We start from the raw sequence: 55676 nt of genomic DNA, 5'->3' as shown, positions 1-55676 counted from the left end.
CCGCGACGCGACACCCGCGGACGTCGGCCGCGCCGTGCCGCCGGACGCCGTCGCCCCGTCCGGCGGGGACAGCGGCACGCCGGGCGCAGGTGCGTGGCTGCTCCTCGCGTCGCGCGGGCTGGCGCTGCTGGCGGGCCTGCTGCTGATGGTCGGCCCCGGGTACACCCCCCAGTTCGCCGCCATGCTCAACACGGTCGTGGTCGCCGACTACACCATTTGGCTGGGGCTCCTGATCGCAGCGGCGTTCGCGGCCGGCCTGCTGCCGGAGGGCCGATGGCGCACTGCGAGCCTCGGCGCGGCCGCCGGCCTGTCGGCGGTGCACCTGGGGGTGTTCGCCCATTTCGAGTCGGCCTTCAGCGGCGCCGGACTGATCGTCATCACGATATCCGGGCTGCTGCTCCTGCTGGTCGCGTGCACCGAGGCGACCCTGGCCCAGCCGGGCGGCCTGCGGTGGAGAGTCGCCGGGGCCGTGGGCGGGGCGCTGACGCTGATCATGATCGTCATCATCCTGCGGTTCCCTCGGGACATGAGGGACGATCCCGGCGAGGAGACGCCCTGGCTGGTGGTGTTCTCGGGGGTTCTGCTCCTGCTCGGGTTCTTTCTGGCACGGGTTGTTCAGCGCCGGCGAGCGGGCGAGGCGCGGCCGCCGCTGGTCCTGGGAGCGGCGGCCACGCTGCTGGTCGTCGTGGACGTGTGCGGCGTCTACCTGTGGGAGGGCGGTTCCGACTACCCGCAGATCCCCGCGTACCTGCCCGCCGTGCTGGTGCTGCTGTTCGTGGCCTCCCAGGCGGTCGAGGACCGGCCGGAGCTGACGGCGGCGGTCCAGCTCGCCGTGATCGCGGGACTGGTGCACAACCTGGCGTTGGTCCGGAGCTCGCCGGTGTTCGTGGCGGTGCTCTTCGCCGCCGCGGCCTGCTCCGTGGCGTCGGTCCACCTGCCCGGCGGACGTCCGCCGTCAGGACGCTGAACGCCACGACCGGCGCTCGTCGTGATCGAGCGGCACCTGCGACGCCCCACCGAGGCCGGCACAGAACAGACCGCCCAGCTGCGAAGAGGCTGAGCACGCGGGCAGGCCTCGGAGCGCGGACGCCCGGTTGACGGCGGCCGCGGCGGACGCTCAGAAGCGGGCGCCGAGGTCGGCGCCGTTGCTGGGCCGCAGGAAGGCGGAGGACGGGATCGAGCCGTCCGCGGTGCGCGGGCCGGTGATCGTGCTCGCGTCGGTGCTGGTGAACGTCCAGGTGCCGCCGAGATCCCAGGAGTTGCCCGAGCCGGACGACGAGCCGGGCGCGGCCTGGGTCTGGTTCGCCACCGACAGGTTCTTGGTCAGGACGGAAACGGAGTCGGCGTAGTCGAAGCCGGTGCCGCCGTTGCGCCAGGCGGTGCCGCGGTCGGTCACCAGGCGGCCCGGGTTGCCGTTGTCGGTGAAGCCGTCCACCGCGTTGTCGTAGGCGATGGAGTTGCGGACGACGTGGGCGACCGCCGGGTCCGGGTCGCCGCCGCCGAGCTTGAAGCCGTTGCCGTCGCCGGTGTAGCCGGGCAGGTTCCACCGGTTGAAGCCGTTGCCCCAGGCCACGGACGACTCCACGGTCACCGCGCCGAGGAACATCCAGAAGTCCAGGCCGTCGTCGGAGTTGTTCCAGAGCCGGGCGCCGCGGATCACGTTGCCGCCGCCGGAGCCCTCCTTGATCGCGACGCCGTCGGCGCTCTCGCCGTTCTTGCGCGGGTCCCGGTTGCCGTAGCTGTCCAGGTTGATGATCTGGTTGTCGCTGGACGCGCCCTGCAGGTGCAGCCCGGACTCGTAGTTGTCCCTGGTGACCAGGCGGTCGAAGACGTTGCCGCTGGCGTCGAGGCCGAAGATCCCGTACGGGCCGTGCACGATCTCCAGCCCGATCAGCCGCCAGTGGTCGCCCTCGATGTGCACGGCTCCGCGCTCGGCGCGCGGGATGCTGGAGCCCACCGCGCCCGGCGTGTACGGCATGTTCTCGCCGTCGATGACCACCCGTTCCCGGTTGTACGCGGTCATCGTGATCGGCTGGCCGGGCGTGCCGTTCTTGACGAGCTGGATGTTCGTGCCGGGAGCGTACGTGCCGCCGCGGATGAAGATCGTGTAACCGGGCTGTGCCAGGTCCACGGCGCGCTGGATGGTGCGGAGCGGGGCCGCCAGGGTGCCGGGGCCGGTGTCGTCGCCGTTGGTCGCCACGTAGAGCGCGGTCGCCGGCTGCCGGCCGCCGGCCTCGACGTCGAGGTGGTCGAGGTTGGGCAGGCCGGCGGAGCCGGTCGGGTCGAGCCTGACGGTGTTGGAGCCGGCCTTCAGCTGGACGGTGGCGGTCCTGGTGGCCCAGGCGGACCAGGCGCCGGTGCCTTCGAAGGACAGGCTCTGGACGGTGGAGCCGTTGACGATCAGGCCGGCGGGGCGCGACGTGGCCGTTCCGTTGGCGAAGCGGATCCCGAGGGTGGCGGTGCCGGCGGCGGAGGCGTTCACGGTGAACTGGGCGTGGGCGCCGGCGGCGTTGTCGGCGTTGCAGAAGCCGGTGCCGGAGTAGCCGGCCCAGTTGGACTCGATGACGCCCGTGCAGACCGCCGGCGACGCCTCGGCCTCGTACCGGATCGGCGCCGCGTACGCGGGCGAGGGTGACAACGCGGCGTAGCAGCCGGCCACCAGGCCGGCGCACGCGAGGACAGCGGTGAGGCGCATCGCCCAACTCCTCGGTAAGCGCTTTCCCGAACGGCGCCGAGTCAAGCACAGCACGGCCGGGCACGAGAAGAGGGGGCTGCCGACCCGGCTGCAAACCGCGGGCCGGCCGCCGCGCACGGCCCGCACCCGCCTGCGGCTCAGGGCGCATCCGCGCAGCCCAGCACGGATGCCGGGGCCCGTGCTCCGCAGGGCCGCCGCGATGAAACTTTCACCCGAGCCGGCGGCTCAGGAGAAGAGGCGGTACGGGTGCACGCCGTCCACCAGGCCCAGGTCCGGTGGATGGATGCTGTAGCCGAGCATGCGGCGGGCCCGGTTGCTGAGCTGCCGCGCCACGTGCCTGCCGGGGGAGAGGGCGAACGCCTCCCGGGTGCGCAGCCACGGCTCGCAGTAGTGCGCGGTGATGGTGAGACTCGTCGACGGTTGCGGCGGGCGGGCGTGCCAGAGGGTGCCCAGGACGATGGCGCAGGAGCCCGGCGGGGGAGTCAGGGGGACGCCCGGTGCGGTGGGATCGCCGGCGGGCCAGCGATGGCTGCCCGGCCACACGGTGAGGGCGGTGCCTGCGTCGAGGGCCCAGAGGGCGGCGATGGACAGGGCGGGGCGGGGGCGCGGCAGCGGGTAGGGCCGGTCGTCGTAGCCCGGCGGACGGGCGGGCGCGCCGGCTCCCACCTCGACGACCTCCAGCTGGGACAGCAGGTAGTTGGGCAGCAGGAGGCGGTCGAGGAGGGCGAGGACGCGGGGGTGGTCGATGAGCGGGTCCGTGGCCCGGGTGTTGTGGAGCACGCCGTACACGCGGCGGATGTGGCGTGACCGGAACGGATCGCGTCCCGCGGGACCGAGGACCGGCGTGAGCTCGGTGCGGATCCGGCGGCACTCGCCCGGATCGAGCAGGTCGGGCAGGACGAGGTAGCCGTCCCGGTGCAGCGCGGACAAGGCACCTCCTGCCGACGCGCCCCCAGCCGACGCACGCCCGGCCGACGTACGCCCGGCCGACGTACGCCCGGCCGACGTACGCCCGGCCGACGTACGCCCGGCCGACGCGCCCCCGGCCGACGTACGCCCGGCCGACGCGCCCCCGGCCGACGTACGCCCGGCCGACGCGCCCCCGGCCGACGCGCCCCCGGCCGACGCGCCCCCGGCCGGCCCGCCCGTGGTCGGCACACCCCGGGCCGACTCGCCACCGGCTGCCGTGCCTTCTGCTGGTGCGCCGTCGGTCCGGCCGCCACCGGTCGCGGTGACCGAGGTGCGCCTTTCGCCGGTCGCGGTCGTGGCGCGCTCGTCGCCGGTCATGGCGCGCTCGCGGGCCTGGCGCCGAGGGCGGCGGTGGTGAACTGCCAGATCTCCTCCAGGACGGCGGCCCGCTCCGGACGGGGATCCTGGTCGAGCACGACGGCCAGGATCGATCGCATGCCGCCGACGACGGCCGCCGACATGAGCTCCGGGTCCCGCCCCCGGGTGACGGCGCCTTCGGCCTGCCCCGCGGCGACGTGTTTCGCGCCGAGGGCGATGACCTGCCGGGCGCAGTCGGCCTCCATGGCGGCGACCCTGGCGTCCCCGACCATGCGCCCGAGCACCACAGGGGCGAGCGGCTCGTCGTACACCCAGTCGACCCACCGGGTGAGCTGGGCCCGCCAGCGTTCGAGCCAGGTGCGGCCGGTGAAGTGGCCGAGCACGGTCTCGGTGACGAGCCGATCGTAGAAGTCGGCGAGCAGGGCGCTCATCAGGCCGCTGCGGGTGCCGAAATAGCGGTACGGCAGGCCGACGCTGAGCCCGGCGCGGCGGGCGACGGCCGCGACCTCGATGTCGCCGGTCTCCACGAGCTCGGCGGCGGCGGCCTGGAGGATGCGGCTCCTGGTGGCGGCGGCGCGTTCGGACAAGGGCTCCATCCCACCCATGTTAGTTGAGTTCAACTCAACGATAAAGGACGACGTCACCACAACCTCGCCCTACGGGCACGTGGCGACCGCACCTTCCGGATGGGCGGCTCGCCGCGCGGTGCCTGCGGCAGCCGGTCGAGCAGGGGGCCGGCGGTGGGCACCGGCCGGCCGGCGAATGGGTTGAGCGGCGTGCCCGGCACCAGTTCGTACGCGCCGCTCGGACACGGGGCCGCCCGTTTTGGCAGTGCCTTTGCTATCGCCCGAATGCCGCTCGGGTACATGCTCCGCTAGCCACAGATGACAGCACCGGATGACGCATGCTCTGCCGTTCCCGCAGTCATCGCCGAAGACCGGCTGGCATCGACACAGAGGGGGTTTCACGATGGCCGAAGAGTCATCCTGCGTGCTCGTCCGGGCGAGCGACGTGAGCATCGACGACGCAGGCAGGGTCACGATCGAGAATCCGGAAACAGCGCAGGCCCTGATGGCGCTGGCCAGGTACACCCCCAACCCGGGCCATCCAGGTCATGTCACCAACAACTGCCACGGCGGCAACTGCTCCAGCGGCTGTGCCCCTAAATGAGTGGAGTCGCCCTTACGGACATGTCCGCGTTCGATCGGGAAATGGTCACCTCGTTCCGCAGCGACCGGCTTCACCTCATTCTGCTTCCCACAGAGCAGTGCAATTTCCGGTGCACCTACTGTTATGAGGACTTCGCCATCGGACGCATGCGTCCCGAGGTCGTCGAAGGCGTGAAGAACCTCATCGACCGGCGCCACGGGGAGCTGTCGCACCTGCAGATCTCGTGGTTCGGCGGCGAGCCGATGCTGGCGCGTTCCGTCATCGAGGACGTGGCCTCCCACGCGAGCGAGATACAGAGGCGGACACCGGGCCTGGGGTACGGCAGCGACATGACCACCAACGGCTACCTGCTCGACCACACGGCGGCGGAGCGCCTGGCCGGGCTGGGGATCCGCAGGTTCCAGGTGTCGCTGGACGGACCCGCCCGCCACCACGACCACACGCGTGTACGGGCCGACGGCCAGGGCACGTTCGACCGGATCTGGCGCAACCTCCTGTCGATCAGGGACGGTTCGGTGGATGCGCACGTACTGCTGCGCGTTCACCTCACTCCCGGCAACCTGGACGTGATGCCCGCGTTTCTCACCCAGGTGCGAGACACGTTCCTGGACGACCGCAGATTCCGGGTGTTTCTCAAGCGGGTGGTGCGACTCGGCGGCGCCGGCGACGCGTCGATGGAGGTGCTCGACGCCGAGGACGAGCGGATCGCCGCGCTGGAGGAGATCGTCGTCTCGGACGGGCAGGGCGAGAGCCTGTTCGAGGCGGAGCAGGTGTGCTACGCCGCCCGTGCCAACTCGATGATGGTGCGGGCGGACGGGCGGCTCGGCAAGTGCACCGTCGGCCTGTCCGAACCCGGCAACACCGTCGGGCGCCTGCTCCCCGACGGCACGCTGGAGGTGGACACCCCGCGGTTCCGGCGCTGGCTGCAGGGCTGGGAGTCACGCGACGCCGAGCTGACCGCCTGCCCGTACGAGGCGTTCACCCGGCAGGGCCCTCAGCTGCTCCAGCTGACGGCACGCCCCGGCTCCTAGCGCGCCGCCTGCGACACCCCGCGCCGGCCTGGAAGCCCCGCACCATCAGACGGCCGGGGCCTCGGGAGGCGGGTCCGTGTGCCTCCACTGGCAGGTCGTGCTCCAGGTCTTGAGGCGCTCGGCGTAGATCTACGGGACCACCTGGTGACCCTGGGTGCCGGCCGAAGTCGCCCTTCTGGGTCCTGGCACGTGCGCGTGATCGCCAGGATCGGCCCGCTGCGCCAGCAGGTGGCCGGCCGCCCGCTACCGCCCGGCCCGGTGACCCTGGCCATCGGCATCGGCATCGGCGTCGACATCGACATCGACACCGACCTGCGCAGCCTCGCCAGGCCGTCGTCCAGCAGGACGCCACCCTCGACGACCGTTTCACCGAGGTGGGCGAATACCGGCTCGTGCAAGGCGAATCAAGCCGAACAGGCCGGGCGCGCTGGCCTGGGCGTCCTTGAGCTGCTGAAGGCCGGCGTTCGGCGGGTATCTTCGATGTTGCTACCCACCTTGCTGTGCAGTCGAGCCGATAGGCAGCCGAGGGGGCGATCGATGAGTGCGGGTTATCCGAAGGGGCGGCGGCGGCGTGCGGAGATCGTCGAGGCCGCGTTCGCCAAGTTCGCCTCGATCGGGTACCGCAACGCGAGCATGGTGCAGATCGCCGCGGACTGCGGGGTGTCGCGCATGGGCCTGGCGCATCACTTCCCGACGAAGGAAGCACTCCTGGCCGCGGTGCTCGAAGAACGGGATCGGGTCAACGGCGAGTTGTTCTTCGCCGGATTCGACGCGACAGCGGACGGCTTGGACTACTTCTCCCGGCTCGCGCGACTGGTGGAGTACAACGCGACGGTGCCGGAGCTGGTGCGCTTGTACGCCGTGCTGTCGGTCGAGGCCGCTGATCCGGCCCATCCCGCGCACGCGTACTTCGTCGACCGGCATGCGCACATCCGCCGGGATATCCGCGATGCGCTCGAGGAACTCCACGCCCGAGGACTCGTGCGGCCGGGGACGGACATCGCGGGTGCTGACTCGGATCTCATGGCGTTGATCGACGGTCTGCAGGTGCAGTGGCTCCTCGACCCGGCCAGCGTGGACATGGGTGCCCGCTTGCGGCAGCGGCTCAGCGAGATGCTCCTGGTCGAGGTGCCCTGACCGGCTGCGTCCTGGGCCGGCCGAACTTCCACAGCAGGCCGGCGGCGGCCACGACCGCGATCGCTTCTCCGATCGGCAGGCTGATCCAGATCCCTGTGGGGCCGTACGTGCCGAGCGCCAGGACGAGCGGCGCCTTGACGATCAGGAGCGTGCCGATCGAGATGAGGTACGAGGGCGTGGCTCTGCCGAGGGACTGGAAGTAGGCGGAGATCAGAGGCGGGATGCCGGCGAAGACGAAGCCGATGGCGATGATGCGCAGCGCATCGACCGTGACGGCCGTGGTTTCCGGATCGCTGACGAACAGACCTGTGAGCGGTCGCGCGAGCAGGGCGATGAGCGCCGCTGTGATCACCCCGTAGTGCCCGCGCTGAACATCTCGGAAGAGGCCGTCCGCCTGGGCCGTGAGCTGACCGGACTGAACCGCGACGCCTACCTGTCCAGCTACGCCCACACCCTGGCGGCAGGCCGCAAGGAAATCGGGCGCCCCGTCCACGAAACGGGAAGCCACTCGTCTCCTGCGGCCTGCAACGGGTGAACTCGCAGCTCAAGTCACTGATCGATGGCGTCCTTCACCTTCCGCCAGTCCACGAACTTGAAGTTGGTCACCTCCCGATCACCATCCCCCGGCGCGTCCGCACCGTCGTGCACCACCAGCAGCCCCTCGGGATACGCGCCCCCCAGCGAAGCACTGGTCACCATGGCCCCATCGCTGACCTCCGCCCCGTCCGCCCGTGCCCCGGGCCCGACGCGGAACTGGGCGAGATGGTCGTTGTCGTCGCGGTCGTAGACGGCGAACGTGTCGTCGCCCTGGCTGGAGGCCAGCAGGTAGCCGTCGTCGCCGTCCTGGTAGATCGTCAGGCCTTCGGCGTCGGCCGAGAGGTGGGAGCCGCCGTAGCCGCGGTCCTGGCCGGGCAGGCACTCCTCCGTGGCCGGGTCGTAGGTGTCCTGCCTGCCGAATTCCTTGACCTTGTCCATCAGGGCGGGACGGCCGGTCAGGTCGGCGCGCAGGCGCCAGATGCCGACGTCCTCCTGGGCCGCGTACAGGGTGCCGCGGTCCACGACCATGCCTTCGATCTGGGGCAGCTCGCCGGGCTCGCCGCAGGGGACCCAGGTGGTGCCGTCGGGGAGCGGGAAGGTGGAGGGCAGGTCGAGGGTGCGGACGCGGTGGTAGGTGACCTTGCCGCCGGGGGCGGCGGTGAGCTGGAGCAGGCCGATCGTGGTCTGGTGGCGGCGGCTGACGACGACGCGGGTGCCGCTGACGGCCAGCCCGTACGCGGTCCGCGCCTCGTCCACCTCCTCCTGGGTGGCGTTGAAGACGAACGGCACCGCGGGGTCGGTGACGTCGGTGAGCGGCGGCCGGCCGGCGGCGGCCGCGGCCGGGTCGATGGCGTAGACGCGGAGCTGGTCGCGGCCCCGGTCGGAGGCGACCGCGAGATCCACCTTGGCGCCGCTGGACAGGCGGAAGCCGCGGACGAGGTCGACGTTGTTCAGGCGTCCCGGCTCGTGGCCGTCGCCGGGCGGCGGCTGGGCCGGCAGGTGCTGGAGCTGGGCGCCCGACAGCGAGTAGGCGTACAGGCCGCCTTCCTTGGCGGTGGTGATCACGATGCTCCTGCCCGGGCGGGTGGGGTGCACCCAGATCGCCGGGTCGTCGCCGTTGGCGTAGCCGCCCGCCTCGTCGTCGTACAGCGGGGGCGTCTCCGCGGCCGCCGTGACGACGGCGGGCTCGGACGCCGCCGGCGCGAGAGGGGTGACAAGCAGGAGGACCGTGGATAAGAAAGCACGCACAGGCATCTCCTCACGATCATCGATCACCGTGAACGCGGAGTGAACGTACCTCGCATAAGTCAGCATGTCTATACAAACAGATGACATTGAGGTACAACCAGGGCTAGCCCGTTGGTCTTGGAGGTGTCCTGTGAGACGTACCCCGATCGTGCTGGCCCTGCTGGGCGCGCTTGCCGTCACCGGCTGCTCCTCCTCCGGAGCGGGGGGAGAGCAGAGCGCCGCCCCGCCGGCGTCCTCCGCGGCCCCGCAGGGAAGCGGCGCGAGCTTCGCCGTCATCACCCACGGCGCGCCGGGCGACTCCTTCTGGGACGTGGTCAAGAACGGCGCCGAGGCCGCCGGCAAGCAGTACGGCGCGCAGGTCACCTACCAGGGCGACGGCGACCCGGCCAAGCAGTCGCAGCTCATCGACCAGGCCGTCTCCGAGAAGGTGGACGGCATCGTCGTATCGATGGCCAACCCTGACGCGCTGAAGGAGGCCATCGGCAAGGCCGTCGCCGCGAAGATCCCCGTCGTGACGATCAACTCGGGGGCCGACTCATCCAAGGCGTTCGGCGCGATCACGCACGTCGGCCAGTCCGAGGACGTGGCCGGGCGCGGCGCGGGCGAGCAGCTCAAGGCGGCCGGCGTCACCAAGCTGCTGTGCGTCATCCACGAGGCCGGCAACGTCGGGCTCGACCAGCGCTGCAAGGGCGCGGAGGAGACGCTGGGCGGCACGGTCGAGCGGCTCCAGGTGGACGTGAGCAACCTGGCCGACGTCACCTCCAAGGTCACCGCCAAGCTCCAGTCCGACCAGCAGGTCAACGGCGTGCTGTCGCTCAACCCGGCCATCGCGATCGCCGCCAGGGACGCCATCAAGGACGCGGGCTCGCAGGCGAAGCTGGCCACGTTCGACCTGTCGGCCGACGTGGTGACGGCGATCAACGACGGGGAGGTCCTGTTCGCGGTCGACCAGCAGCAGTACCTCCAGGGCTACCTGCCGATCACGTTCCTCAACCTGTACAAGGCGAACCTGAACACGGTCGGCGGCGGCCTGCCGGTCAACACCGGGCCCGGGTTCGTGACCAAGGACAACGCCTCCCAGGTCGCCAAGCTGGCGGAGGCGGGCACCCGATGACCCTGCCGGCTCAGGTGGCGGCGGACGAGCGCGTCGCCCGGGTCGGGCTGGCCCGCCGCCTGCTCATCCGGCCCGAGCTCGGCGCGGTGGTCGGGCTCGTGGTGGTGTTCGCCTTCTTCGCCGCGCAGTCGCCGGTGTTCCGCTCGCCGGACGGCATCGCCAACTGGCTCGACCCGGCCGCCACGCTCGGCATCATGGCGGTCGCGGTCGCACTGCTGATGATCGGCGGCGAGTTCGACCTGTCGGCCGGGGTGCTGACGGGGACGAGCGGGCTGATCCTCGTCACGCTGGCCACCCGGTTCGGCTTCAACGTGTGGCTGGCCATGCTGGTGGGCCTGGTCGTGGCGCTGGCCGTCGGGTTCGCCAACGGGCTCGTCGTCACGCGGACCAGGCTGCCCAGCTTCATCGTGACGCTGGGCACGTTCCTCATGCTGCAGGGCGTCAACCTCGGCGTGACGAAGGCGATCACCGGGACGGTGCAGGTCAGCGGGCTGCGGCGGGCCGAGGGGTTCGAGCCGGCGAACGCGATCTTCGCCGGGACCGTCGAGATCGGCGGTACCTCGTTCCGGGTGGCGATCCTGTGGTGGATCCTGGTGACCGCGGTGGCCACGTGGGTGCTCATGCGTTCCAGGGCAGGCAACTGGATCTTCGCGGTGGGCGGCAACGAGCAGGCCGCCCGCGCGGTGGGCGTGCCCGCCGCGCGGACGAAGATCGCATTGTTCATGACCACCGCGTTCGCCGCCTGGCTGGTCGGCTCGATCCTGGCGCTGCGGTACACCTCCGTGCAGGCCAACATCGGCATCGGCCAGGAGTTCATCTACATCATCGCCGCCGTCATCGGCGGCTGCCTGCTCACCGGCGGGTACGGCTCCGCCATCGGGGCGGCCATCGGCGCGGTCATCTTCGGGATGGCCGACAAGGGCATCGTGTTCCTGGGCTGGGACGCCGACTGGTTCAAGTTCTTCCTGGGCGGCATGCTGCTGCTCGCGACGCTGGCCAACCGCCTGGTGCGGCGGTACGCCGAGGAGGTGAAGCATTGACCCCGCAGACGATCCTGGAGACCAGGGGGATCGGCAAGACGTTCGGCTCGGTGCTGGCGCTGCGCGAGGTGTCGATGGGCGTGGAGGCGGGGCGGGTCACCTGCGTGCTCGGCGACAACGGCGCGGGCAAGTCCACGCTCATCAAGATCCTCTCGGGCGTGCACCGGCACGACGCGGGCGCGTACCTGGTGGACGGGCGGGAGGTGAGCTTCGCCAGCCCCCGCGACGCGCTCGACCGCGGTATCGCCACCGTCTACCAGGACCTGGCGATGATCCCGCTCATGTCGGTCTGGCGGAACTTCTTCCTCGGCTCGGAGCCGCGCAAGGGGCTCGCGTTCGACGTGGCCAAGGCCCGGCGGGTGGCCCGCGAGGAACTGCGCGCCATGGGCATCGACATCCGCGACGTGGACCAGCCGGTCGGCACGCTGTCCGGCGGCGAGCGGCAGTCGGTGGCCATCGCCAGGGCCGTGTACTTCGGCGCCCGCGTCCTCATCCTCGACGAGCCCACCTCGGCGCTCGGCGTCAAGCAGGCGGGCGTGGTGCTGCGCTACATCGCCCGGGCCCGCGACCGGGGGCTCGGCGTCGTCTTCATCACCCACAACCCGCACCACGCCTACCCGGTGGGGGACCGGTTCCTGCTGCTCAACCGGGGCACCAGCCTCGGCGAGTACGGCAAGGGCGAGATCACCGCGCAGGAGCTGACCGCCCTCATGGCGGGCGGCGCGGAGCTGGAGGAGCTGGCGCACGAGCTGAGACGCGAATGAGCTTGGCCGACTCTTGACGCGTCCTGGCGGTCGCCTGGAGCGGCGGGCAGGTACGAACACCTCGGGACCAGCAGCCTCGGGGGATCGCCATGACCACGATGATGAGCAGACGCGTCGTACTGGAGCCGGCGGCGCAGCGGTTCGCCGACGCGAACGCCAAGCCGCCCTTCATCTACGAGCTCCCGCCCGAGCAGGGCAGGGAGGTGCTGGAGAAGCTCCAGTCCGATCCGGCCGTGCCCAAGCCGGAGATCGACGAGGAGTGGATCCAGGTGCAGGGCGGCCCGACGGGTGCCGTCCCGGTGCGGATCGTCAGGCCGAAGGGCGCCACGGGCACGCTGCCCGTGATCTTCTACATCCACGGCGCCGGCTGGGTGTTCGGCTCCGCCCACACCCACGACCGCCTCGTCCGCGAGCTCGCCGTACGCTGCGGCGCCGCCGTGGTCTTCCCCGAGTACGATCGCGCGCCGGAGGCGAAGTACCCCACCCAGATCGAGCAGAACTACGCCGCCGCCCAGTGGGTGATGAAGCACGGCCCGGAGAAGGGTCTCGACGCCTCGCGGATGGCGGTGTGCGGCGACTCGGTCGGCGGCAACATGGCGATCGTGCTGGCCATGATGGCCAAGGAGCACGGCGACGTGCGGCTGCTCGGCCAGGTGCTCTTCTACCCGGTCACCGACGCCAGCTTCGACACCGAGTCGTACAAGCAGTTCAGCACCGGCTACTTCCTCAGCCGCGACGGCATGAAGTGGTTCTGGGACCAGTACACCACCGACCCCGCCCAGCGGGCCGAGCCGCACGCCTCGCCGCTGCGCGCCAAGGACGAGGACCTGCGCGGCCTGCCGCCCGCGCTCGTGCTGAACGGCGAGGCGGACGTGCTGCGCGACGAGGGCGAGGCGTTCGCGGCGCGGCTGCGCGAGGTGGGCAACGACGTGACCGCGGTACGGCTGGCCGGGATGGTGCACGACTTCGCCATGGTCGACCTGCTGCGCGACACGAACGCCAACCGGACCGCCATGGAGCTGGCGGCCGGCGCGCTGCGGCGGTGGCTGGGTACGGAATCTACTAAGTAAAGGCGCCCGGCCGTGAAACTGTGGCCCGGCAGACCCCCGGGGCCGTTATTACCCCGATCGCCCGGACCGCCCGGCACACCCCGGGCGGTCCGCACAGGCCGGGAGGCCGGACAGGGCGGTACGCACAGGCCCGGCGCCACCCGCCCGCCGTAGGGTGCGGCCAGATTCCGCCCCCCTTCGTAGGAGCACCATGACGGCCATCGACTCACCAACCCTGCCGATCGGCGCGGCGTTCGACCGCATGCCGTTCACGCGCAGGCACGTGCTCATCGCGCTCGCGCTGTTCGTCGCGTTCGTCATCGAGTCGTGGGAACAGCTCGCCCTCGTGTACGTCTCCGGCGATCTCGGTACGAAGCTGGGCATCGACGAGGCGGGCGTCGGGCTCGTGCTGTCGGCGGTGGCGTTCGGCATGATCCCCGGGGTGCTGGTGTGGGGGCCGGTGGCCGACAGGATCGGGCGGCGGCCGACGGCGTTCTGGTCGCTGCTGGCGTACGGGGTGGTCGCGCTGGCCTCGGCCTTCGCCCCGAACGCGGAGGTGCTGGTGGCGCTGCGGGTGGCCTCGGGGCTGGCGCTGGCCGGCGTTTACACGATCACGTTCCCGTTCTTCCTGGAGCTGCTGCCGACCCGGCACCGCGGCCGGGCGGCGGTGTACCTGTCGATCGGGTGGCCGATCGGCATGCTGGCCGCGATCGGCGCGTCGGTGGCGCTGGGCGACCTGGGCTGGCACGTGGTGGTGGTCGCCAGCGCGGTGGCGGGGCTGTGGGCGTTCGCGATCAGGGCGTGGGTGCCGGAGTCGCCGTACTGGCTGGCCGCGCGCGGCCGGCAGGAGGAGGCGCGGGCGGTGCTGCGCACGCTGGGCAGCCCCGACGCCGAGGCGACGTTCACGGTGGCCACGCACCGGGTGGGGCGCCCGCTGGACCTGTTCCGCGGCGGGCTGGCGCGCATCACGCTGGTGATGCTGGCGCTGAACTTCGTCTTCAACTGGGGGTACTGGGGGCTGCAGACGTGGCTGCCCACGCTGCTGCAGGAGCGCGGCCTGACGCTGTCGGCCTCGCTCGGCTTCGCCGCGCTGAGCGCGCTGATGATGATCCCCGGGTACGTGTGCGCGTCGCTGCTGACCGGCCGGTTCGGCCGCAAGCGGGTCTTCCTGGTGTTCGTGGTGGCGGCGGCGCTCGGCGGGCTCTGGTTCGCCACCGCCGAGTCGTCCTTCGGCCTGTACGCGGGCAACTTCGTGCTGGCGTTCTTCAGCATGGGCGCGTGGGGTGTCTGGAACACCTGGAACGGCGAGTTCTACCCGACCGCCCTGCGTGGCACCGGCTACTCGTGGGCCACGGCGGCGCAGCTCGTGGCGACCACGGTGGCGCCGTCGGCGGTGGGCGCGCTGCTCGCGAACGCCACCGGGTTCACCGCGACGATGCTGGTCATCAACGCGTTCATGGTGGCGACCGCGCTGCTGGCGGTGCCGCTGCCCGAGACGGAAGGGCGCGAGCTGGAGTGATACTCGGCGTCGCCCTCGGGGAGGCCGCGCCCACGATGGTGGCCGTCGACGACGGCACCGCGACCTGGCCGGTGGCCCGTGGCGCGGCCCGGCACGCGTCGCGCGCGTGCGTGGCGGTGGACCTGGGCGGGGTGCGGACGGCGCCGGTGGCGGCGATCCGGGTGGGCGGCCCGTGCCCGGAGGCGCTGGGGCCCGTCGTCGGGTCCGGGGCGGCCACGATCGTGCGGGGCGGCCACAGCGTGACGGGGCGCCGGCTGGCTCCGCTGGACACCGAGGCGGTGCGGCGGTTCGCGGCCACGTGCGGGCTGGTGGACTTCGCCGTGACGGCGACGGGGTCGCCGATCCTGGCCGATCACGAGCTGGAGGTGGCGGCGATCGTGGCGGCCGAGGTGCCGCGGGCGCGGATCACGTTGTCGTACGAGTTCGGGTACCCGGGGTTGCGGGAGCGGGAGGCGGACGCGATCCGGAACGCGGCGCTCGGGCCCGAGGCGGGGCGGATCGCGGACGAGGTGGCGCGGGAGCTGCCGGGGGTGCCCGCGTACTTCGCGAGGTCGGGGGGTGGGCTGGTGTCGGCGCACTACTTCCGGCGCTTTCCGCTGACCTGTGATCGGGGGGCGGCGGCGAGCCTGGCGCGGGGGCGGGCGGCGCTCTCCGGAGGTGGTGGGCGGGTGGAGATCGCGGACGGGGCGGAGGTGTCAGCGGAGGTATCAGCGGAGGTGCCGGTGGAGGTTCCGGATGGGGTGGCGGCCGCGTACGGGGCGGCGCTCGGGCGGCCGGAGGCGCACGTGGAGCGGATCGTGCTCGCCAGGGGGCGGGCGGAGCTGGACCGGGTGCTGCGGGACGCCAGGGACGAGGCGCTCACCCGGGTGGTCAGTGCGGGGGCGGCGCCGGGCTCGGCCGGGATCGAGGAGATCACCGTGAACCCGCTGTCGTACCTGCCGGACGGCCTCTACCGGGTGCGGGTGACGGCGGGCGGGCGGCCGTGGGCCGGCTGATCGACCTCGACGGGCTGGGCCGGTTCTCGGCGGGGTCGCGGCTGTTCGCGACCGGGGCGGGGCAGTCGTCGTACAACCTGGCCTACGACTGGGCCGCGTCGGTGGTCGGGCAGGGTGGCGGGCAGGGTGTTGAACTGGTGGCGGCCGGGGAGCTGGCGGCGGGCACGTTGTGCGTGGCGGTCAGCCTGGCGGGTTCGACGACGGCGCTGGGCGAGCAGTTGCCGGCCGGGGACGAGCCGGAGCGGGCCGTGCGGGCGCTGGAGCGCAGGCTGGGGGAGCGGGTGGGGGCGGTGGTGGCGCTGAACCTGGCCGCGGAGAACGCGCTGATCCCGCTGATCGCTGCTGCCGGGCTGGGGTTGCCGCTGGTGGACGGCGACGGTACGGGGAGGGTGTTCCCGCTGGTGGAGCAGACCACGTACACGCTGGGCGGGATGAGCGCGGCGCCGCTGGCGCTGGCGGGCGGGTCGGGGGAGCTGGTGCTGCTGGAGACGGCGGCCGATCGGGTGGAGGAGCTGCTGCGGCCGGTGGTGCTGGCGGCCGGGGGGTGGGCGGTGGCGGCGTGCTATCCGATGGCGGCGGGGGATCTGGCGCGGGTGCTGGTGCCGGGCACGGTGAGCCTGCTCATGCGGGCGGGCGAGCCGGGGGCGCCGCGGTCGGCGGCGGCGCCGTACGGGGTGCGGACGTTGTGCCGGGGGCTGATCCAGGCGGTGGAGGGCAGTACGGGGCACGGGGGTGAGCTGGCGTTGCCGTCGCTGCCGACGAGCATCGTGCTGCGGGAGTCGGAGGGGTTGCGGCGGATGGTGCGGCTGGAGGCGCACAACGAGATCCTGCTGGTGCTGGCGGACGGGGCGGTGGTGGCGACGGTGCCGGACCAGATCTGCATGATCTCGACCGCGGACGGGATGGTCGTGGACGTGGACAAGGCCGAGCCGGGCCTGGAGGTGGACATCATGGTGGTCAAGGCCGCGCCGGTGTGGCACACGGCCGAGGGCCTCGCGCTGGGCGGGCCGCATGCGTTCGGGCTGGCGCTGTGAGCCACGGCCGGGCTCGTGCGGTGATCCACGCCCGGGCTCGTGCGGTGGGCCACGTCCGGGCTCGTGCGGTGGGTCATGGCCCGGCTCGTGTGGTGGGCCGGGTGCGGGGGCTCGGGGGAGGGGGGTGGCGATGAGCGGGGTGCGGGAGCCGGGGTGGGAGGCGCCGGTCACGGTGGCGGAGCTGGTCAACGCGGGGCCGCTGGCCGGGGCGCGGATGTACGGCGCGGGCGAGAACCCCGTACGCGGGGTGCGGATCGTGGACGAGCCGTCGGTGTTCGCCACGGTCGCGCCGCACACGGCCGTGGTGCTGATCGGCACGGCGGCCAGCGGGGGCTGGGCGGTGGAGATGGCCATGCGCCGGGCGTGGGAGCAGGCGGCGGCGTGCGTGATCGCGCCGGCGGGCGGGCTGAGCGAGGGCTCGGGGGAGATGCTGGCGGAGCGGCTCGGCGTGACTTTGATCTTCGTGGACGAGGATCCGCTGATCGTCGCGGTGCGGGTCGCGTCGGCGGCCTCCCGTCCGGACGCGGCCCGTACGCAGCTCGTGGCCCGCTGCGCCACCCGGCTGGCCGAGGCGGGCGCGTCGGCGCGGCGGGTGCTCGGCGTGCTGAACGCGGAGCTGCCGGGCGCTTCCGTCGCCTTCCTCGACCGGTACGGCCTGCTCCTCGCCGGCCGGCGCGACGCCGTCGGCGACGTGGCCGGCGGGCGGGGCCGGTGGTCGGCCGAGGCGGTGGTGCCCGACGAGGGCGGCGAGGTGCTGGGGACGCTGGTGGCCGCCGGGTCGTCGCGGTCGCCCGGCTGGCCGGCGGTGGTGCGTACCGTGCTGGGGCTGGCGGTGGCGCCGCTGACGGCGTGGGCCGCGCGGGAGCGCCTGCGGGCCTCCCGCGCGTTCGCCCTGCAGGCGTCACTCGCCGAACGCGTGCTCACCGAGCCCGAGCCCGAGCCGAGTGCCGGGCCCAGTGCCGGGCCCAGTGCCGGGCCCAGTGCTGCGCCCAGCGCGGAGCCGAGCGCCGCTTCCAGTGCTGCGCCGAGCGCAGGCCCCAGCGCCGCTTCCAGTGCTGCGCCGAGCGCAAGGCCCAGCGCCGCGCCCAGCGGAGGGCCCAGCGCCGCGCCCAGCGCCGAGGCCGGCCCCGAGTCCGAGGCCGGGCGTGAGGCCGAGACGGCGGTGGGGGACAGCGTGCGGGCGGCCGTGATCGCGCTCGGCTGGCCGGTCAGGGGCCCGCTGACGGCGTACCGGATCCGCCCGCTGACCGAGCCGGGCGACGCCCAGCTCGCCTACACGCTCATCACCGCGACCCTCGGCCAGGTCCCCGTCATGACCAGGGGCGAGGGCTGGGCGGGCTGGTCCGCGCTGGACCCGTCCGAGCTGGCCGGAGGCGTCCGCCAGGTGCTGCGGAGCATGCCGTGGTTGTGCGCCGGGGGAGTGGGCGGCCAGGTGGACGGGCTGGACGTGCTGGCGGAGTCGCTGCTGGGAGCGGAGGCGGCGGCCTACGTGGCGGGCGCGGGCATGGTGCAGCGGGCCGACCTGATCGGCCCGGCGGAGCTGCTCGGGGCGCTCCCGACGGGAGCGCTGCGGGCGCCGGCGGCCGTCGTGCTGCGCCCGCTGCTGCTGATCGACAGGGACGGCACGCTGCTGGAGACGCTGGGCGCGGTCCTGGACGAGGGCGGCGCGCTGAAGGCGGCCGAGCGGCTGGGCGTGCACCGCAACACCATCACCACCCGCCTGGACCGGATCAAGTCCGCCGGCTTCGACCTGGACGACGCCGCCACCCGCCTGGCCCTGCAGCTCGCCTGCCACGTGATGTTGCGCTGAGAACCCGCATGGCATGCTCGTTACGGCACCCCCCGAAAGGAGATCCCGTTGGCGGAGGCGGAGCTGTCAGGCGCGAGCAGGTTGCTGGCCGTCAGCGACCTGCACGTCGGCTATCCGGAGAACGAGGCCATCGTGGCGGAGCTGAAACCCGTGACGCCCGGCGACTGGCTGCTGGTGGCGGGTGACGTGGGGGAGCGGCTGGAGGGCATCACGTGGGCGCTGAGCCTGCTGGCCAGCCGGTTCGAGCGGGTCGTGTGGGTGCCGGGCAACCACGAGCTGTGGACCGTGCCGGGCGAGCCGCCCGAGCTGCGCGGGGTGGCGCGCTACGAGCACCTGGTGCGGACTTGCAGGGAGCTGGGCATCGTCACCCCGGAGGACGAGTATCCGCTGTGGGAGGGCGCGGGCGGGCCGGTGCGGATCGTGCCGCTGTTCCTCCTGTACGACTACACGTTCCTGCCGCCGGGCCACCACACCAAGGAGAGCGCCCTGACCTACGCCCACAGCACGGGCGTGGTCTGCACCGACGAGTACGTCCTGCACCCCGACCCGTACCCGACGCGGGAGGCCTGGTGTGCCGCCCGCGTGGCTCTGACCAGCAGGCGGCTGGCCGAGCTGGACGACGACGTGCCGCTGGTGTTCGTCAACCACTATCCGCTGGTGCGCGAGCCGACGGACGTCCTGCGTTATCCGCAGTTCGCGCAGTGGTGCGGCACCACGGCCACGCGCGACTGGCACCGCCGTCACCGCACGGCCGCCATGATCTACGGTCACCTGCACATCCCGCGCGTCACCTGGTACGACGGGGTGCGCTTCGAGGAGGTCTCGCTGGGTTACCCGAGGGAGTGGAAGCCGCGCCCGGGTAACCGCCGCCTGCTGCGCGACGTCCTGCCGCAGTCATAGCCCCTTCAGGTAGGCGGCGAAGGCGTTCAGTGCGGGCTCGGGGTCGGCGCGGCCCACGCCGATCCTGAACCGGTCGGCGGGCGTGTCCGTGAGCTGCGACCGGTAGATGCTCGCGGGCAGCAGCAGCACGCCGGCCCGCTCGACCAGCCCGGTGCAGAACGCCTCGACGCCGTCGCGCCCGAGGTAGCGGGGGAAGGCCACGCAGCCGCCGTCGGGCACCCGCCACTCGAACAGGTCGCCGAACTCGGCGAAGAACGCCTCGAAGCGGGGCAGGTTCGCGGCGATGATGCCGCGGTTGCGCTCCAGGATCCGGTCCCTGGCCTTGATCGCGACCCGGGCGAGCACCTCGCTGGGCGCGGAGTTGCAGATGGTGGTGTAGTGCTTGGCGCGTTCGAGGCGGGAGCGCAGCTCGCGGTCGCGGCAGGCGATCCAGCCGATCCGCAGGCCGGGCAGGCCGAGCGACTTGGAGGTGACGTTCAGCGACAGGGCGGTGGGTGACAGGTCGGCGGCCTGCGGCAGCGTGCGGGCGGGGTCGAGCTCCAGCCCGCGGTAGACCTCGTCGCTGAACAGGTGGATGCCGCGCTCCTCGCACATCGCGGCCAGGCGGGCGAGGTCGGCGGCGGGGATGAGCGCGCCGGTGGGGTTGTTGGGGAAGTTGACGGACACCACGCGGGTCTCGGGGCGGATGGCCGCCTCGACGGCGTCGAGGTCGAGCGCCCAGCCGCTCCCGGGGGCGAGGGGGACGCCGGTGACCTCGCACAGCGACAGGGGCACGGTCTCGGCGGCCTGGTAGCCGGGGGTGATCACGACGGCGTGGTCGCCGGGGCCGAGCAGGACCTGCATGGCGAGGTAGAGGGCCTCCTCGGCGCCGGCGAAGCAGATCACGTCGTCGGCGCCCGCCCGCTCGTACGTGCTCGCGATGGCCTGGCGCAGCTCGGGGTCGCCGTAGGTCTCGGTGTAGCCGAGGGTGAGCGTCTCCCAGGCGTGCAGGTCCTCGGGGCCGGCGAGGGCGAGCAGCTCGCCCATGGTCATGGTCTGGGCGTCGGAGGCGGTCAGGTGGTGCCGTGCGGTGAACTCCCAGCGGGAGAAGTAGACCTCCAGCCGGAAGTCGGGCAGTCGGCTCATGGTCGGCTCCTTCTGAGGTCGGCGAGCAGCGCGTACAGGGTGGATCGGGACGTCTTCAGCGCGGCCGCGACGACGGGGACGGCGCGGCGGACCGCGAACACCCCGGCCGCGTCGAGCTCGGCCAGCACGGCGAGGCGGTCGTCGCGGGTCAGGCGCTCGGCGGCGCGCCCGTGCTCGCGGACGTAGGCGCCGACGACCTGGTGCACCCGCTCCGTCCAGTCCTGCTCGAACAGGGCCTCGGGGCGCGGCGCGGTCGGCGCGGCGAACGCGGCCAGCAGCGCCGCCGCCTGGTCGAGCGGGGTGCGGTCGAGGTTCACGCAGAGCACGGCCGACGGCTCGCCGCCGTCGTCGCGCAGCACGGCGCTGACCGAGGACAGGCGCCGCCCGTCGGGCAGCAGTTTCTCGTACGGGCCGTGGACGCCGTCGTCGGCGGGGTCGAGCCGGTCCAGCTCGCCGAGCATCGACGGGTCGCCGGTGCCGCGCCTGGTCAGGGAGTTCCAGACGGCCAGGACGCGGTCGGTGGCGGTGTCGTGCAGCACCACTTCGGCGTGCGGGGCCAGCAGCTTGGCGATCGCCGCGCACACCGGCGACCACATCCGCACGCGCGGGTCTGTCTGCGTCACGCATCGGATCATATGTCCAGATCGGACGTTTCATCCAATCCGATGGATTGCAAACAGTTCTTCGCGAACAAGTCTTTGCGAAGAACTGTTTGCGGTCTAGGCTCAGAACGTGATCGAATCCGACAAGTCCGTCGTCGTCCTCGATGCGAAGGGCCTGCGGGCCCTGGCCCACCCCGTACGCGTGCAGCTCGTGGACCTGCTCCGCAAGCACGGCCCGTCCACCGCCACCCGCCTGGCCGAACGCCTGGGGGTGAACTCGGGAACGGCCAGCTACCACCTGCGCAGGCTCGGCGCGGCCGGGTTCGTCGAGGAGGACGCCGAGCGCGGCAACGCGCGGGAGCGGTGGTGGCGCTCGGTGCACCGCGTCACCCGGCTGACCGGCGAGGAGCTGGCCGAGCGCGAGCCGGAGGCGGTGCTGGCGTACATGCAGTCCATCGCCGCCCTGTACAACCTGCGCACCCAGCAGGCGGTGAACGAGATGCCGACCATGCCGAAGGAGTGGCGCAACGTGCTGGACCTCAGCTCGTACGCGCTGCGCCTGACCCCGGAGGAGGGCCGGCGGCTGCGGGAGGAGCTGGGCGAGGTGATCGGCCGATACCGGCGGGACGAGCCCGGCGCGCAGGCTCCCGAGGACGCGGAGCGGGTCTCGCTCATCACCCAGGTCCTGCCGGAACCGGCATGAGAGCGCGGTCCTTGGCAGGGGTGCTGGCGGCCATCACCGTCGCGCTGACAGGGACGCGGGTGTCGGCCATCGCGCTGCCCTGGTTCGTGTACGTGAGCACCGGGAGCGCGGTGCACACGGGGATGGTGGCGTTCGCCGAGATGGCGCCGTACGTGCTGGTCAAGGCGCTGGCCGGGCCGATGCTCGACCGGGTGGGGCCGCGGCGCGTCTCCTGGGCCGCCGACGTGGTGAGCGCGGCGGCGGCCGGCGCGGTCGTCCTGCTGCACGCGCTCGGGGCGCTGCCGCTGGGCGCGCTCGTCCCGCTCGTCGCGGTGATCGGCGCGGCCCGCGGGCCTGGCGACCTGGCCAAGGAGATCATGATTCCGGAGGCGGCCGAGCGCGGGCGGGTGCCGCTGGAACGGGCCACCGGTCTCATGGGCGTCACCGAACGGCTGGCCCAGACGGCGGGCCCCGCGGCCGGGGGCGTGATCGTCGTGGCGCTGGGGCCGATGGCGAGCCTGGGGGTGAGTGCCGGCTGCTTCGCGCTGGGCTCGCTGATCGTGGCCTGGGCGCTGCCGCGCGGCCTGGGCCGGAGTGCGCCGGCGGAGGGGGCTGGCCTGCGGCGCCACCTACGCCCTGGTCACCGGGCTGACCGGCCTGCACCCGGAATGGCGGGAGATGGACCGGGGCCGCGGCAGGCCGGGGCGGGGTCAGCGGGTGATCAGGCCCTGGGCGAGGTCGGCCGCCGTCGCCTCCGGTGCGCGCAGGCCGGGCGGCCCGTAGCCGCCGCCACCGCCCGACTCGCAGCGCAGCACGTCCCCCGCCCGCACGGGCAGCGCGTTGGCCTTGAGCATCTCCCGCTCCTCGGCGGTCCCCGGGTTGAGCGTGACGCGCGGGGGAGCGCCCGCGAGGCCGCCCGCCAGCCCCCACGCGGGGGTGACCGACCGTTCGAACCACAGCGACAGCGACGTGTCGCCGCGGAACTCGTACTCCCGCACCACGCCGTTCCCGCCGCGCCACCGGCCGGCGCCGCCGGTGTCCGGGCGGATCTCGTAGCGGGTGACGCGGACCGGGAACAGCGTCTCCAGCACCTCGATCGGCATGTCCCGCAGCGACCCGTTGACGTTGTTGATCAGGCAGCTCTCGCCGTCGCCGCCCTCCCACGCGCCCCAGCCGCCGACCGTGGCCTCCTGGGAGACGTACAGCTTGCCGGTGCGCGGGTCAGTCCCGGTGAACTGCACGATCATCGAGTCCCCGTACGAGGCCGCGGCCGCCTTGTCCGGCATCGCCTCCGCCAGGGCCTTGACCACGAGGTCGATGAGCAGCCCCAGGTGCGAGTAGTAGTACTGGCAGGCGGCCGGCGACTCGGCGGCCAGCATCGAGCCCGGCCTGGTCTCCACCGACAGCGGCCGGAACGAGCCCCCGTTCAGCGGCACGCCGCCGGAGACCAGCAGCTTGTAGCCGACCCGCACGGCCGCCACCGCCTGCGCCGCGCCGCAGTTGACCGGGCCGAGCGCCTGGTCGGCGCAGTCGGTCAGGTCCACGTGCACGCTCTCGCCCGACACCGTGACCGTCACGTTCACCGGCAGCGGCGTGGCCAGGTCGATGCCGTCGTTGTCGAGGAAGCCCGACGCCTCGTACACCCCGTCGGGGATGGCCGCGATGGCCGCCCGCTCCATGCGCTCGGTCTGGGCGAAGATCTCGTCGCGGGCCGCCAGCACCGTCTCCAGCCCCCACCGGCCGACGATCTCCTTCAGCCGCCGCTGGCCGGTCATCGCGCAGCTCACCTGGGCCCGCAGGTCGCCGAGCGTGGCGTGCGGGAAGCGTACGTTGCGGGAGATGACCTCGTGCAGGTCGCGGCAGGGCTCGCCGCCCGCGTACACCTTCACCGGGCCCAGCCGCAGGCCCTCCTGGAAGATCGAGGTGGAGTCCATGGAGCCGCCGGGGTCCTTGGAGCCGACGTCCAGCCAGTGCGCCCGCGACGCGGCGAACCCGGCCAGCTCCCCGCCGGCGAAGATCGGCCCGTAGACGGTGACGTCGTTGAGGTGGGTGCCGCCGATGTAGGAGTCGTTGAGCACCCACACGTCGCCCTCCTGCCAGACCTCCCGCCCGTACAGGCGCTCGGTCTCGCGGGTGCACACCTCCAGGTTGCCCAGGAAGATCGGCAGGCCGGACGACTGGCCGAGCACGTTGTGGTCGCGGTCGAGCAGCGCGACCGCGCAGTCCTTGGCCTCGTAGATGACGGGGGTGTAGGAGCTGCGGATGAGGGTGGTGTTCATGTCCTCCGCCGCCTGCAGCAGCGCGCAGCGGATGATCTCGGTGGTGACGGGGTCGATCACGTGTTCACTTTCAGGATGAGGAAGCCGTTGTCGTCCACGGTGGCCAGGCAGCCGGGCGGGATGACCGTGGTCGCGGTCTCCTCCACCACGATCGCGGGCCCGGCCAGCTCGCCGTCCAGGCCGGCGCGGCGCAGCACGGGGGTGCGGTGCACCGCGCCGTCGAAGATCACATCCCGTACGTCCGGAGGCTCCTGCCCGGAGGCGGCGACGGCCGGGGCGGCGGTGCGCGGGAACGTGCCGAACCCGGTGCTGCGCAGCGTGACGAACTCCACCGGCGCCTCCGGGGTGGCGTGCCCGTAGCGCGCGGTGTGCGCCTCGGCGTAGCGGGCCGCGATCTCCGCCAGGAACTCCGGCTCGGCCGGCTCGGCGGCGTCGCGCAGCGGGACGGTGAGCGTGTAGTCCTGGCCCTCGTAGCGCATGTCCACGGCGTGCTCCACCCGCCGCCGCTCCTCCGGGACGCCCTGCCCGGCGAGCGCGTCGAGCGCCTCCCGCTCCAAGGTCACGAGATTCCCGGACATGTCGGGGCCGTCGAGCGTGTCCTGCGGCCGGAAGTACGGATGCGTCAGATCCCTGCGCACCTCCGCCTCCAGCATCCCCCACGCCGAGAACGCCCCCGGGAAGCGCGGCACCACTACCTCGGAGATCCCCAGCTCGCGCGCGATGAACGCCGCGTGCATCGCCCCCGCGCCCCCGAACGCCAGCAGCGCGAACTCCCGCGGCTCCACCCCGTGCTCCACGGTCAGCGTACGGATCGCCTGCGCCATCTTGGCGTTGGCCACGTCGCAGATGCCCTCGGCCAGCGCCAGCGGATCCAGCCGCAGCTCCCCGGCCAGCTCCGCGACCGCGACCCCGGCGGCCTCCACGTCCAGCGTCATCAGCCCGCCCGCGAACCACGCCGGATCCACCCGCCCGAGCACCACGTTCGCGTCGGTGACGGTCGGCCGCGCGCCGCCCCTGCCGTAGCAGGCGGGCCCCGGCACCGCGCCGGCCGACTCGGGGCCGACCCGCAGCGCGCCCGCCTCGGCGTAGGCGAGGGAGCCGCCGCCGGCGCCGATCGTGTGCAGGTTCACGATCGGCATCAGCACCGGGTAGCCCTCGATGCGCGCCTCGCTGTTGACGTCCGGGCGCCCGTCCACGACCAGCGACACGTCGAACGAGGTGCCGCCCATGTCCACGCAGATCACGTTCCGCGAGCGTGCCCCGTCGGCGCCGAGCCCGCGTCCCCGCAGCCGGGACGCGGCCACCCCGCCCATCGTCCCGCCCACCGGCCCCGACAGCAGCGTCTGCAGCGGGTGGCGCATCGCGTACGAGGCGTTGACCAGCCCGCCCGACGACTGCATCACGTGCACCGGCACGCCCAGCCCGCGCTCGGCGAAGCGCCGCTCGACCCCGGCCAGGTACCGGCGCACCACCGGCCCGGTGTACGCCTCCAGCACGGCCGACGACGTGCGCTCGTACTCGCGCCACTCCCGCGCCACCTCGTGCGAGAGCACCACCAGCACGTCCTCGCCCAGCTCGGCCCGCAGGATCTCGCCCGCCCTGACCTCGTGCGCCGGGTCGGCGTAGGAGAACAGCAGGCACACCGCCACGGCGTCGAACCCCTCGGCCCGCGCCCGCCGCGCAGCCGCCCGCACCGACTCCTCGTCCAGCGGCTCCAGCTCCCGGCCCCGGTAGTCGAGCCGGCCGCCGGCCTCCATGACGTCCTGGCGCGGCACCAGCGGCTCCGGTTTGCGGTAACGCAGGTCGAACATCCGGTCCCGGTTGCCCCTGGCGATCTGGTAGACGTCACGGCCATCCCGGCTCGCCAGCAGCAGCACCCGGGCGCCCTTGCGCTCCAGCAGCGCGTTGAGCCCCTGGGTGGTGCCGTGCACGAAGAACGAGATGCCCGCCGGATCGTCCACGACCCGGCCGAGCGCGGCGAACACGCCCTCGGCCAGATCGCCCGGAGTGGTGGGCGCCTTCGAGGCCGTGACGGCACCCGACCGCTCGTCGTAGCAGACGACGTCGGTGAAGGTGCCGCCGATGTCCATGGCGACGCGATAGCTCATGCGGTGAACGGTACGAGGGCCCGGCGCCCGTCCCTGTGTGCGGGTCGCACATCCCGCGGCGAGCGGCAGTGCATCCCGCAGGGGGTCAGCCGACCGGGCTGCCGTCACCGGTGACGATCACCCCGCTGTTGTGGCCCGCGACCGCCACCGGCAGGTCGCCGGTCGAGGGCACCCGGGTGAGCATCGCGGCCACCTCCCGCCGCAGCAGCGGGTCCGCCAGGAACTCCTCGATGATCGCGCTCCGCAACGCGGCCCGGCCGGACTCGTCGTCCGGTTTGGCGCCGGCCACCCGGCCGATCACCCGGTGGGCCCGCGCGTCTCCCCGCCCGAAGACCCGCTGCAGGATGCGCGAGCCGCGGGCCACCTCCGTGTCCGCGGCCAGCTCGCCGGTCTTGGCCAGCACGCCGGTGCCGTAGGCGTCGATCGCCGCCGTCACGAAGGGCATGACGTCGTCCGCAGTGTCCATGAGACCCTCCTATAGGTCCTTATGGAATGACGAGATGGTAGCTCCCTTAGTTCCTGCGGCGAGGGCATACCCTTGCGACTGTGCCTGCCCCGTACCTCACCCTGAAGACCGTCGTCGAGCACGAGACGGAGGCGCGGCGCTCGCGCTTCATCTGCGCCCTGGCCCCGGCGCGCACCGTCGAGGAGGCCGCCGCCTTCATCGCCGGGCGCCGCCGCGAGCATCCCGCCGCCACCCACAACTGCACCGCGTACGTGATCGGCGAGCGCATCCAGAAGGGCGACGACGACGGCGAGCCCGGCGGCACGGCGGGCACGCCTATGGTCCAGGCGCTGGTCGGCAGGGGGTTCAGCGACGTGGTGGCGGTGGTGACGCGCTACTTCGGCGGCACCCTGCTGGGCGCGGGCGGGCTGGTGCGCGCCTACGGCTCCGCGGTCACCGAGACGCTCGACCGGGCCGAGCCCGTGCGCATGGTCCCGGCCAAGCTGGTGCGCGTGGCGGTCGCGCACGACCAGGCCGGGCGGGTGGAGAACGACCTGCGGGCCTCCCGCCACGCCGTGCGGGAGGTGACGTACGCGGGCGAGGTCACGTTCGCCGTCGCGGTGGGCGACGACGAGGTGCCCGCGTTCGCCGACTGGGTGGCCACGCTGACGGCCGGCCGGGCCCGCGTGGAGCTCGGCGACGACCTCCACGTGCCGGCCTGAGTGGTCCTCTCCGCCTCAGCCCTCCAGGGCGTACTGCATGACGCGGAACTTCGCCTGCGCCTCGGCCAGCTCGGCCGCCGGGTCGGAGTCGCCCATGATGCCGCCGCCCGCGAACAGCCGGGCCCGCCGCCCCTGCACCTGACCGGACCGCAGCGCGATGCCCCACTCGCCGTCGCCGTTGGCGTCGATCCAGCCCACCGGGCCGGCGTAGCCGGCGCGGTCCATGCCCTCCAGCTCGCGGATGACCTGGATGGCCGTCTTCGTCGGGGTGCCGCCGACGGCCGCCGTCGGGTGCATGGCCGCCACCACGTCCAGCACCGACGCCCCGTCGGCCAACCGGCCGGTGACGTGGCTGGCCAGGTGCTGCACGTTCGGCAGCATGAGCAGCTCGGGCTCGTCGGGCGTGGTCAGCGAGGAGCACAGCGGCGACAGCGTCTGGCGCACGGAGGCGATCGCGCACTCGTGCTCGTGCCGGTCCTTCGCCGAGGCGAACAGCGCCGCCCCGCGCGCCAGGTCGTCGGCGGCGCTGGTGCCGCGCGCGGTCGTGCCGGCCAGCACCAGCGACTCGATCTCCTGCCCCGTGCGCCGGATCAGCAGCTCGGGCGTGGCGCCGACCAGCCCCGCCACCGAGAACGTGTAGCACTCGGGGTAGCGGGCGGCCAGCCTGGACAGCAGCAGCCGCACGTCGATCGGCCGCTCGGCGGTGGCGACCAGGTCGCGGGCCAGCACCACCTTCTCCAGCTCGCCCTCGCGGATGCGCCGCGCGGCACGCGCCACGACGTGCTCCCACTCGGGCGCGGTCAGGCTGCCGTCGCCGTAGCTGATCCGGCCCGGCTCGCGCACCGGGGTGAACGTCTCCAGCGGCGCGTCGCCGACCGTGGTGAGCCAGGCGTGGCCGTCGCGGCGGGCGAGCACGGCCCGCGGGACCACGAGGACGGAGCCGTGGGCGTCCTCGTCGAAGGTGAAGCTGCCGAAGGCGACCGCGCCGGAGCCGGGGGTGCGAACGTCGTCGTGCACCTGCGCGTCCCCGAGCACGGTGGCCAGCCACTGGCGGGCCCAGGCGAACCTGCCGGGCCCCGGCGGCACGGCCACCCGGGCCGCCTCTCCCCAGCCGACGAGGCCCTCGCCGTTCCTGATCCACGCGTAAGGGGCCGTACGGGGGAGGGAAGCCAGCAGGTCACCGGGGTCGCCAACAAGGGTGGTGCGAACCGGCAGCGGGCGGGTTGTTCCGAGCGCGACACTCACCCAAGACACTCTATGCGGGAACTGAACACGTTCGACTCGGACCCCCGGGAATGCGCGGTTACGGGCAAAGAACCCAGAAAAAACCGGATGCCAAGGAGTATTGGGACGGACCCTATCCGGTCCGGTCTGTCAAGCGGCGATATGAAGTGGGTCCTGAACTGGCAGACCTTGCCCCGAGGCGATGGTGGGCCGTTGATCGGCTCCCTAACTTGGAGCCCATGATCGCTCGCCTGGGGCCCGTCCTGGCCGCCGCCGTCGTACTCGCCGCTTCGGGCACTCTCCCCGCCGCCGCCTCCTCCGCCCAGCCCGTCCCCGGAGTCATGGCCGCGCTCGGTGACTCCATCTCCACCGGCTTCAACGCCTGCGGCTGGTACGTCTCCTGCACCGCCCGCTCCTGGTCGACCGGCGACAGCGGCGAGGTGAGCAGCCACTACGCCCGCCTCGCCAAGCTGTCTGGAACGCTCCAGGAACACAACCTCAACTTCGCCGCCCCCGGTGCCACCAGCGCCGACCTGCTCGGCCAGATGAGGAAGGCGGTCGCCGCCAAGGCCGACTACGTGACGATTCTCATAGGCGCCCAGGACGCCTGCACCCGTACCGAGCAGTCGATGACCCCTGTCGGCACCTACCGGCGGCGCCTGGACGCGGCGCTGGCCGAGCTGCGCTCCGGCGTGCCGGGGGCCAGGGTGCTCATCGCCAGCGTCCCCGACGTGCGGCGGTTGTGGCAGGTCGGCAAGGGCAACGCGCTGGCCCGCACGTTCTGGGGGGCCGGCCGCATCTGCCAGTCCATGCTGGCCGCGCCCACCTCTACCCGGCGCGCCGACGAGCAGCGCCGGGCCAGGGTGCGGGCCCGGGTGATCGCCTACAACCGCGCCGCCGCCGCGGCCTGCGCCGCGTACGGCCCTGACTGCCGTACCGACGGGGGAGCGGTGTTCTCCTACCCGTTCACCCTCGACCATGTCAGCAAGTGGGACTACTTCCACCCCAACACCGCCGGGCAGCGGGTCCTGGCCGAGCGGACCTACGCGCGCGGCTTCACCTGGCTCGATCCGCGATAGCTACCGGCACTGCGCGAGCATGGTCTTCTTGTCGGCCGAGGTCACGGGGACGTCGTACTTGAGCGCCACCTGGGCCCATCGGGTGACGTAGGCGCACCGCACGGCCCGCCGGGGCGGCAGCCAGCTCGCCGGGCCCGAGGCGTCCTTCTGCTCGTTGGCGTCGCCGTCCACGGGCAGCAGGTTGAGCGGGTCGTTGGCGAAGTCCAGCCGCTTGGACATCGGCCACCGCGGCGCGCCCATCCGCCACCCGTAGTTCAGCGGCACCACGTGGTCGACCTGCACCTCGTCGGCGTTGTCCTTGTGCCAGTGGATCAGCCGCCCGGTGTAGGGGTCGGTCAGCTCCATCGACACGACCTCGCAGCTCGACCCGGCCCTGAACTTCACGTTCTGCCCGTCGCGGGCCAGCAGGTCGTCACGGGTACGGCAGCCGTTGCGCGCGTACGGCACCCCGCTCGCGCTGTCGGCCCAGTTCTCCCCGTACCGGGTGCGCGTGTAGCCGGTGTTGGGGCCGAACCCCTTCACCCGCAGCCGCTTGATGAGCCCCCGCGCCTCGGCCTTGTCGGCGTCGGAGATGATGGGGGCCAGGCCCGGCAGGGTGCCGCTGACGTTGCCCAGAGGGCTGGCCGCCGTCGCCGGCGGGGTCTTGGCGCTGCCGATGAAGGAAACGACGATGATGGCTCCAGCGAGGACCGCGACCGCGTCCTTGGTGCTCAAGCACGCCTCCATGAGCTCCAGGTTGTCTAGAGAAATTCCCGGTATCACCTGTTCTGACACGGGGAGGGTTGTGTGACTGATCGTCCCGTCGACCCGGACGTCGACCTGCACGTGCCGGCGCAGCGGGCCGAGCTGCACTGGCCGGTGCTGGCCGCGATCGCCGCCGGCGGCGCGCTCGGCGCCCTGGCCAGGTACGGCGCGCAGACCGCGCTGCCGTCCGGGCCCGCCGGGTTCCCGTGGGCGACGTTCCTGGTCAACGTGTCGGGCTGCCTGCTCATCGGGGTGCTCATGGTGGTGATCACCGAGGTGCGGCAGGCCCACCGGCTGGTGCGGCCGTTCCTGGGGGTGGGGGTGCTGGGCGGGTACACGACGTTCTCGACGTACGTGGTGGAGGTGCAGCGGGCGGTCGCCGCGGGCGCGCCGGTGACGGGGCTGGTCTACCTGGCCGCCACGATGCTCGCGGCGCTCGCGGCGGTGGCCGCCGGCATGTGGCTGACCCGGCGCGTCGCCGCCGTGGCGGGGGCGGGCAAGCGGTGACGGTGCTGCTCATCGTGCTGGGGGCCGCCGTGGGGGCGCCGCTGCGCTACCTCGCGGACCGGGCCGTGCAGGCGCGCCACGACACCGTGTTCCCGTGGGGGACGCTGGCGGTCAACGTCGCCGGGTCGGCGCTGCTGGGCTTCCTGGCCGCGCTGCCGGCCGGGGGTGCGGTGTGGGCGCTGGCGGGCACGGGGTTCTGCGGGGCGCTGACGACGTACTCGACCATGGGGTACGAGACGGTGCGGCTGGTGGAGGAGGGCGCCCGCTTCCACGCGGTCGCCAACGCGGTGGCCAGCGTGGTGGCCGGGCTGGGAGCGGCGTACTGCGGGGCGGCGCTGGCCCAGGCGGTGTGAAGCGCGGGCGCTGAGCGGAACGCCTGCGCGGACCACAGCGGCTCGGCACGCGGCAGCCGGGTCCCGAAGCTCGGGAGTTCGTTTCCCAGCGCGATGGAACGGAATGTCACGCCTCATGGGGGAGGAGGCGGGATGGTCACGGAAGTCTGGACCGCCGGCGACGCCTACGAGGCGTACGTCGGCCGGTGGAGCCGCCCTGTCGCGAAGGCCTTCGTGCGCTGGCTGGACCTGCCGGGCGGCGCGCGATGGCTGGACGCGGGGTGCGGCACGGGAGCGCTGACCGCGGCGATCCTGGAGGTGGCGGAGCCCGCCGAGGTCCTCGGCGTGGACACCTCAGAAGGGTTCCTGGCCGGCGCCCGGGCCCGCGTCACCGACGCCCGCGCCGGGTTCCGCGCCGGCGACATGCGGGCGCTGCCGCTGCCGGCGGGCCGGTTCGACGCCGTGGTCAGCGGGCTGGCGCTCAACTTCGTGCCCGATCCGGGGCGCGCGGTGGCCGAGCAGGTCAGGGTCGCCGCGCGGGGCGGCGTCGTCGCCGCCTACGTCTGGGACTACGCCGGCGAGATGGGGATGATCCGGCACTTCTGGGACGCCGCCGTCGCGCTCGATCCGGCCGCGGCCGAGCTGGACGAGGGGCGGCGGTTCCCGCTGTGCCGGCCGGACGGCCTGCGCGCGCTGTGGGCGGAGGCCGGCCTGGAGGGCGTGACGGTCCGGGGCCTCGCGACGGTCACCACGTTCGCCGGGTTCGACGACTACTGGCGGCCGTTCCTGGGTGGTCAGGGGCCGGCGCCCGGGTACGTCACCTCCGTCACCGAGGAACAACGGCGCGCCCTGCGCGAGTCGCTGCGCGCCCGCCTGCCCGCCGCCCCGGACGGCTCCATCCCGCTGACGGCCAGGGCCTGGGCGGTCCGCGGCACCGTCCGGCACCGAACACACCGATGAAAGACAGGGGAATCAGGACGATGAACGAAGCACGACTCATGGAGTTCCTCGGCAAGTTCGTCAACGACGTCGGCGCCACCATGGCGGCGGGCGGCGTCGTGATCGGCGACAAGCTCGGCCTCTACCGGGCGCTCGCGAAGGAGCCGCAACTGCCGCAGGAGCTCGCCGACCGCACCGGCACCGCGCCGCGCTACGTCGAGGAGTGGCTGCGCGGCCAGGCCGCGGGCGGCTACGTCGAGTACGACGCCGCGACGGGCCGCTACTCCCTGACCGAGGAGCAGGCGTACGCGCTCACCGACCCGGACGGGCCCGTGCTCGGCGGCTTCCAGCTCGCCATCGGCGCACTGAAGGCGGAGCCGCGGATCACCGAGGCGTTCCGCACCGGGAAGGGGCTCGGCTGGCACGAGCACGACGCGGACGTGTTCTCCGGCTGCGAGCGCTTCTTCCGGTTCGGCTACACCGCCAACCTCGTCAGCTCCTGGCTGCCCGCGCTCGACGGCGTGGAACAGGGGCTGCGCGAGGGGATCCGGGTCGCCGACGTCGGATGCGGGCACGGCGCGTCCACCACGCTCATGGCGCGGGCCTTCCCGTCCTCGACCTTCGTCGGCTGGGACTACCACGGCGCGTCCGTCGAGCAGGCCCGCGAGCGGGCGAAGGCGCTCGGGCTCGGCGACCAGGTCGAGTTCCGGGTCGGCAGCGCGCAGGACTTCGGCGGCGGGCCGTACGACCTGGTGACCACGTTCGACGCGCTGCACGACATGGGCGACCCGCTCGGCGCCGCCCGGCAGGTGCGCGAGCAGCTCTCCGGCGACGGCACCTGGATGATCGTGGAGCCGGCGGCGGGCGGGTCGGTGAGCGAGAACCTCAACCCGGTGGGCCGCGCCTACTACGCGTTCTCGGCGTTCCTGTGCGTGCCCAACGCGCTGTCGCAGGAGGGCGGCTACGCCCTCGGCGCCCAGGCGGGCGAGGAGCCGATCCGGCGGCTGGCGGCCGAGGCCGGGTTCGGCCGGTTCCGCCGGGTGGCGGAGACCCCGTTCAACATCGTCTACGAGGCACGGCCATGAGGAGTTAATGTGTAAGTAAGTAATCATCTGGAGGACTCCATGGCGGACCCCCTCGACGCCTACTCCCAGGTCGTGTCGTCCGTGGCGGCCGAGCTGCTGCCGAAGGTGGCGAGCGTGCGGACCCGTCAGGGCAGCGGGTCCGCGGTGGTGTTCACCGCCGACGGGTTCCTGCTGACCAACGCGCACGTGGTCGGCTCCGCCCGGTCGGGCACCGTGGCGTTCGCCGACGGGTCGTCCGGCGAGTTCCAGGTGATCGGGCGGGACCCGCTGTCGGACCTGGCCGTGATCAGGGCGCAGGCGGCCACGCCGCCGCCCGCCGAGCTGGGCGACAGCGACGGCCTCATGGTCGGGCAGCTCGTCGTGGCCGTGGGGAACCCGCTCGGGCTGACCGGCTCGGTCACCGCCGGAGTGGTGTCCGGGCTCGGGCGGTCGCTGCCCGCACGCAGCGGCCCCAGCATGCGGCTGATCGAGGACGTCATCCAGACCGACGCCGCGCTCAACCCCGGCAACTCCGGCGGGGCGCTGGCCGACTCCCGGGCGCGGGTGGTCGGGATCAACACGGCCGTGGCCGGGATCGGGGTGGGGCTGGCCGTGCCGATGAACGGCACGACCCGCTCCATCATCGCGGCCCTGATCAGGGACGGCCGGGTCCGGCGGGCGTTCCTCGGGCTGGTGACCTCGCCGGCGCCGCTGCCCGAGGACGTGCGGCGGCGCACCGGCCAGAGCGGCGCGCTGCGCGTGGTCGAGGTGGTCCCGGGCTCGCCCGCGCACCGGGCCGGGCTGCGCGCCGGTGACCTGGTGCTCAGCGCCGGCCGCAGCCCGGTGGCCGACGCGCAGAGCCTGCAGCGGCTGATGTTCGCCGAGGCGATCGGCCGGCCGCTGCCCATCACCGTCTACCGCAACGGCGCGCTCGTGGACGTCATCGCCGAGCCGGTGGAGCTCACCGGCACCGGGGTGTGACAGTCACCGCGTTCCACGGGCACGAGGGCTCGGGGGCGTCCGGTTCTACGGGCACGGGGGCTCGGGCATGGCGGCCGGGCGGGTCTTGGCGTCGCGGCGGGCCAGCAGGTCGGCGAGCAGCGCGTCCCACTGCTGCCCGACGACGTCCACGTCGTACGTGCGGGCCGTCTCCAGCGCCCGCGCGGCCAGGCTACGGCGCAGCGGCTCGTCCTCGATGACCCGGATGATCGACTGCGCGAGGTTGGCGTTGGTACGCGGCTTGACCAGCAGCCCGTCCACCTCGTCGGTGATCATCTCCTTCGGCCCGTGCGGGCTGTTGAAGCTGACGATGGCCAGCCCCTTGGCCATGGCCTCCAGGATCGTCATGGGGAAGCCCTCGTGCCGCGAGCTGAGCACGTAGATCGACGCCTTCTCCAGCTCCGCGCCCACGTCGGTGGTGGGCCCCGGCAGCTCGACCTTGCCCTCCAGGCCCGCCTCCACGATCTGCTGGCGCAGGTTCTCCTCCTGCGGCCCGGCGCCGAAGATGCGCAGCTTCCAGTCGGGGTGCGCGGCGGCGACCGTCTCCCAGGCGGTGATCAGCCGGTGGAAGCCCTTGATCCGGGTCATCCTGCCGACCGCCACGGCCACCTTGGCGTCGAGCTTGGACGGCCCGCCCGCCATCGGCGGCACCGCGTTCGGGATGCGCGCCAGCTTGCGCGGCTTCTTCGGCAGCGTCTCGCGGTAGTCGCGCAGATCGGCCTTGGTGAGCGTGACCAGCGCGTCCAGGCGGCGGTAACGCCACTTGATCAGCTCCTGGACGGGCTCCGGCTGGGTGCGCAGGGCCACGTGCTCCTGCCCGATCGTGATCACGCCGGGCTGGGCTAACTGGGCCATCGCGAGGTTGAGCCCCGGGCGGGTGGCCATCAGCACGCCGGTGTCCAGCGAGCGGATGAAGCGGGCCAGCCTGAGGTCGGTCCAGAGGTTGAAGCGGTGGTAGGCCGACTCCTCCTTCGGGATGAGCCTGCTCGGCAGCTTCGACAACATCGCCCGCACGGGGTCGTGGCCCGGGTCGATCCGGTCGTCCAGGAAGCGGAACCGCACGCGCGGATCGATCGGGAAGAACGGCTCCTCCGCCTCCTTCAGGATGCTGACGATCTCCACCTCGTGCCGCTCGGCCAGGTAACTGGCCAGGTTGAACACCGTTCTGATCGTCCCGCCCATCCCGTGGGCGTGCAGGAGCAGGATGCTCACCCGCTGCGTCGAGGGAGGCGGCGCGCTGCTCGCCTTGCGCCGGTTGTATCCCCGATAGAGCCGTCGCATCGCCGACTTGCCCTTGCGTGCCAGTGCGCGCACCTGACATATCCCCCTTGGTCGCGGAAACAGTCTCAACACACGTGGCCGGTGGTGAGAACGGTTGCCTCACCACCGGCCGATGTCTCTCCGTCGGCGGAGTGCACTCTGTTCATCCCCGATGCACTTTCCCCACCTATGATCTTTAGACGCCATAAAGGTCATTAAGGTTGCATGCGCGGCCGGTGCCGGGGGTCGGGAGTGTGCGGCGGGCGCTCGGCCAGCAGCTCCAGCGCGACGTCGATGGCCCGCTCGAGCTGCGTGTCCACGCCTCTGGCGTAATCCTGCGGGGTGATGTCCACCTCGATGTCGGGATCGGTGCCGTAGTTCTCCACCTGCCAGCCGACGTCGTCGAAGGCGAAGGAGAACTCCGGCTGCGTGGTCACCGTCCCGTCGGCGAGCGTGTGCCGCGGCCAGATGCCGATCACGCCGCCCCACGTGCGCTTGCCGACCAGCGGGCCCAGCCTCAGCAGCTTGAAGGTGTGGCTGAAGATGTCGCCGTCGGAGCCCGCCCACTCGTTCGTGATCGCCACCAGCGGGCCGCGCGGCGACTCCGGCGGGTACGGCTCCGGATCGCCCCACCGCGGGTAGTCGTAGCCGAGCCGCCGCCTGGCCAGCTTCTGCAGCAGCAGCGACGACACGTGGCCGCCGCCGTTGAAGCGCACGTCCACGATGAGCGCGTGCCGGTCGTACTCGGCCAGGAACCCCCGGTGGAACTCCCCGAACCCGTCGGGCCCCATGTCGGGCACGTGCAGGTAGCCGATCCGGCCGCCGGAGCGCTGGTGGCACTGGGCACGGTTGAGGTTCACCCAGTCGCGGTAGCGGGCGGGCTGCTCGTCGGCCAGAGCCTTGACGGTGACGGTGAAGACGCGTTCCTCGCGCCGCAGCGTCAGCTCGACCTCCTCGCCGGCCTGGTTGACCAGGCGCTCGTTCGGGGTGGCCGTCCCCACGCCGATGGGCGCGCCGTTGATGGCGAGCACGGCGTCACCCGTACGGACGTCCAGCCCCACCCGGTTGAGCGGCGAGGTCGCCTGCGGATCCCACGGATCGCCCGTCACGACGGCGGCGATGTGGTAAACGCCGTCGCTCAGCCGCCAGTCCACGCCCAGCTTGCCCTGGCTGTAGTCGGGGCCCGGGCGGTACTCGCCGCCGCTCTCGTACGCGTGGCTGGTGGCCAGCTCGCCGTGCAGCTCCCACAGCAGGTCGGAGAACTCGCCCCGGCTCGTCACCCGCTCCACCAGCGGCCGGTACCGGTCGTACACGGCCGGCCAGTCGACCCCCGCCATGTCCTCGGTCCAGAAGTTCTCCCGCTGCAGCCGCCACGCCTCCCTGAACATCTGCCGCCACTCCACCTCCGGGCACACCGACACCTTGATGCGCGACAGGTCCACCCACCCGCTCTGCCGCCCCGGCGCCTCCTCCTCGCCCGGCACCTCGCCCGCCTTCACCACGCGCAGCCGGCTGCCCGCCCGGTACAGCAGCGTCTTGTGGTCGCGCCCCAGCTCGAACGCGCTCACCCCGTCGGCGAACGTCTCGCTCTCGCCCTTGGCGAAGTCGAACAGGTGCAGCGTGTCGTCCCCGTGCAGCGGGCTGGTCAGGATCAGCGCCTTGCCCTTCAGCCCCGCCACCTGCTCGTAGCGGCCCTCCGGCAGCGGGAACGCGGTGACCCTGCGGGCCAGGCCGTCCACGTCCACGCGCAGCGGCTCCTCGTCCTCCTCCCCCTCCTCCTCCTCCTCGTCGTCGTCCTCGTCGTCGTCCTTCTCCTCCAGCGGGCGCGGGCGGGGCACGAACGGGTCCGGCACGTCCGCGCGCAGCGCCACCGCGTACGGGCGGGTGCCCAGGGGGAAACCCAGGTCGAACTGGAGCTGGTCGTAGACGGGGGAGAAGGCGCGCTGGCCGATGAAGTACAGGTACCTGCCGAGCGGGTCGAAGGCCGGCATCGAGTCCTTGAGCACCGGCTCGCTGGCCTGCGCCGTCCGGCCCGTCTCGGGGTGGTGCAGCTTGATCGCGGTGGTCTGGGCGTTGAGCGGGCTCGCGTACGCCAGCCACGAGCCGTCGTGCGACCAGGCGGGGTCCTCGGGCGGGCCGTGCGGGTTCGCCTCCACCAGCTCGGCCCGCCCGCTCTCCAGGTCGAGCAGGTGCAGCTCGTGGCGGTGGTTGACGACCGCGACCCGGTCGTGGGCGGGGTCGGGCACCAGCTCGTTGATCCGTCCCAGGCGGGCCACCTCCGTGCCGGGGCCGCCCTCGCCGCCCTCCAGCACGACCAGCTTCTCCTCGTCGCCGTCGTCGCTGGCGGCCGCGATGAGCCGTACGCCGTCGTTCAGCCAGGTCAGGAAGCGGTAGCGGACGCCGTCAGGGGAGCCGTGCTGGCGTACCGGGCCCTCCCAGTTCGCCATCGCGTACGCCTTGCCGCGCGCCGTGATCGCCAGCGCGCTGCCGTCGGGGCTGAGCGTGGCGCTGTCGAGGTAGTCGGCGGCCTCGACGAACCTGCGGTTGCGCTGCGTCCTGGAGCTGGCCAGCTGCACCTCCAGCCGCCGCGGCCGCTCGCCGCGCTCCAGCAGGTAGAGGTCCGCGCCCGCGTGGTAGACCAGCCGGTGGCCGTCGCCGGACAGGTTGCGGGCGTAGTAGTCGTCGTGGTGGGTGTGCTTGCGCAGGTCCTGGCCGTCGGGAGTGCACGAGTAGACGTTGCCGACGCCCTCGTGGTCGGAGATGAAGCACACCCGGCCGCCGCTCCAGCACGGCGAGGCCAGATTTCCGGGCAACCTGATCAGCCGCCTGAACTCGCCGTCGCCGCTCGGGTCGATCCACAGGTCCCCGACGGTGCCGCCGCGGTACCGCTTCCACCGCGCCGGGTCGGCGGTGTTGCGGCCCAGCACGATCATGTTCTCCGGCCCGTACGCGATGGAGTTCGCCGGCCCGTACGGCAGCCGCTCCGGCACCCCGCCCGGCGCCACCCGGTGCAACCATGCCCGGCCCTCGAACGGCTGGGACTGGTCGCTGGCGTACAGGATGCGGTCCTCCGGGTCCCAGCCCGTCACCGTGCAGCGGGCGCCGTGGAAGGTCACCCTGCGGGCCGCGCCGCCGCCGGACGGCATCACGTACACCTCTTCCGGGCCCTCCTCGCGCCCCACGAACGCGAGCTGGTCGCCGCGCGGCGAGATGCGCGGGTAGCCGGCCTCGGCCTGCCCGGCGGTCAGCCGGAAGGCCCGCCCGCCGCGGGCGGAGACCATCCACAGGTCGTCCTCGGCGGCGAAGACCACCACGTCCTGGAAGACGGCGGGGAAGCGCAGGTATGCGGACATGGCAGCTCCACTGGTCGATCGGACAGCCGGGGCGCTTGGCGGGCCGCGGCCGTCCGATCACATCACCGTCGGGCGGCCGATGCCTCAGCCTTCGTCGGTGGTCTTCCGGCTCTCCCGCTTCGTCTCCTTGGCCTGCCTGCTGTTCTTGATGGCCTGCTTCTTGGACTTGCCGGACTTGGACGCGGGTTTCTTCTTCGTGTCAGCCATTGGAGATCCCCCCTGTAACGGATGAGATGCACCTGATTGGTACACCAAGCCCCTTAATACCCATCTAGCGCCGAAACCCGACATACCGCAAATTCAGCCTCGTACCGGTTACTTGAGTCGCCGGTCGCCCGACGGTTCCGACCACCACACGCCCTCGCCGTGCGACAACCCGGGCAGCCGCCGCTCGACCTCGTGCACCGCCGCCGCCGGGATCTCACCCTCCAGCACCCACGCCTCCCCGCGCCTGTGTGCCTCACTCAGCACCCCGCCCCATCCGGCCAGCTGCGCCGTGACCGGGCCGAACGCCTCCAGCGGCACCTCCGCCTCGAAGCGGTGGCACGGCTCGTACACGACCGTGCCCGCCCGGCGCAGCGCCCGCGCCAGCACGACCCGCGTACGCCCGCGGAAGTCGGCCGCCACCGTGACCGGCGAGGAGTAGCCGGTCCTGGTCAGCGTCACCAGGACGTCGGTCACCGGCCAGCCGTGCGGCCCCTCGCGCAGGGCCGCGCGCACGCTCTCCTCGATCGCCCGGTGAAAGGCCTGCGGCAACGACCCGAGATCGACCTCCAGCCGGTAACCGACCCCGGAACCCCTGGGAGCGGGCTCGACCCGCAGGCCGACGGTGGCCATGAAGTCGTTGCGGCCCTGGCGCTGGATCTCCTCGACCGCCTCGCCGGTGCCCGCCGGGCGTTCGAAGTACACCGGGCGGCTCGGCTCGAAGTCCGCCTCCACGCCGAAGTCCCTGGCCAGGGTCTCGCCGATGACCTCCTTCTGCACCTCGCCGTAGAGCAGGACCGAGGTGTCGCCGCCGGCCAGCGTACGGGTGCCGATCAGCGGGTCCTGCTCGGCGAGCGCGAGGAGCGCGGCGTGCAGGCGGGGCTCCTGGCCGGGCACGCGGGGGCGGACCACGGTCTCGAGGCCGGGCGGGGTGAAGTGCGCCTGGCTCGCCGGGCCCGGCTCGCCCAGCCGGTCGCCGACCCGGACCTCCGGCACGCCCCACACCTTGACGATGTCACCGGCCACGGCCTGCGCCTCGCCGGGAGCGCCGGCGACGGACAGCGCGGTCAACCGGCCCTCGTACACCTGACCGGCCCGCCCATTCCCGCCGTCATCGCCGCTCTGCCGCTGCCCGCGGTAGAAGGTCAGCGGCTCGCGCACCCGCAGGACCCCGGCCCGAAGCCGTACATAGGCCACCTTCTCCCCGGAGGCGGCCCGCTCGATCGCGAACACCGTGCCCGTCGCCGTGCCCGTCGCCGTGCCCTCCTCCGCGATCCGCGGCACGGCGGGGAAGAGCTCGGCGACGCCGTCGAGCAGCTCGGGCAGCCCCTGCCCGGTGATCGCCGAGCCGAACAGCACCGGATGCGCCACGCCATCGCCGCACTGCCGCGCCAGCGCCGCCCGCACCGTCCCGTGGTCGGGTGTCTTGCCGTCGACGAGCAGTTCCAGCAGCTCGTCGTCCCGCTCCGCCAGCACCTCGGCGGCCGCGTACGGGTCGCCGAGCGGCCGGGTGACGGCGGCCCGGCCGCCGATCCCGTCCACGGTGTTGAGCGGGACGCACGACGGAGCCAGCCGGCGCCGGATGTCGGCGAGGAGATCGTGCTCCCGCGCCCCCGACCGATCGATCTTGTTCACGAAGAGCAGCGTCGGCAGGCGCAACCTGCGCAGGGTCTTCATCAGGACCCGGGTGTGCGGCTGCACCCCTTCGACGGCCGACAGCACCAGCACGGCGCCGTCCAGCACGCCGAGCGCGCGCTCGACCTCGGCCACGAAGTCGGCGTGCCCGGGCGTGTCCACCAGGTTGACCCGCAGGTCGCCCAGGGTGAAGGAGGCCACGGCGGTGCGGATGGTGATGCCGCGGCGGCGTTCGATCTCACCGCTGTCGGTCTGGGTGTTGCCGTCGTCCACGCTGCCGAGCCGGTCGATGACGCCGGTCTCGAACAGCAGTCGCTCAGTGAGGCTGGTCTTCCCCGCGTCCACGTGCGCGAGGATGCCGATGTTCAGGACGTGCTTGATCAAGGAGCCCTCGGGAAACTCTCGTGCGGATGCTGTGCTGGGAGATTCCGAGGCGGCGCCGCATCCCAAGCTCCTTGATCGTGGTCGGACGGTGCCCGGCCATCCTGCCACCGGTCCTTGCCGCCCGGCCAGCGAATTATCCGCTCGGCGCCGTGCGTGTCGCGCGAGGTCAGAGGAGGCGCAGTTGTTCGGGCCGGGGCGGGGACGGGCTGTGTGGCGGGAGGCGGCGGGCCATGGCGGGGGTGGCGCGGCCCACCCCGTGACGTTCGGCGAGCTCCTTGACCAGGGTGGTGATCCGTTGCTGGTACGCCTTGGGCGCGTACGCCCCGCGCCCGTACAGCTCCAGGTAGCGCGGCACCAGGCGCGGATGCTCGCGCGACAGCCAGCTCAGCCACCACTCGCGGGCTCCCGGCCGCAGGTGCAGCACGATGGGGGAGAGGTGGGTGGCGCCGGCGCCGGCGATCTCCTTGACCGTGCGGTCGAGCTGAGCGGGGGAGTCGGTGAGGTAGGGCAGGATGGGGGCCATCAGGACGCCGCAGGCGATGCCGTTGTCGTTGAGGGTCGCGCAGGTCTCGAGGCGGCGGTGCGGGTTGGGCGTGCCGGGCTCGACGGCGCGCCACAGCTCGTCGTCCACGAAGCCCACCGAGACGTTCGCGCCGACCTCCGTGACGTCGGCGGCCTCGGTGAGCAGGTCGAGGTCGCGCAGGATCAGGGTGCCCTTGGTGAGGATCGAGAACGGGTTGGCGGCGTCGCGCAGCGCGGTCAGGATGCCGCGCATCAGCTGGTAGCGGCCCTCCGCGCGCTGGTAGCAGTCGACGTTGGTGCCCATGGCCACGTGGTGGCCGCCCCAGCGGGGTGAGGCGAGCTCCTTGCGGGCCAGCTCGGCGGCGTTGACCTTGACGACGATCTTGGAGTCGAAGTCCGCGCCGGCGTCCAGGTCAAGATATTCGTGGGTCTTCCTGGCGAAACAGTAAACACAGCGGTGGCCGCAGCCCCGATAGGGGTTGATCGTGTAGTCGAACGGGACCCGGCTGGCGCCGGGGACCCGGTTGATGATGGATCTGGCCCGGATCTCGTAGAAGGTCATCCCCTTGAATTCGGGCGTGTCGAACGTACGGGTCACCGCGCCGCGGGCGAAGAGCGGCTCGGTCGGATCGGCCCCGCCTGGCGCGGTCAGGCGGAGGTTGTCCCAGCGCATGCCATGATTAGAACAGTCGTTCGAGCTTGATCGCAAACCGAAAAGAGGTGGCAATTAAGTGGTCAGCCGGGGGCTAATGATCTTCATGGTTGGGCAGGAAGACGCCACAGAGCTTGCGTTCGGGAGGTACCTATGGCCTGGTCGCAGGACGAGGAGCGGATGCTGGCCCAGATCGAGCAGCACCTCGTCGATGACGACCCGCGACTCGTCGCTCGGCTCGAGTCGTTCAATGAACGGGTTCGTCGCAGCGAGGCGAAGTCGAGCGGGGAGCGCGTGCCCAGGCGGCGGCCGCGTCGCACGACGGTCATCATCCTGATCAGCTGGCTCCTCATCGCGACCTTGGTCGCCACGCTCCTGATCATGCTCCTCCGCCACGAGGCCGCCGCCGCCATGGCCCTGGCCGTGGCCTTCTGACCCGCAGCCCCCCTTCCCTGCGCCGCCGGCTGGTTCGCGCGCAGGGTTACGTCATGCCGTCAGCGGCGCAGGGCGGTCTCCCGTTCCATGCGTGACAGCTTCTCGGGATTGCGCACGGCGTACAGCCCGGTGATGAGCCCCCCGTCGAGCCGCACCGCCAGCACGGTGTCGAGCTCGCCGTCGACCCGGACGACCAGCGCCGGGCAGCCGTTGACCTGCGCCGGCAGCAGCGACCTCGAACTGTCGATCCTGCCCAGCACCGCGGCCACGAGACCGGCCCCCACGATGGGCGCCAGGGCGGCCTGCTTGATCCCGCCGCCGTCCGTCAGCAGGACGACGTCCGGCGCGAGGATGTCGAGCAGGTTCTGCAGGTCGCCCGTCTGGACGGCCCGCTGGAACGCCGCCAGCGCATCCCGCGACTCGGCGGGCGAGACCGGCTCGCGCGGCCGGCGCGCCGCGACGTGGACCCGCGCCCGGTGGGCGATCTGCCGGACGGCGGCCTGGCTCTTGCCGACGGCCTCGGCGATCTCGCCGTAGTCCAGGCCGAACACCTCGCGCAGCACGAACACCGCCCGCTCGGTCGGCGTGAGCGTCTCCAGCACCAGCAGCATCGCCATCGACACGCTCTCGGCCAGCTCGACGTCCTCGGCCACGTCGGGCGAGGTCAGCAGCGGCTCCGGCAGCCAGGGGCCGACGTACGACTCCTTGCGCCGCCCGAGCGCCCGCAGCCGGCCCAGGGCCTGCCGGGTGGTGATCCGCACCAGGTACGCCCGCTGGTCCCGCACCTCGTCCAGATCGACGCCCACCCACCGCATCCAGGTCTCCTGCAGCACGTCCTCGGCGTCGGCGGCCGAGCCGAGCAGCTCGTAGGCGACGGTGAACAGCAGGTTGCGGTGGGCGACGAACGCCGCCGTGGCGTGGTCCGGCGTGCCGGCCATGGGCGGCTCCTGTTCCTTCTCGACTGTCACGTCCACCAGATGCCGGGCCGCCCGGTTTTGTGACAGCTTGCCGCCGCTGTCCGAGCGGAGTGTGTCCCAGGTCACGTACGCCGTGCTGTCACAAGGCGGGGCTCGCCGGCATCTCCTGGTCGTCCGGCACCGGCCGGGCACGTCGAGATGGGGAACGTGATGAGTTCAGCGCTGGAAACCCTTCGCCGCGACTTCGGCGGCACCGTCATCGAGCCGGGCGGAGCGGAGTACGAGGCGGCCGCCCGCTCGGTCGTGGCCGCGGGCAGCCCGGCCTTCGTCCTGCGGCCAGGGAGCGTCGCGGACGTGCGGGCGGCGGTCAGGTTCGCCGAGGCCGCGCGGCTGGTGCTGTCCGTGCGGGGCGGCGGCCACGGCTTCGCGGGGTTCGGCACCAACGACGGCGGCGTCGTGATCGACCTCGCCAGGCTCGCGACCGTGGAGATCATCGACAAGGAGCGGCACCTCGTCAGGATCGGCGGCGGCGCCACCTGGGGCCAGGTCGCGGCCGCCCTCGCCCCGCACGGCCTGGCGATCTCCTCGGGCGACACGAGGAGCGTGGGCGTCGGCGGGCTGACGCTGAGCGGCGGCATCGGCTGGAAGGTGCGCAAGCACGGCCTGGCCCTGGACAATTTGGTCGCCGCGGAGCTGGTCACGGCCGGCGGGCAGGTCGTGCGGGCGAGCGCGGCGGAGGAGCCGGAGCTGTTCTGGGCGCTGCGCGGCGGCGGCGGCAACTTCGGGGTCGTGACCGCCTTCGAGTTCGCGGCGCACCCGACGACGGACGTCTTCCACGGCAGGATCACCTTCCCGCCGCAGGAGGCGGCCACCGTGCTCCAGGGCTGGGCGGACCACCTCCGCACCGCGCCGGAAGAGCTCACCTCCATCGCGAACGTCGCCAACCCCTTCGCCGGCGGCCCAGAAGGGCCGATCGAGATCCTGGTCACCTTCGACGGCGACGACCCGGAGCTCGCCGCCCGCGCCATCGGCCCGATCCGGCGCCTCGGCACCGTGATCGACGACGAGGTCGCGCTGATCCCGTACGCCGACACGCTCGTGGAGGGCCTGACCCCGCCGCCCGGCATCCGGTTCGTGAGCCGGAGCGCGTTCGTCGGTGAGGAGTCGGTGCCCGCCGTCCTGGCGGTCCTCGCGGAGGCCAGGGCGGCGCAGGGGGCGCCGTTCATCTCCGTCCGCAGCGTCGGCGGTGCGGTGGCCCGCGTCCCCGGCGACGCCACCGCCTACGCGCACCGCCGGGCGGAGCTGATGGTCGTGACCAACGTCGTGGGACCGGCGCCGGTCGTCGAGGCCGCCCGGCCGGCCCTGGACACGCTCTGGGGCAGGCTGGCGCCCCACGCCGGCGGCGCGTACGCGAACTTCCTCGCCTCCGCCACCGAGGAGGACGTCGCCGCCGTCTACCCGCCGCGGACCTACCGGCGGCTGGCGGTGGTCAAGCGCCGGTTCGACCCCGCCAACCTGTTCACCCGGAACCACAACGTCCGCCCCCTCTAGAGTCTCAGCGGACCCCAGGCGGCCTGCCCACCGGGCCACCTGGGGCCTTCAGTGCAGGCCGCGCTTGCCCGGCGTCCAGAACGGCTTGACCTTGATGGCCTTGCGGGGCCAGTTGCGCTCGCGTACGAGAAAGTCGCGGATGAGCCGGCACGTACGCGCCTCACCCGCCAGGTAGGCGGCGCCGGTGTTGCCGGGCAGCTCCAGGCCGGCCACCGCGGTGAGCAGCGTCTCCGAGGACGCGGCCGGCGCGCCACGCCGGTGCACGCGGCGCAGCTCGTGCGGGCCGGGCATGGGCGGGTCGTGCTCGGCGGACTCGCTCTCCAGCACCCCGTGCACCCGCGCGCCCTCCCCGAGCGCGCGCACCATCGGGCCGAACGCCGCGCTGGCCGTCTCGTCCCCGGCGAACAGGTGGAACGGCGCCTCGTCCCGGGTGAAGAAGTCCCCCTGCGGCCACCAGAACGTCACCGGGTCCCCCGGCGCCGCCTCCCGGGCCCAGCGCAGCCCGATGCCGTCCCCGTCGTACAGGTGGGCGCGCAGCTCCAGCCCCCGCCGGTCCGGGTCGAGCTCCCAGATCGTGTACGTCCGCAGCGTCTCGGCCGGGCGCAGGATCCCGTAGACGGACAGTGGGTCGTTGATCTGGACGCGGATGTGCTGCCCCGGCCGGTACGGGAACGCGATGGGCGTCCCCGTCGCCAGGCGGATGCGCCGCATGGTGGGCGTGACCAGGCCGGTCTCGGTCACCTCGGCCTCCATGACGTACTTGGCGAAGGTACTCGCCAGAGGGTTGGGCGCCATGACGACTCCTTATTGAGGGTAAGTTTTCTTAGAGCCATTAAGGAAACATAGATGCACTAGGATGTCAACGGATCGTCAGGAGAGGTGGGCGGATGACCGCACAGGGCGTCAGCAGGCGCGAACGGGTCCGGCAGGCGACGCTGGCGGAGATCCGCGCGGCGGCGCGCAGGCTGCTGATCGAGCAGGGGTCGCAGGCCGTCACGATCAACGCGGTGGCCAGGGAGATGGGCATGAGCGGGCCGGCGCTCTACCACTACTTCGCCGGGCACGACGAGCTGGTCGGGGCAGTGACGGCCGACTTCTTCCGCGAGCTGACGGAGGCCATGGAGGCGGCTCGCGACGCCTGCCCGCCGGGGGAGCACGGCGCGCGGCTGCTGGCGGCGTGCCGGGCGATGCGGCGCTGGGCCGTGTCGCACCGGGCCGAGTTCGGCTGGGTGTTCGCCAGCCCGATCACGGCCGAGCGGCGGCCGGACTCGCCGCGCGAGCTGGCCGGGCGCGACTTCGAGCAGGTCTTCCTGGAGGAGATCGCCGAGCTGTGGGAGAGCCGGCGGTTCCCGGTGCCCGCCGCCGGGGAACTGCCCGTGGCGATCAGGGAGCAACTGCGGGCGTACGCGGCCTCCACCGGCATGAGGTTGCCCGTGGAGGCGATCCACGTGTTCATGTCGTGCTGGATCAGGCTCTACGGCCTGCTCTGCATGGAGGTGCTGAACCAGCTCGACTTCGTCTACTCGGACATGGAGCCGGTGTTCGAGGAGTGCCTGCGCGAGATCGCGCCCAGGCTCGGCCTCGACTACGAGCCCGAGGGCGACAGTTCATGAAGCCGACCGGCCGCCCATGAAGCCGGCCGGCCGCGCGGCGGGGTTCGCGGGTCAGCCGGACACCCGGACGGTGGGCTCGTGGCGGACCGGGAAGTTGACCGAGTTGGCGATGAAGCACGACTTGTGGGCGTCGGCGTGCAGGGCGAGTGCGGTCTCGGCCATCTCCTGCGCCGACACGGTGACCACCGGGTGCAGCACCACCTCGGTGAAGTGACCGCCCTCCGCGCTCTCGGCCATGATGCCGGTCGCGGTGTCGGTGTACTCGGTGACGATCACGCCGGCCGTGGCGCACTTGTGCAGGTACCACAGCATGTGACACTGCGACAGGGAGCCGACCAGGAGCTGCTCGGGGTTCCAGCGCGCCGGGTCGCCGCGGAACGCGGGGTCGGAGCTGCCCCCGATGACCGGCGGGCCGTCGGCGGACAGCTCGTGCTCGCGCCCGAAGTCGCGGTAGCCGCTGGTGCCGGTGCCCTTGTTGCCCGTCCAGGTCACGATGGTCTGGTAGTGGTGCTCGCGGCTCATCGGCGGCCGTCCTCGCTGTCCGTGGCTCCACCGGCGAGGGCTGGCCCCCGCCGGTCCTTTCCGTTCGAACGGTATCGAATCCGCCCGCGAGCCTCAGGAGCCGGTCCCGTGGGCACGCAGGGCGGCGATCACCCAGGTGAAGGCGGGCACGGCGGGCTCCGACCGCTGGTGGCCGTTGAGCGCCGCCAGCAGCGCCCAGTACCGCTCCACCCGCTCGTCCGCCACCGTCTCCATCCACTCCAGCAGCGCCGCCCTTTCCACCGCCGCCCTTTCCACCGCCGCCCTGTCCACCGCCGGCCCGGCGACCAGATCGAGCACCCGCCGTCCCGCCTCCGACGCTGGATCCACCCCGCTCGCCAGCGCGGGCCCGGCCTCGTCCAGCACCCGGGAACGCAGCTCGTACGCGGGCAGCGGCCCCGCCCCGGCCAGCGCGATCCGGCGCAGCCGCCGCCGGAAGTCCTCGTCGGAGATCAGCTCGGCCAGCTCCACCCACGCCTCCACCTGCTCGGGCGAGGGGGAGTCGGGCAGCTCGCGCATCCAGTCCGCGATGACGGCGGCGTCGCCGTCCAGCTCGATCCCGTCGAACGTGCCCGACACGAACTCCGCCACGATCTCCCGCCGTTCGGCCGCGGAAATCCGGCTCAGCCTGTGCAACATCAACGTCTCCTCGTTGGAAGTGCCTCGTTCGGAGATCAGGCTCAGCACGGCCCTGCGCGCCCGCAGGGCCCGCAGCTCGGCGTCCACGGTGCGCAACTGCAGCCGCGCCACCTCGGCCACCGTGACCCGCCGCGCCAGGACCTCCTGTACGGCCTCCAGCCCGACGCCCAGCTCGCGCAGCATGCGCACCAGGCCGAGCCGGGTCACCGCGGCCTCGTCGTACAGGCGGTAACCGCCCGCCGACCGGCCGGTGGGCGGCAGCACGCCGCGGTCGGACCAGAACCTGATCGTCCGCACCGGCAGCCCGGTGCGGCGAGCCAGCTCCCCGATCGTGTAGAGCCCGTCACTCACACCCGGCAGCCTGCACCTTCCACCCGCTGGAGACTCAACCCCACGCCCTCAGCCCGGCTCAATCTCGCACTCTCAGCCCGGCTCAGCCCCGCGGCGGCGGCGCGGCTCAACCCCGTGCCTGCGACGTGGTTCATCACCGTGCGTGCAGGGCCGCGAGCAGCATGCCGGTGAGCGAGTCCAGGTAACCGGCCCCGGCCTCCACGCCGCGGACGGTCAGCCGCCAGTAGACCGGCGCGGCGACCAGATCGAGCGCGAGCTCCACGTCGGTCCCCGACGGCAGCTCCCCGCGCTCGATCGCGCGCTCGAACACCGGCCTGGCCCGCTCCCGCCGCGGCGCGCCGATCATCGCCTGGTGCACGCGGGCCAGCTCGGGGTTCCTGGCGGCCTCGGCGATCAGGTCCGGCAGGATGCGGGAGATGCGGGGGTGTGTCATCCACTCCAGCAGCTGGTCCAGGAGCGCGCGCAGGTCGCCCCGCAGCGAGCCGGTGTCCGGCGCCCACGCCGAGGCCACGAGGAACTCGGAGATCACCGACATCGCCATCTCCTGCTTGGACGGCCACCGGCGGTACAGCGCGCTCTTGCCCACTCCTGCCCGCTTGGCCACGGCCTCCATGGACAGCCGCCCGTAACCCTGCTCGGCCCACTCGTCGAGCACGGCTTCGGTGATGGCGCTGGTGACGGAGGGCTGCAGAACGGCTGCGCCGGACGGGGTGCGACGTGTCATGGGGCGAGTGTAGCGATTGGACGGGACGGTGCCGTCCCGTGGTACGTTGACGACGAGACGGGACCGTACCGTCCAAACGTGTGGAGAACACCGATGAACGCACGTGAGCTGGTCGATCACGCCGTGGAGCTGTTGCTCGCCAAGGACATGCGGGCCTTCGCCGGCCTGTGGGCGGAGGACGGCGTGCTGGAGTTCCCCTTCGCGCAGCCCGGCTACCCGCAGCGGGTGGTGGGGCGGGCCGCGGTCGAGGAGTACATGCGCGGCTACCCCGACATCCTGGACATGCGGGAGGTCACCGAGAAGACGGTGCACCAGAGCGTCGATCCCGAGGTGGTGATCGTCGAGTTCGAGGCCGCCGGGTTCGTGGTGGCCACGGGCAGGCCGTACCGGCTGCGGTACGTCGCGGTGATCGCCGTGCGCGACGGGAGGATCCGGAGCTACCGCGACTACTGGAGCCCCTTGGCCGCCGCCGAGATCATGGGCGGCTCGGACGAGCTGAACGACGCCTTCTCCGGCGGCGCCCGATGAGCGAGGTGCTCGTACTCGGCGCGACCGGCACCACCGGCTCCCGCGTGGCCGCCTTCCTGCACGAACGCGGCGTCCCCGTCCGCCCGGCCAGCCGCACCCCGGCCGGGTCCGACCGCGCGGCGAGCCGGACCCCGACCGGGTCCGTCCGTGCGGGCAGCCGCGGATCGGGTGTGCCCGTCCGTGCGGTGAGCGGCGCGCCGGGCCCGTACGTGCGCTTCGACTGGGCGGAGCGGCGGACGTACGCGCCCGCGCTGCGCGGGATCTCCGCCGTCTACCTCGTCGCGCCCACCGGGGTGACCGATCCCGTCCCCTTCGTCGAGCCCTTCCTCGAAGAGGCCGTACGCCAGGGAGTGCGGCGAGTGGTGCAGCTCAGCTCGTCCGCCGTGCCGGAGGGCGGGCCGGGGCTCGGTGCGGTGCACCGCCTGGTCCGCACGATGATGCCCGAGTGGGCGGTGCTGCGGCCGTCGTGGTTCATGCAGAACTTCACGGGCCCGTCCCTGGAACTGCGAGAGCGGGACGGCGAGATCCTGTCGGCCACGGGCGACGGCAGGGTGGCCTTCATCGACGCGGGCGACATCGCCGCCGTCGCCGGCCACGCCCTCACCGACGAGCGGTCGCACGACACCGCCCACGTCCTGACCGGCCCGGAGGCGCTGAGCTACGACGACGTCGCCGCCCTGCTCGCCGAGCGGCACGGCCGCCCGGTCCGCCACCGGGCGGTCTCCGTGGACGAGCTGGCCGCGCACTTCGCCGCGCGCGGCCTGCCCGCCGAGTACGCCGCCGTGCTGGCCGCGCTCGACGACGACCTCCGCGGCGGGTCGGAGGAGCGGGTCACCGGCACCGTCGAGCGGATCACGGGCCGCCCGCCGCGAGCCTTCCGGGAGACCCTTGCCGACGAATATCCGCCTGCGTATACTCGCCTACGAGTAAGGTAGACAGGCAACCCGGGTGAAGGAGTGGAGATGCCCCGACGACGTCCCGTGAGCAACCTGCTGGCGCTGGCCGTGCTCACCGTCGTCGTCCAGCGCCCCATGCACCCCTACGAGATGGCCTCCGTCCTGCGCTCCCGCGGCAAGGACCAGGACATGCCGATCAAGTGGGGCTCCCTCTACACCGTCGTCCGCAACCTGGAGAAACACGGCCTCCTGGAGGCGGTGGAGAGCGGCCGCCAGGGTGCCCGCCCCGAGCGCACCGTCTACCGCATCACCGACGCGGGCCGCCGGGAGGCCGACGACTGGACCAGGGAGCTGCTGTCCGAGCCGCGCCGGGAGCCGTCGGCGTTCGAGGCGGGCCTGTCGGTGATGGCCGGCCTCGGCCCCGAAGAGGTCGCGCCGCTGCTGCGGCAGCGGCTGGAGCTGCTGGAGGACCAGATCGAGGCCGACCGGCGGGCGCTGGAGCAGGAGCGGGCCGAGGTGCCCCGGCTGTTCCTCGTCGAGTCGGAGTACGCGCTGGCGATGCGGCAGGCCCAGGCCGGCTGGGTGCGGTCGCTGCTGGCGGAGCTGGACGGGGGCACGTTCCCCGGCCTGACGGAATGGCAGACATATCACCGGACGGGCGAAATGTCGCCCGACGTGGCGGACCTCGCAGACAGGGGCCGCCCGGCCGACTGATACGGACAGAAGCCGCCTGATACGGACAGGGCCGCCCGGCCGGCTCAAGGCGAGAAGGGGAGCCATCATGACCACGACCACCACCGGCACCGTGACGTCCGCCGACGGCACCACGATCAGCTACCGCGAGACCGGGCAGGGCCCCGGCTTAGTGATCGTGCACGGCGCCATGCAGACCTCGCACAGCCAGCTGGAGCTGGCCGAAGCCCTGGCCACCGACTTCACCTGCTACCTGCCCGACCGCCGGGGCCGGGGCGACAGCGGCCCCGCGGGCCCGGATCACGGGCTCGCCCGCGAGGCCGAGGACCTCGGCGCCGTACTGAAGGCCACCGGCGCCCGCTACGCCGTCGGCGTCAGCTCGGGCGCGATCATCACCCTGCACACCGCGCTCACCGCCCCCGACTCCCTGGCCAAGGCCGTCCTCTTCGAGCCCCCGCTGGGCCTCGGCGGCACCGATCTGAGCGGCAGCCTGGCGCGCTTCGACCGCGAGATCGCCGAGGGCAGGATCCCCGCGGCGCTCGTCACCGGCATGCGCGCCGCCCGGCTCGGCCCGCCGCTGTTCAACGCGCTGCCCCGCCGCGTGCAGGAGTGGCTGACGGGCCTGATGCTGAAGAGCCAGGACGGGGCGGCGGGGGAGGGGCCGACGTTCAGGGAGCTGGCCCCGACCCAGCGCCAGGACATCCAGCTCGTGGCCGAGGCCCCCGCGGACTTCGCGGCCTACGGGTCGGTCGAGGTGGAGACGCTGCTGCTCGGCGGCACCAGGAGCCAGGGCTACCTGAGGTCCGCGCTCGCCGAGCTGGAGCGCGTCATGCCGCGGGCCCGGCGCGTGGTCATGGACGGCCTCGACCACGGCGCCACGCAGAACACCTCCCAGCGCGGGCGTCCGGAGCGGGTGGCCGAGGAGATCCGCCGCTTCCTGAAGGGCTAGAGGTTCTTGAGGAACGTGGCCGCGACCGGGGCGGCCACCGCACCGCCGCCGCCCCCACCCTCGACGACCACGGCGAACGCGACGTCCCCCTTGAAGCCCATGAACCAGGCGTGGGAGTTCAGCTTCTCGCCCGTGCCGTACTCGGCCGTGCCGGTCTTGCCGTGGGTGCCCGCCGGCAGCCCCGCCGACTTGGCGGTGCCCTTGGTCACCACGGCCGCCATCATCGTGTGCAGCGCGGACTTCACCCCGTCGGGCAGCGCCCGCTCCTTGGCCTTCTGCTTGATCGACGGCACCAGCGTCGGCGGGCGCCACGTGCCGTCGGCGATGGCCGCGGCCACCGAGGCCATCGACAGCGGGCTGGCCGTGATCCTGGCCTGGCCGAACGACTCGGCGGCCAGCTCGGCGTCGGACTCGGCCCTGGGGAAGCTGGCCTTCGTGGCCGGCACCCCGATGTTCAGCGGCTGGTTGAACCCCACTTCCTCGGCCACGTCCAGCAGCTTGTCCGCGCCCAGCTTCGACTCCGCCAGCGGCGCGAACGTCGTGTTGCACGAGTGCGCGAACGAGTCGAGGAACGAGATCGACCCGAACGACTCCTCGTCGGAGTTGCGGATCGGAAGCCCGCCGACGTTGACGTTCTTCGGGCAGGTCACCGTGTCCTGCGGCGACACCCCGGCCGCCAGCAGCCCGATCGCGGTGACCGCCTTGAACGTCGAGCCTGGCGGGTAACGGCCGTCCAGCGCCCGGTTGAACCCGCCCACGTTGTTGACCACGGCCAGGATCTCGCCGCTGGACGGCTTGATCGCGACCATGGAGGTGGGCTTCTTCATGTCCTTGACCGCGGTCACGGCCGCGGCCTGCGTCCGCGGGTCGAGCGTCGTCTGGATGGGCTCGCCCTCGGTGCCCTCGATGGTCTCCAGCGTCTCGTCGCCGAGCCTGATCTCGGTCGCGGGGGTGCCGGCGAGCTGCTCCTGGAACGTCTCCTGCAACCCGCCGCGGCCGACGGCCTGCCCGACCTTGTAGGAGGAGCCCAGCTTGGAGACGTCCTTCTTGGTGGCCTTGTCGAGGAACCCGACGAGCTGCTGCACCGAGCCGCCGACCGTGCCGGTGTCGATGCGCTCGCCGTCGGCGTCGGTGATCTCCGCGCGCTGCGGCCACTTGGTCTTGAGCGAGAACGCGGCCCCCTCGGTCATCGACGGGTGCAGCGTCGCGGGCTTCCAGTCGACCTTCCACGTGCGGTCGGCCACCACCAGGTCGATCGTGCCCTGGTAGGTCCACTCGCCGATGTTCTTCAGATTCAGCGTGGCGGTGTAGGGGACGCTGGCGCGGTCGTCACGCTCGGTGACCCGGCCCAGCTTGACGGCGGCCGACTCGACGGCGAGCGCGGTGCGCTGCTGGTCGTACGCGGTGAGCTGCGCGGGCCTGGCCAGCTCGGCCGCCATGCGGGTCTTGTCACCGGCCTGCCACGCCACGGCGAAGCGCTGCGCAGTCTCGGCCGGAGTGCCCCTGGTGTGCAGCACCCAGTACGCCCCACCGGCCGCGGCCCCCACCGCGAGCACGGTGGCGACGGACACGATCGCGATCGTACGACCCCGCGCCACTGATCAGCCCCCTGCTCCTCGACGAGACGACAGGTGTCCGAGCCTAGCGTCCGAATCAGGGCATTCCATTCGAAGCCTTGTAACTGGCCGCGTACGTCGGCACGTACTCCTGGCCGGACAGCTCCTGGATGGCCGCCATGATCTCGTCGGTCACCCGCCGCCGGTCACGCGCGCTGGTGTGGTCGCCGGTGAAGCGCATCGGCGCGCCGATGGAGATGCCGATCCGCGCCGGCCTGGGCACCTTCGCCCCGTACGGCAGGACCTTGTCGGTGCCGCTGAGCGCCACCGGCAGCACCGGGGCACCCGTCTTGAGCGCCAGCCAGGCCACCCCGATCTTGCCGCGGTAGAGGCGGCCGTCGGGGGAGCGGGTGCCCTCGGGGTGGATGCCGAACAGCTCGCCCCGCTCCAGCAGGGCGGCGGCGTCGTCGAGCATGGCCTGCGCGGCGTGCGCGCTCTCCCGGTCGATCGGCAGGCTGCCGCCCAGCCGCATGAAGAACCCGGAGACGGGGTTGCCGTCGAAGTACTCGTTCTTGGCGGTGAACGTCACGTGCCTGGGCAGCAGCGCCGGCAGCAGGAACGAGTCGAGTACCGACAGGTGGTTGACGGCCAGGATCGCGGGCCCGCTCCTCGGAACGTAGGCCGCGCCCGAGATGTGCGGCCTGCACATCGCGTTCGTCAGCGGCGCGGCGGCGAACTTGACCACTTCGTACAGCAACGAGCTCTCCTGATCATCGGGTCTGCGGCCACCCCACCATAGATCAGGCGCCCCGCCGGTGCGGCGGGACGCCTGGGAAAAGCTGTTAAGGCCGATGTGGCGGTCGCCTCCTCGGCGAGGTGCACAACACGGCTCCAGCCGAACGGTATTCCGTGAAGGCGGTAATTTGCGGCCCGGGGGACACTAACCACATCGGCAATCTTGAGTTAAGCACACCGTCCGCCCCTGAAGGTAATCGCGCCTACCTCATGGGCCGCTCTTTACCGGATCACGTCCTGGTCCAGTGCGGCTGCGCCACGTCGAAGACCCGCTGCTCCCGCCCCCGCAACGCCACCTCGGCGAACTGCCACAGGATGGCCCCCGTCGGCGCGTGGATCACGATGGACGGCCCCAGCGGCATCTGCAGCAGCTCGCCCCGCCAGCGCGGCACCCCCGGCGCCAGGAACCGCTCCAGCGGCACCGCGTGCACCGAGGCCACCTCCCGCGGGTCCGGCACCGGCTCCTGACGGCCGCCGAACGCCACCACCGGAGTGATCACGAACCCCGAGTCGGTGACGAAGTCGTCGAGCAGCCCCGCCACCTCGACCCCCGTGACGCCGGTCTCCTCGGCCAGCTCGCGCAGCGCCGCCTCCTCCGGCCGCTCCCCGTCGTCGGCACGCCCGCCGGGCAGCGCCCACTGCCCCGGGTTCCGGCCGCGCGCCGCCCGCCTGATCACCACCACGTACGGGCCGCCACCGTCGTCCTCCAGCACGCACACCGTGACGCCGGCCCTGCGCACCCCACCGGCCGGTGGGACCTGCCTGCGCTCGAAGGCGGCCAGCCGGGCGGTGACCTGCTCGCGCAGCGTGTCGATCGGCGTCAGCATCCGTCCAGGATCTCACGCCGTGGTGCGCGGCAGCCGTACCTCCACGCGCGGCCCGCCCCCGGCGCGCGCCGGCGCCGTCACCAGCCCGTCGTGCGGGGGGCGGCGGCCGAACGGTTCGGCCTGGCCAGGGCCGGGGTGCAGGTGTGGGCGGGCGGGGGCCGCGTACCGTGAACCCGCGGGCGCCTTCACGAACCTGCTGCTCGGGCTGTTCCCGGCGATGCGTGCCGCCCGCCTGTCGCCCACCGTGGCGCTGGCCACCGCCTCAGGGCTCTACCTCGGGGTGAGCAGGATGCTGAGGAGCGTGCCGAGCAGCATCCCCGCGCCTGCGGCGATGGCGGCCCACCGGCCCAGGGGCTCGCCGCGGGCATGACCCACGACGCCCAGCACGACCCCGGCCAGCCCGAACAGGACCGGCAGGTAGAGCACGGCCACCGCGCCGCAGACGAACCCGATGACCGACGGCACCTGATC

At 72.7% G+C, this 55676-nt stretch carries 56 protein-coding genes and 1 pseudogene (2 of these 57 running past the window's edge); 30 read left to right on the top strand and 27 right to left on the bottom strand.

Annotation, left to right across the window (positions count from 1 at the left end; all coding sequences use genetic code 11):
* Positions 1-967, top strand: partial view of a caspase family protein gene (locus HD593_RS31405; RefSeq protein WP_185105592.1) — the 3' portion only. The gene continues 1556 nt to the left of window position 1, outside the view; the window shows 967 of its 2523 coding nt (coding positions 1557-2523); the start codon falls outside the window, past its left edge; its stop codon occupies positions 965-967.
* Positions 968-1117: 150 nt separating this feature from the next.
* Here the strand turns inward: HD593_RS31405 and HD593_RS31400 are convergent, their stop codons facing one another.
* The 3 genes from HD593_RS31400 to HD593_RS31390 form a co-directional block, all read right to left on the bottom strand.
* A complete protein-coding gene (locus HD593_RS31400) occupies positions 1118-2695 on the bottom strand; it encodes a right-handed parallel beta-helix repeat-containing protein (RefSeq protein ID WP_185105591.1) in 1578 nt (525 codons plus the stop codon).
* Positions 2696-2920: 225 nt separating this feature from the next.
* Complete coding sequence (locus HD593_RS31395) at positions 2921-3982, bottom strand: phytanoyl-CoA dioxygenase family protein (protein WP_185105590.1); 1062 nt, start codon at positions 3980-3982, stop codon at positions 2921-2923.
* A complete protein-coding gene (locus tag HD593_RS31390; protein WP_185105589.1) occupies positions 3979-4578 on the bottom strand; it encodes a TetR/AcrR family transcriptional regulator in 600 nt (199 codons plus the stop codon). Before HD593_RS31390 ends, HD593_RS31395 begins: the two co-directional genes overlap by 4 nt.
* A gap of 373 nt (positions 4579-4951) precedes the next feature.
* On the opposite strand from HD593_RS31390, the gene HD593_RS31385 reads away from it, so the two are divergent.
* The 3 genes from HD593_RS31385 (at position 4952) to HD593_RS64580 (ending at position 7320) form a co-directional block, all read left to right on the top strand.
* A complete protein-coding gene (locus tag HD593_RS31385) occupies positions 4952-5152 on the top strand; it encodes a hypothetical protein (protein WP_185105588.1) in 201 nt (66 codons plus the stop codon).
* Entirely contained in the window at positions 5149-6183 is a 1035-nt protein-coding gene (locus HD593_RS31380; protein ID WP_185105587.1) for a radical SAM protein, read from the top strand. Before HD593_RS31385 ends, HD593_RS31380 begins: the two co-directional genes overlap by 4 nt.
* 189 nt (positions 6184-6372) lie before the next feature.
* Positions 6373-7320, top strand: coding sequence for a TetR/AcrR family transcriptional regulator (locus tag HD593_RS64580; protein WP_221525083.1), 948 nt, complete (start codon positions 6373-6375; stop codon positions 7318-7320).
* On the opposite strand, the gene HD593_RS31370 is transcribed toward HD593_RS64580, so the two are convergent.
* Entirely contained in the window at positions 7289-7672 is a 384-nt protein-coding gene (locus tag HD593_RS31370) for an MATE family efflux transporter (protein ID WP_221525082.1), read from the bottom strand. The two genes, HD593_RS64580 and HD593_RS31370, sit on opposite strands and share 32 nt — an antisense overlap.
* A gap of 6 nt (positions 7673-7678) precedes the next feature.
* Between HD593_RS31370 and HD593_RS60515 the strand changes: the two genes are divergently transcribed.
* Positions 7679-7855 (top strand): hypothetical protein, encoded by a 177-nt coding sequence (locus HD593_RS60515; protein WP_221525081.1) that lies wholly within the window; start codon positions 7679-7681, stop codon positions 7853-7855.
* A 14-nt stretch (positions 7856-7869) separates the two neighbouring features.
* On the opposite strand, the gene HD593_RS31365 is transcribed toward HD593_RS60515, so the two are convergent.
* Positions 7870-9111 carry a phytase gene (locus HD593_RS31365; protein WP_185105585.1) on the bottom strand — a complete coding sequence of 414 codons (1242 nt, stop codon included), beginning with the start codon at positions 9109-9111 and terminating at the stop codon, positions 7870-7872.
* A gap of 124 nt (positions 9112-9235) precedes the next feature.
* Here HD593_RS31365 and HD593_RS31360 point away from each other — a divergent pair, with 124 nt between their 5' ends.
* The 9 genes from HD593_RS31360 (at position 9236) to HD593_RS31320 (ending at position 19330) form a co-directional block, all read left to right on the top strand.
* Entirely contained in the window at positions 9236-10219 is a 984-nt protein-coding gene (locus HD593_RS31360) for a sugar ABC transporter substrate-binding protein (protein WP_185105584.1), read from the top strand.
* Entirely contained in the window at positions 10216-11259 is a 1044-nt protein-coding gene (locus HD593_RS31355) for an ABC transporter permease (RefSeq protein WP_185105583.1), read from the top strand. The genes HD593_RS31360 and HD593_RS31355 overlap by 4 nt, the downstream gene beginning before the upstream one ends.
* Complete coding sequence (locus tag HD593_RS31350; RefSeq protein WP_185105582.1) at positions 11256-12023, top strand: ATP-binding cassette domain-containing protein; 768 nt, start codon at positions 11256-11258, stop codon at positions 12021-12023. Before HD593_RS31355 ends, HD593_RS31350 begins: the two co-directional genes overlap by 4 nt.
* Before the next feature lie 98 nt (positions 12024-12121).
* The gene (locus HD593_RS31345) at positions 12122-13093 is read left to right on the top strand and encodes an alpha/beta hydrolase (protein ID WP_185112245.1); all 972 of its coding nucleotides are present in this window, start codon (positions 12122-12124) and stop codon (positions 13091-13093) included.
* 190 nt (positions 13094-13283) lie between these two features.
* A complete protein-coding gene (locus HD593_RS31340; RefSeq protein WP_185105581.1) occupies positions 13284-14591 on the top strand; it encodes an MFS transporter in 1308 nt (435 codons plus the stop codon).
* A complete protein-coding gene (locus HD593_RS31335) occupies positions 14588-15586 on the top strand; it encodes a hypothetical protein (protein WP_185105580.1) in 999 nt (332 codons plus the stop codon). The genes HD593_RS31340 and HD593_RS31335 overlap by 4 nt, the downstream gene beginning before the upstream one ends.
* A complete protein-coding gene (locus HD593_RS31330) occupies positions 15574-16620 on the top strand; it encodes a DUF917 domain-containing protein (RefSeq protein WP_185105579.1) in 1047 nt (348 codons plus the stop codon). The genes HD593_RS31335 and HD593_RS31330 overlap by 13 nt, the downstream gene beginning before the upstream one ends.
* A 130-nt stretch (positions 16621-16750) precedes the next feature.
* Positions 16751-18430, top strand: a complete 1680-nt coding sequence (locus tag HD593_RS63655; protein WP_185105578.1) for a PucR family transcriptional regulator — start codon at positions 16751-16753, stop codon at positions 18428-18430.
* A 48-nt stretch (positions 18431-18478) separates the two neighbouring features.
* A complete protein-coding gene (locus tag HD593_RS31320) occupies positions 18479-19330 on the top strand; it encodes a metallophosphoesterase family protein (protein ID WP_379478796.1) in 852 nt (283 codons plus the stop codon).
* Here the strand turns inward: HD593_RS31320 and HD593_RS31315 are convergent.
* Positions 19325-20455: an aminotransferase class I/II-fold pyridoxal phosphate-dependent enzyme gene (locus tag HD593_RS31315; protein ID WP_185105577.1), complete on the bottom strand. Its 1131-nt coding sequence runs from the start codon at positions 20453-20455 to the stop codon at positions 19325-19327. The two genes, HD593_RS31320 and HD593_RS31315, sit on opposite strands and share 6 nt — an antisense overlap.
* On the bottom strand, positions 20452-21078 hold the full coding sequence (locus HD593_RS31310; RefSeq protein ID WP_312903835.1) for a helix-turn-helix transcriptional regulator: 627 nt from the start codon (positions 21076-21078) through the stop codon (positions 20452-20454). Before HD593_RS31310 ends, HD593_RS31315 begins: the two co-directional genes overlap by 4 nt.
* Positions 21079-21187: 109 nt before the next feature.
* Between HD593_RS31310 and HD593_RS31305 the strand changes: the two genes are divergently transcribed.
* Both HD593_RS31305 and HD593_RS31300 read left to right on the top strand, forming a co-directional pair.
* Positions 21188-21760 carry an ArsR/SmtB family transcription factor gene (locus HD593_RS31305; protein ID WP_185105575.1) on the top strand — a complete coding sequence of 191 codons (573 nt, stop codon included), beginning with the start codon at positions 21188-21190 and terminating at the stop codon, positions 21758-21760.
* Positions 21757-22287, top strand: a pseudogene (locus HD593_RS31300) (MFS transporter); the annotation flags it as partial. The gene HD593_RS31305 and the pseudogene HD593_RS31300, both read left to right, overlap by 4 nt.
* 162 nt (positions 22288-22449) lie before the next feature.
* Here the strand turns inward: HD593_RS31300 and HD593_RS31295 are convergent.
* The 3 genes from HD593_RS31295 to HD593_RS31285 form a co-directional block, all read right to left on the bottom strand.
* Positions 22450-24078 carry a hydantoinase B/oxoprolinase family protein gene (locus HD593_RS31295; RefSeq protein WP_185105574.1) on the bottom strand — a complete coding sequence of 543 codons (1629 nt, stop codon included), beginning with the start codon at positions 24076-24078 and terminating at the stop codon, positions 22450-22452.
* Positions 24075-26126, bottom strand: a complete 2052-nt coding sequence (locus HD593_RS31290) for a hydantoinase/oxoprolinase family protein (RefSeq protein ID WP_185105573.1) — start codon at positions 26124-26126, stop codon at positions 24075-24077. The genes HD593_RS31295 and HD593_RS31290 overlap by 4 nt, the downstream gene beginning before the upstream one ends.
* An 85-nt stretch (positions 26127-26211) precedes the next feature.
* Positions 26212-26592: a hypothetical protein gene (locus tag HD593_RS31285; protein ID WP_185105572.1), complete on the bottom strand. Its 381-nt coding sequence runs from the start codon at positions 26590-26592 to the stop codon at positions 26212-26214.
* A gap of 80 nt (positions 26593-26672) precedes the next feature.
* Here HD593_RS31285 and HD593_RS31280 point away from each other — a divergent pair, with 80 nt between their 5' ends.
* Positions 26673-27293 carry a YigZ family protein gene (locus HD593_RS31280; protein ID WP_185105571.1) on the top strand — a complete coding sequence of 207 codons (621 nt, stop codon included), beginning with the start codon at positions 26673-26675 and terminating at the stop codon, positions 27291-27293.
* 15 nt (positions 27294-27308) lie between these two features.
* Here the strand turns inward: HD593_RS31280 and HD593_RS31275 are convergent, their stop codons facing one another.
* Complete coding sequence (locus tag HD593_RS31275) at positions 27309-28538, bottom strand: isochorismate synthase (RefSeq protein ID WP_185105570.1); 1230 nt, start codon at positions 28536-28538, stop codon at positions 27309-27311.
* Positions 28539-28756: 218 nt separating this feature from the next.
* On the opposite strand from HD593_RS31275, the gene HD593_RS31270 reads away from it, so the two are divergent.
* Positions 28757-29596: a GDSL-type esterase/lipase family protein gene (locus HD593_RS31270; RefSeq protein WP_185105569.1), complete on the top strand. Its 840-nt coding sequence runs from the start codon at positions 28757-28759 to the stop codon at positions 29594-29596.
* On the opposite strand, the gene HD593_RS31265 is transcribed toward HD593_RS31270, so the two are convergent.
* Positions 29597-30310, bottom strand: coding sequence for an HNH endonuclease family protein (locus HD593_RS31265; RefSeq protein ID WP_221525079.1), 714 nt, complete (start codon positions 30308-30310; stop codon positions 29597-29599).
* Between the two features lie 72 nt (positions 30311-30382).
* On the opposite strand from HD593_RS31265, the gene HD593_RS31260 reads away from it, so the two are divergent.
* The 5 genes from HD593_RS31260 (at position 30383) to HD593_RS31240 (ending at position 34163) form a co-directional block, all read left to right on the top strand.
* The gene (locus HD593_RS31260) at positions 30383-30847 is read left to right on the top strand and encodes a fluoride efflux transporter FluC (RefSeq protein ID WP_185105567.1); all 465 of its coding nucleotides are present in this window, start codon (positions 30383-30385) and stop codon (positions 30845-30847) included.
* Positions 30844-31200 carry a fluoride efflux transporter CrcB gene (gene crcB / locus HD593_RS31255; RefSeq protein ID WP_185105566.1) on the top strand — a complete coding sequence of 119 codons (357 nt, stop codon included), beginning with the start codon at positions 30844-30846 and terminating at the stop codon, positions 31198-31200. Before HD593_RS31260 ends, crcB begins: the two co-directional genes overlap by 4 nt.
* Positions 31201-31332: 132 nt before the next feature.
* Positions 31333-32139 carry a class I SAM-dependent methyltransferase gene (locus HD593_RS31250; RefSeq protein WP_246546805.1) on the top strand — a complete coding sequence of 269 codons (807 nt, stop codon included), beginning with the start codon at positions 31333-31335 and terminating at the stop codon, positions 32137-32139.
* Positions 32140-32159: 20 nt separating this feature from the next.
* On the top strand, positions 32160-33203 hold the full coding sequence (locus HD593_RS31245) for a class I SAM-dependent methyltransferase (protein ID WP_185105564.1): 1044 nt from the start codon (positions 32160-32162) through the stop codon (positions 33201-33203).
* A 39-nt stretch (positions 33204-33242) separates the two neighbouring features.
* Positions 33243-34163, top strand: coding sequence for a S1C family serine protease (locus HD593_RS31240; RefSeq protein ID WP_185105563.1), 921 nt, complete (start codon positions 33243-33245; stop codon positions 34161-34163).
* 45 nt (positions 34164-34208) lie between these two features.
* Here the strand turns inward: HD593_RS31240 and HD593_RS31235 are convergent, their stop codons facing one another.
* The 5 genes from HD593_RS31235 to HD593_RS31220 all read right to left on the bottom strand — a co-directional run bounded on the left by HD593_RS31235 (position 34209) and on the right by HD593_RS31220 (position 42212).
* Positions 34209-35495: a glycosyltransferase family 4 protein gene (locus tag HD593_RS31235; protein ID WP_312903833.1), complete on the bottom strand. Its 1287-nt coding sequence runs from the start codon at positions 35493-35495 to the stop codon at positions 34209-34211.
* A gap of 161 nt (positions 35496-35656) precedes the next feature.
* Positions 35657-38794: a S41 family peptidase gene (locus tag HD593_RS31230; RefSeq protein ID WP_185105562.1), complete on the bottom strand. Its 3138-nt coding sequence runs from the start codon at positions 38792-38794 to the stop codon at positions 35657-35659.
* Positions 38795-38878: 84 nt separating this feature from the next.
* Positions 38879-39001, bottom strand: coding sequence for a hypothetical protein (locus HD593_RS63650; protein ID WP_281402481.1), 123 nt, complete (start codon positions 38999-39001; stop codon positions 38879-38881).
* A 108-nt stretch (positions 39002-39109) separates the two neighbouring features.
* On the bottom strand, positions 39110-41017 hold the full coding sequence (locus HD593_RS31225) for an elongation factor G (RefSeq protein WP_246546803.1): 1908 nt from the start codon (positions 41015-41017) through the stop codon (positions 39110-39112).
* Positions 41018-41183: 166 nt separating this feature from the next.
* The gene (locus HD593_RS31220; RefSeq protein WP_185105561.1) at positions 41184-42212 is read right to left on the bottom strand and encodes an Rv2578c family radical SAM protein; all 1029 of its coding nucleotides are present in this window, start codon (positions 42210-42212) and stop codon (positions 41184-41186) included.
* Between the two features lie 132 nt (positions 42213-42344).
* On the opposite strand from HD593_RS31220, the gene HD593_RS31215 reads away from it, so the two are divergent.
* Positions 42345-42626, top strand: a complete 282-nt coding sequence (locus tag HD593_RS31215) for a DUF3040 domain-containing protein (RefSeq protein WP_185105560.1) — start codon at positions 42345-42347, stop codon at positions 42624-42626.
* A gap of 59 nt (positions 42627-42685) precedes the next feature.
* On the opposite strand, the gene HD593_RS31210 is transcribed toward HD593_RS31215, so the two are convergent.
* A complete protein-coding gene (locus HD593_RS31210; protein ID WP_185112241.1) occupies positions 42686-43564 on the bottom strand; it encodes an RNA polymerase sigma-70 factor in 879 nt (292 codons plus the stop codon).
* 189 nt (positions 43565-43753) lie between these two features.
* Here HD593_RS31210 and HD593_RS31205 point away from each other — a divergent pair, with 189 nt between their 5' ends.
* On the top strand, positions 43754-45094 hold the full coding sequence (locus HD593_RS31205) for an FAD-binding oxidoreductase (RefSeq protein WP_185105559.1): 1341 nt from the start codon (positions 43754-43756) through the stop codon (positions 45092-45094).
* A 48-nt stretch (positions 45095-45142) separates the two neighbouring features.
* Here HD593_RS31205 and HD593_RS31200 read toward each other — a convergent pair whose 3' ends face one another.
* Positions 45143-45889, bottom strand: coding sequence for a siderophore-interacting protein (locus HD593_RS31200; protein ID WP_185105558.1), 747 nt, complete (start codon positions 45887-45889; stop codon positions 45143-45145).
* Positions 45890-45981: 92 nt separating this feature from the next.
* Here HD593_RS31200 and HD593_RS31195 point away from each other — a divergent pair, with 92 nt between their 5' ends.
* Entirely contained in the window at positions 45982-46707 is a 726-nt protein-coding gene (locus HD593_RS31195) for a TetR/AcrR family transcriptional regulator (protein ID WP_185105557.1), read from the top strand.
* Between the two features lie 51 nt (positions 46708-46758).
* Here the strand turns inward: HD593_RS31195 and HD593_RS31190 are convergent, their stop codons facing one another.
* The 3 genes from HD593_RS31190 to HD593_RS31180 form a co-directional block, all read right to left on the bottom strand.
* Positions 46759-47229 (bottom strand): OsmC family protein, encoded by a 471-nt coding sequence (locus tag HD593_RS31190; RefSeq protein ID WP_185105556.1) that lies wholly within the window; start codon positions 47227-47229, stop codon positions 46759-46761.
* 93 nt (positions 47230-47322) lie between these two features.
* Positions 47323-48237 (bottom strand): helix-turn-helix domain-containing protein, encoded by a 915-nt coding sequence (locus HD593_RS63645; protein ID WP_185105555.1) that lies wholly within the window; start codon positions 48235-48237, stop codon positions 47323-47325.
* Between the two features lie 133 nt (positions 48238-48370).
* Positions 48371-48961 (bottom strand): TetR/AcrR family transcriptional regulator, encoded by a 591-nt coding sequence (locus tag HD593_RS31180; protein ID WP_185105554.1) that lies wholly within the window; start codon positions 48959-48961, stop codon positions 48371-48373.
* Between the two features lie 93 nt (positions 48962-49054).
* Here HD593_RS31180 and HD593_RS31175 point away from each other — a divergent pair, with 93 nt between their 5' ends.
* The 4 genes from HD593_RS31175 to HD593_RS31160 all read left to right on the top strand — a co-directional run bounded on the left by HD593_RS31175 (position 49055) and on the right by HD593_RS31160 (position 52027).
* Positions 49055-49489, top strand: coding sequence for a nuclear transport factor 2 family protein (locus HD593_RS31175; RefSeq protein WP_185105553.1), 435 nt, complete (start codon positions 49055-49057; stop codon positions 49487-49489).
* Positions 49486-50424 carry an NmrA family NAD(P)-binding protein gene (locus HD593_RS31170; RefSeq protein ID WP_185105552.1) on the top strand — a complete coding sequence of 313 codons (939 nt, stop codon included), beginning with the start codon at positions 49486-49488 and terminating at the stop codon, positions 50422-50424. The genes HD593_RS31175 and HD593_RS31170 overlap by 4 nt, the downstream gene beginning before the upstream one ends.
* Positions 50425-50451: 27 nt before the next feature.
* Positions 50452-51099 carry a PadR family transcriptional regulator gene (locus HD593_RS31165; protein ID WP_185105551.1) on the top strand — a complete coding sequence of 216 codons (648 nt, stop codon included), beginning with the start codon at positions 50452-50454 and terminating at the stop codon, positions 51097-51099.
* Between the two features lie 67 nt (positions 51100-51166).
* Positions 51167-52027 (top strand): alpha/beta fold hydrolase, encoded by an 861-nt coding sequence (locus tag HD593_RS31160; RefSeq protein ID WP_185105550.1) that lies wholly within the window; start codon positions 51167-51169, stop codon positions 52025-52027.
* On the opposite strand, the gene HD593_RS31155 is transcribed toward HD593_RS31160, so the two are convergent.
* The 5 genes from HD593_RS31155 to HD593_RS60510 all read right to left on the bottom strand — a co-directional run.
* A complete protein-coding gene (locus tag HD593_RS31155) occupies positions 52024-53598 on the bottom strand; it encodes a penicillin-binding transpeptidase domain-containing protein (protein ID WP_312903831.1) in 1575 nt (524 codons plus the stop codon). The genes HD593_RS31160 and HD593_RS31155 overlap by 4 nt on opposite strands.
* 82 nt (positions 53599-53680) lie before the next feature.
* Positions 53681-54340, bottom strand: coding sequence for a lysophospholipid acyltransferase family protein (locus HD593_RS31150; protein WP_246546802.1), 660 nt, complete (start codon positions 54338-54340; stop codon positions 53681-53683).
* Positions 54341-54608: 268 nt separating this feature from the next.
* Positions 54609-55205 carry an NUDIX hydrolase gene (locus HD593_RS31145; protein ID WP_185105548.1) on the bottom strand — a complete coding sequence of 199 codons (597 nt, stop codon included), beginning with the start codon at positions 55203-55205 and terminating at the stop codon, positions 54609-54611.
* A 12-nt stretch (positions 55206-55217) separates the two neighbouring features.
* Positions 55218-55463: a hypothetical protein gene (locus tag HD593_RS31140; RefSeq protein ID WP_185105547.1), complete on the bottom strand. Its 246-nt coding sequence runs from the start codon at positions 55461-55463 to the stop codon at positions 55218-55220.
* Positions 55464-55475: 12 nt separating this feature from the next.
* A protein-coding gene (locus HD593_RS60510) for a hypothetical protein (RefSeq protein WP_221525078.1) crosses the window boundary here: on the bottom strand, positions 55476-55676 show its end. The gene runs 300 nt beyond the window's last position; the window shows 201 of its 501 coding nt (coding positions 301-501); its start codon lies off the right edge, out of view — the gene reads right to left on this strand; the stop codon is at positions 55476-55478.

This window comes from Nonomuraea rubra (genome assembly GCF_014207985.1).
Taxonomy (GTDB): Bacteria; Actinomycetota; Actinomycetes; order Streptosporangiales; family Streptosporangiaceae; genus Nonomuraea; species Nonomuraea rubra.
This window is presented reverse-complemented; position numbering and strand designations above follow the sequence as displayed.

What these genes read in the sequence shown, in the direction of transcription:
- HD593_RS31400 (WP_185105591.1), bottom strand. Translation starts at nt 2,695, where the DNA reads ATGCGCCTCACCGCTGTCCTCGCGTGCGCCGGCCTGGTGGCCGGCTGC.
- HD593_RS31395 (WP_185105590.1), bottom strand. Translation starts at nt 3,982, where the DNA reads ATGACCGGCGACGAGCGCGCCACGACCGCGACCGGCGAAAGGCGCACC.
- HD593_RS31390 (WP_185105589.1), bottom strand. Translation starts at nt 4,578, where the DNA reads ATGGAGCCCTTGTCCGAACGCGCCGCCGCCACCAGGAGCCGCATCCTC.
- HD593_RS31385 (WP_185105588.1), top strand. Translation starts at nt 4,952, where the DNA reads ATGGCCGAAGAGTCATCCTGCGTGCTCGTCCGGGCGAGCGACGTGAGC.
- HD593_RS31380 (WP_185105587.1), top strand. Translation starts at nt 5,149, where the DNA reads ATGAGTGGAGTCGCCCTTACGGACATGTCCGCGTTCGATCGGGAAATG.
- HD593_RS31365 (WP_185105585.1), bottom strand. Translation starts at nt 9,111, where the DNA reads ATGCCTGTGCGTGCTTTCTTATCCACGGTCCTCCTGCTTGTCACCCCT.
- HD593_RS31355 (WP_185105583.1), top strand. Translation starts at nt 10,216, where the DNA reads ATGACCCTGCCGGCTCAGGTGGCGGCGGACGAGCGCGTCGCCCGGGTC.
- HD593_RS31345 (WP_185112245.1), top strand. Translation starts at nt 12,122, where the DNA reads ATGATGAGCAGACGCGTCGTACTGGAGCCGGCGGCGCAGCGGTTCGCC.
- HD593_RS31340 (WP_185105581.1), top strand. Translation starts at nt 13,284, where the DNA reads ATGACGGCCATCGACTCACCAACCCTGCCGATCGGCGCGGCGTTCGAC.
- HD593_RS63655 (WP_185105578.1), top strand. Translation starts at nt 16,751, where the DNA reads ATGAGCGGGGTGCGGGAGCCGGGGTGGGAGGCGCCGGTCACGGTGGCG.
- HD593_RS31315 (WP_185105577.1), bottom strand. Translation starts at nt 20,455, where the DNA reads ATGAGCCGACTGCCCGACTTCCGGCTGGAGGTCTACTTCTCCCGCTGG.
- HD593_RS31290 (WP_185105573.1), bottom strand. Translation starts at nt 26,126, where the DNA reads ATGAGCTATCGCGTCGCCATGGACATCGGCGGCACCTTCACCGACGTC.
- HD593_RS31285 (WP_185105572.1), bottom strand. Translation starts at nt 26,592, where the DNA reads ATGGACACTGCGGACGACGTCATGCCCTTCGTGACGGCGGCGATCGAC.
- HD593_RS31270 (WP_185105569.1), top strand. Translation starts at nt 28,757, where the DNA reads ATGATCGCTCGCCTGGGGCCCGTCCTGGCCGCCGCCGTCGTACTCGCC.
- HD593_RS31250 (WP_246546805.1), top strand. Translation starts at nt 31,333, where the DNA reads ATGGTCACGGAAGTCTGGACCGCCGGCGACGCCTACGAGGCGTACGTC.
- HD593_RS31245 (WP_185105564.1), top strand. Translation starts at nt 32,160, where the DNA reads ATGAACGAAGCACGACTCATGGAGTTCCTCGGCAAGTTCGTCAACGAC.
- HD593_RS31240 (WP_185105563.1), top strand. Translation starts at nt 33,243, where the DNA reads ATGGCGGACCCCCTCGACGCCTACTCCCAGGTCGTGTCGTCCGTGGCG.
- HD593_RS31230 (WP_185105562.1), bottom strand. Translation starts at nt 38,794, where the DNA reads ATGTCCGCATACCTGCGCTTCCCCGCCGTCTTCCAGGACGTGGTGGTC.
- HD593_RS63650 (WP_281402481.1), bottom strand. Translation starts at nt 39,001, where the DNA reads ATGGCTGACACGAAGAAGAAACCCGCGTCCAAGTCCGGCAAGTCCAAG.
- HD593_RS31220 (WP_185105561.1), bottom strand. Translation starts at nt 42,212, where the DNA reads ATGCGCTGGGACAACCTCCGCCTGACCGCGCCAGGCGGGGCCGATCCG.
- HD593_RS31215 (WP_185105560.1), top strand. Translation starts at nt 42,345, where the DNA reads ATGGCCTGGTCGCAGGACGAGGAGCGGATGCTGGCCCAGATCGAGCAG.
- HD593_RS31210 (WP_185112241.1), bottom strand. Translation starts at nt 43,564, where the DNA reads ATGGCCGGCACGCCGGACCACGCCACGGCGGCGTTCGTCGCCCACCGC.
- HD593_RS31205 (WP_185105559.1), top strand. Translation starts at nt 43,754, where the DNA reads ATGAGTTCAGCGCTGGAAACCCTTCGCCGCGACTTCGGCGGCACCGTC.
- HD593_RS31200 (WP_185105558.1), bottom strand. Translation starts at nt 45,889, where the DNA reads ATGGCGCCCAACCCTCTGGCGAGTACCTTCGCCAAGTACGTCATGGAG.
- HD593_RS31195 (WP_185105557.1), top strand. Translation starts at nt 45,982, where the DNA reads ATGACCGCACAGGGCGTCAGCAGGCGCGAACGGGTCCGGCAGGCGACG.
- HD593_RS31190 (WP_185105556.1), bottom strand. Translation starts at nt 47,229, where the DNA reads ATGAGCCGCGAGCACCACTACCAGACCATCGTGACCTGGACGGGCAAC.
- HD593_RS31180 (WP_185105554.1), bottom strand. Translation starts at nt 48,961, where the DNA reads ATGACACGTCGCACCCCGTCCGGCGCAGCCGTTCTGCAGCCCTCCGTC.
- HD593_RS31175 (WP_185105553.1), top strand. Translation starts at nt 49,055, where the DNA reads ATGAACGCACGTGAGCTGGTCGATCACGCCGTGGAGCTGTTGCTCGCC.
- HD593_RS31170 (WP_185105552.1), top strand. Translation starts at nt 49,486, where the DNA reads ATGAGCGAGGTGCTCGTACTCGGCGCGACCGGCACCACCGGCTCCCGC.
- HD593_RS31165 (WP_185105551.1), top strand. Translation starts at nt 50,452, where the DNA reads ATGCCCCGACGACGTCCCGTGAGCAACCTGCTGGCGCTGGCCGTGCTC.
- HD593_RS31160 (WP_185105550.1), top strand. Translation starts at nt 51,167, where the DNA reads ATGACCACGACCACCACCGGCACCGTGACGTCCGCCGACGGCACCACG.
- HD593_RS31145 (WP_185105548.1), bottom strand. Translation starts at nt 55,205, where the DNA reads ATGCTGACGCCGATCGACACGCTGCGCGAGCAGGTCACCGCCCGGCTG.